This window comes from Pseudogulbenkiania sp. FW507-F1, assembly GCF_058781125.1.
Map to the genome: position 1 here is coordinate 1 of NZ_JBYSWM010000020.1, position 55,927 is coordinate 55,927.

Annotated in this window: 54 protein-coding genes, 4 tRNA genes and 1 pseudogene (1 of these 59 cut by a window edge); 39 read left to right on the top strand and 20 right to left on the bottom strand. The window is 65.8% G+C overall.

All coding sequences use genetic code 11. The annotated features are described in order from the left end of the window. From AC3WG5_RS13405 to AC3WG5_RS13420, 4 genes are all read left to right on the top strand, one after another. The coding region (locus AC3WG5_RS13405; protein WP_492569041.1) for a LysR family transcriptional regulator at positions 1-933 on the top strand (933 nt) is incomplete at its 5' end. 162 nt (positions 934-1,095) lie between these two features. Continuing rightward, positions 1,096-1,806 carry a Crp/Fnr family transcriptional regulator gene (locus tag AC3WG5_RS13410; RefSeq protein WP_236261597.1) on the top strand — a complete coding sequence of 237 codons (711 nt, stop codon included), beginning with the start codon at positions 1,096-1,098 and terminating at the stop codon, positions 1,804-1,806. A gap of 84 nt (positions 1,807-1,890) precedes the next feature. After that, positions 1,891-1,964: transfer RNA gene (locus AC3WG5_RS13415), tRNA-Gly, on the top strand. A 60-nt stretch (positions 1,965-2,024) separates the two neighbouring features. Then, positions 2,025-4,178, top strand: coding sequence for an AsmA family protein (locus tag AC3WG5_RS13420; protein WP_492569042.1), 2,154 nt, complete (start codon positions 2,025-2,027; stop codon positions 4,176-4,178). Between the two features lie 249 nt (positions 4,179-4,427). Here AC3WG5_RS13420 and AC3WG5_RS13425 read toward each other — a convergent pair whose 3' ends face one another. Beyond that, positions 4,428-6,395 carry a monovalent cation:proton antiporter family protein gene (locus AC3WG5_RS13425; protein ID WP_008954918.1) on the bottom strand — a complete coding sequence of 656 codons (1,968 nt, stop codon included), beginning with the start codon at positions 6,393-6,395 and terminating at the stop codon, positions 4,428-4,430. Positions 6,396-6,502: 107 nt separating this feature from the next. Here AC3WG5_RS13425 and AC3WG5_RS13430 point away from each other — a divergent pair, with 107 nt between their 5' ends. The 16 genes from AC3WG5_RS13430 to AC3WG5_RS13505 all read left to right on the top strand — a co-directional run bounded on the left by AC3WG5_RS13430 (position 6,503) and on the right by AC3WG5_RS13505 (position 20,010). Further along, positions 6,503-7,483, top strand: coding sequence for a KpsF/GutQ family sugar-phosphate isomerase (locus AC3WG5_RS13430; protein ID WP_008954917.1), 981 nt, complete (start codon positions 6,503-6,505; stop codon positions 7,481-7,483). A gap of 8 nt (positions 7,484-7,491) precedes the next feature. Continuing rightward, the gene (gene kdsC, locus AC3WG5_RS13435; RefSeq protein WP_492569043.1) at positions 7,492-8,016 is read left to right on the top strand and encodes a 3-deoxy-manno-octulosonate-8-phosphatase KdsC; all 525 of its coding nucleotides are present in this window, start codon (positions 7,492-7,494) and stop codon (positions 8,014-8,016) included. Further along, complete coding sequence (gene lptC, locus AC3WG5_RS13440; RefSeq protein ID WP_008954915.1) at positions 8,013-8,576, top strand: LPS export ABC transporter periplasmic protein LptC; 564 nt, start codon at positions 8,013-8,015, stop codon at positions 8,574-8,576. Before kdsC ends, lptC begins: the two co-directional genes overlap by 4 nt. Then, positions 8,566-9,087: a lipopolysaccharide transport periplasmic protein LptA gene (lptA, locus tag AC3WG5_RS13445; protein WP_008954914.1), complete on the top strand. Its 522-nt coding sequence runs from the start codon at positions 8,566-8,568 to the stop codon at positions 9,085-9,087. The genes lptC and lptA overlap by 11 nt, the downstream gene beginning before the upstream one ends. Beyond that, complete coding sequence (lptB, locus tag AC3WG5_RS13450) at positions 9,084-9,812, top strand: LPS export ABC transporter ATP-binding protein (protein ID WP_008954913.1); 729 nt, start codon at positions 9,084-9,086, stop codon at positions 9,810-9,812. Before lptA ends, lptB begins: the two co-directional genes overlap by 4 nt. A 5-nt stretch (positions 9,813-9,817) precedes the next feature. Further along, complete coding sequence (locus tag AC3WG5_RS13455) at positions 9,818-11,221, top strand: RNA polymerase factor sigma-54 (RefSeq protein ID WP_492569044.1); 1,404 nt, start codon at positions 9,818-9,820, stop codon at positions 11,219-11,221. 67 nt (positions 11,222-11,288) lie between these two features. After that, on the top strand, positions 11,289-11,618 hold the full coding sequence (gene hpf, locus AC3WG5_RS13460; protein ID WP_008954911.1) for a ribosome hibernation-promoting factor, HPF/YfiA family: 330 nt from the start codon (positions 11,289-11,291) through the stop codon (positions 11,616-11,618). Between the two features lie 117 nt (positions 11,619-11,735). Next, positions 11,736-12,197 carry a PTS IIA-like nitrogen regulatory protein PtsN gene (gene ptsN, locus AC3WG5_RS13465; RefSeq protein WP_008954910.1) on the top strand — a complete coding sequence of 154 codons (462 nt, stop codon included), beginning with the start codon at positions 11,736-11,738 and terminating at the stop codon, positions 12,195-12,197. Next, positions 12,190-13,146: an HPr(Ser) kinase/phosphatase gene (hprK, locus tag AC3WG5_RS13470; RefSeq protein ID WP_008954909.1), complete on the top strand. Its 957-nt coding sequence runs from the start codon at positions 12,190-12,192 to the stop codon at positions 13,144-13,146. The genes ptsN and hprK overlap by 8 nt, the downstream gene beginning before the upstream one ends. Beyond that, positions 13,127-13,969, top strand: a complete 843-nt coding sequence (gene rapZ, locus AC3WG5_RS13475) for an RNase adapter RapZ (RefSeq protein ID WP_492569045.1) — start codon at positions 13,127-13,129, stop codon at positions 13,967-13,969. Before hprK ends, rapZ begins: the two co-directional genes overlap by 20 nt. Then, positions 13,966-14,334, top strand: coding sequence for a NusG domain II-containing protein (locus AC3WG5_RS13480; protein ID WP_492569046.1), 369 nt, complete (start codon positions 13,966-13,968; stop codon positions 14,332-14,334). The genes rapZ and AC3WG5_RS13480 overlap by 4 nt, the downstream gene beginning before the upstream one ends. Beyond that, positions 14,315-14,869, top strand: a complete 555-nt coding sequence (locus tag AC3WG5_RS13485) for a Gx transporter family protein (protein WP_294867177.1) — start codon at positions 14,315-14,317, stop codon at positions 14,867-14,869. The genes AC3WG5_RS13480 and AC3WG5_RS13485 overlap by 20 nt, the downstream gene beginning before the upstream one ends. Continuing rightward, positions 14,836-15,471, top strand: coding sequence for a flavin prenyltransferase UbiX (locus tag AC3WG5_RS13490; RefSeq protein WP_492569047.1), 636 nt, complete (start codon positions 14,836-14,838; stop codon positions 15,469-15,471). Before AC3WG5_RS13485 ends, AC3WG5_RS13490 begins: the two co-directional genes overlap by 34 nt. Then, positions 15,461-16,933, top strand: a complete 1,473-nt coding sequence (locus tag AC3WG5_RS13495) for an NAD(P)H-hydrate dehydratase (protein ID WP_492569048.1) — start codon at positions 15,461-15,463, stop codon at positions 16,931-16,933. Before AC3WG5_RS13490 ends, AC3WG5_RS13495 begins: the two co-directional genes overlap by 11 nt. 92 nt (positions 16,934-17,025) lie before the next feature. After that, entirely contained in the window at positions 17,026-17,928 is a 903-nt protein-coding gene (locus AC3WG5_RS13500) for a DMT family transporter (protein WP_492569049.1), read from the top strand. A 561-nt stretch (positions 17,929-18,489) separates the two neighbouring features. Beyond that, a complete protein-coding gene (locus tag AC3WG5_RS13505) occupies positions 18,490-20,010 on the top strand; it encodes a sensor histidine kinase (protein ID WP_492569050.1) in 1,521 nt (506 codons plus the stop codon). A 90-nt stretch (positions 20,011-20,100) separates the two neighbouring features. Here the strand turns inward: AC3WG5_RS13505 and adk are convergent, their stop codons facing one another. Genes adk through AC3WG5_RS13535 form a run of 6 tightly spaced genes read right to left on the bottom strand, consistent with a single transcriptional unit; the run spans position 20,101 to position 23,813 of the window. After that, on the bottom strand, positions 20,101-20,754 hold the full coding sequence (adk, locus tag AC3WG5_RS13510) for an adenylate kinase (RefSeq protein WP_008954901.1): 654 nt from the start codon (positions 20,752-20,754) through the stop codon (positions 20,101-20,103). 40 nt (positions 20,755-20,794) lie between these two features. After that, complete coding sequence (gene kdsB, locus AC3WG5_RS13515; protein WP_492569051.1) at positions 20,795-21,571, bottom strand: 3-deoxy-manno-octulosonate cytidylyltransferase; 777 nt, start codon at positions 21,569-21,571, stop codon at positions 20,795-20,797. Continuing rightward, positions 21,568-21,750, bottom strand: coding sequence for a Trm112 family protein (locus tag AC3WG5_RS13520; protein ID WP_008954899.1), 183 nt, complete (start codon positions 21,748-21,750; stop codon positions 21,568-21,570). The genes kdsB and AC3WG5_RS13520 overlap by 4 nt, the downstream gene beginning before the upstream one ends. Next, a complete protein-coding gene (gene lpxK / locus AC3WG5_RS13525) occupies positions 21,740-22,750 on the bottom strand; it encodes a tetraacyldisaccharide 4'-kinase (protein WP_492569052.1) in 1,011 nt (336 codons plus the stop codon). The genes AC3WG5_RS13520 and lpxK overlap by 11 nt, the downstream gene beginning before the upstream one ends. Further along, positions 22,747-23,175: an ExbD/TolR family protein gene (locus AC3WG5_RS13530; protein WP_008954897.1), complete on the bottom strand. Its 429-nt coding sequence runs from the start codon at positions 23,173-23,175 to the stop codon at positions 22,747-22,749. Before AC3WG5_RS13530 ends, lpxK begins: the two co-directional genes overlap by 4 nt. Positions 23,176-23,183: 8 nt before the next feature. Further along, entirely contained in the window at positions 23,184-23,813 is a 630-nt protein-coding gene (locus AC3WG5_RS13535; protein WP_482584195.1) for a MotA/TolQ/ExbB proton channel family protein, read from the bottom strand. Between the two features lie 353 nt (positions 23,814-24,166). Here AC3WG5_RS13535 and xseA point away from each other — a divergent pair, with 353 nt between their 5' ends. Both xseA and AC3WG5_RS13545 read left to right on the top strand, forming a co-directional pair. Next, positions 24,167-25,522, top strand: coding sequence for an exodeoxyribonuclease VII large subunit (gene xseA / locus AC3WG5_RS13540; protein WP_482584194.1), 1,356 nt, complete (start codon positions 24,167-24,169; stop codon positions 25,520-25,522). 171 nt (positions 25,523-25,693) lie between these two features. Beyond that, positions 25,694-26,152 (top strand): DUF4442 domain-containing protein, encoded by a 459-nt coding sequence (locus tag AC3WG5_RS13545; protein ID WP_236261596.1) that lies wholly within the window; start codon positions 25,694-25,696, stop codon positions 26,150-26,152. A 260-nt stretch (positions 26,153-26,412) separates the two neighbouring features. On the opposite strand, the gene AC3WG5_RS13550 is transcribed toward AC3WG5_RS13545, so the two are convergent. Further along, positions 26,413-26,709, bottom strand: coding sequence for an ArsR/SmtB family transcription factor (locus AC3WG5_RS13550; RefSeq protein WP_008954893.1), 297 nt, complete (start codon positions 26,707-26,709; stop codon positions 26,413-26,415). A 102-nt stretch (positions 26,710-26,811) separates the two neighbouring features. Here AC3WG5_RS13550 and gpmI point away from each other — a divergent pair, with 102 nt between their 5' ends. The 13 genes and pseudogenes from gpmI to AC3WG5_RS13615 all read left to right on the top strand — a co-directional run bounded on the left by gpmI (position 26,812) and on the right by AC3WG5_RS13615 (position 42,569). Further along, positions 26,812-28,332 (top strand): 2,3-bisphosphoglycerate-independent phosphoglycerate mutase, encoded by a 1,521-nt coding sequence (gpmI, locus tag AC3WG5_RS13555; RefSeq protein WP_492569053.1) that lies wholly within the window; start codon positions 26,812-26,814, stop codon positions 28,330-28,332. Next, a complete protein-coding gene (locus AC3WG5_RS13560) occupies positions 28,329-29,642 on the top strand; it encodes a murein hydrolase activator EnvC family protein (protein WP_014088237.1) in 1,314 nt (437 codons plus the stop codon). Before gpmI ends, AC3WG5_RS13560 begins: the two co-directional genes overlap by 4 nt. 33 nt (positions 29,643-29,675) lie before the next feature. Continuing rightward, on the top strand, positions 29,676-31,094 hold the full coding sequence (locus AC3WG5_RS13565; protein ID WP_014088238.1) for a S41 family peptidase: 1,419 nt from the start codon (positions 29,676-29,678) through the stop codon (positions 31,092-31,094). Positions 31,095-31,435: 341 nt separating this feature from the next. Then, complete coding sequence (gene argA, locus AC3WG5_RS13570; protein WP_008954889.1) at positions 31,436-32,746, top strand: amino-acid N-acetyltransferase; 1,311 nt, start codon at positions 31,436-31,438, stop codon at positions 32,744-32,746. An 83-nt stretch (positions 32,747-32,829) separates the two neighbouring features. Next, positions 32,830-33,105: an oxidative damage protection protein gene (locus AC3WG5_RS13575; RefSeq protein WP_008954888.1), complete on the top strand. Its 276-nt coding sequence runs from the start codon at positions 32,830-32,832 to the stop codon at positions 33,103-33,105. Between the two features lie 64 nt (positions 33,106-33,169). Then, positions 33,170-35,227 (top strand): annotated as a pseudogene (ppk1, locus tag AC3WG5_RS13580) (polyphosphate kinase 1); the annotation flags it as partial. A 95-nt stretch (positions 35,228-35,322) separates the two neighbouring features. Beyond that, complete coding sequence (locus tag AC3WG5_RS13585; RefSeq protein WP_492569054.1) at positions 35,323-35,802, top strand: DUF456 domain-containing protein; 480 nt, start codon at positions 35,323-35,325, stop codon at positions 35,800-35,802. Positions 35,803-35,936: 134 nt separating this feature from the next. Next, a complete protein-coding gene (ettA, locus tag AC3WG5_RS13590) occupies positions 35,937-37,604 on the top strand; it encodes an energy-dependent translational throttle protein EttA (protein ID WP_008954885.1) in 1,668 nt (555 codons plus the stop codon). Between the two features lie 384 nt (positions 37,605-37,988). Next, on the top strand, positions 37,989-38,591 hold the full coding sequence (locus AC3WG5_RS13595) for a CBS domain-containing protein (RefSeq protein ID WP_492569055.1): 603 nt from the start codon (positions 37,989-37,991) through the stop codon (positions 38,589-38,591). A 262-nt stretch (positions 38,592-38,853) separates the two neighbouring features. Beyond that, positions 38,854-39,618 carry a transporter substrate-binding domain-containing protein gene (locus AC3WG5_RS13600; protein WP_492569056.1) on the top strand — a complete coding sequence of 255 codons (765 nt, stop codon included), beginning with the start codon at positions 38,854-38,856 and terminating at the stop codon, positions 39,616-39,618. 65 nt (positions 39,619-39,683) lie between these two features. After that, positions 39,684-40,823 carry an alanine racemase gene (gene alr, locus AC3WG5_RS13605; RefSeq protein ID WP_492569057.1) on the top strand — a complete coding sequence of 380 codons (1,140 nt, stop codon included), beginning with the start codon at positions 39,684-39,686 and terminating at the stop codon, positions 40,821-40,823. After that, positions 40,783-41,655 carry a LysR substrate-binding domain-containing protein gene (locus tag AC3WG5_RS13610; protein WP_492569058.1) on the top strand — a complete coding sequence of 291 codons (873 nt, stop codon included), beginning with the start codon at positions 40,783-40,785 and terminating at the stop codon, positions 41,653-41,655. Before alr ends, AC3WG5_RS13610 begins: the two co-directional genes overlap by 41 nt. Positions 41,656-41,747: 92 nt before the next feature. Then, entirely contained in the window at positions 41,748-42,569 is an 822-nt protein-coding gene (locus AC3WG5_RS13615) for a class I SAM-dependent methyltransferase (RefSeq protein WP_482584184.1), read from the top strand. 287 nt (positions 42,570-42,856) lie between these two features. Here AC3WG5_RS13615 and AC3WG5_RS13620 read toward each other — a convergent pair whose 3' ends face one another. Then, a complete protein-coding gene (locus AC3WG5_RS13620) occupies positions 42,857-43,210 on the bottom strand; it encodes a hypothetical protein (protein ID WP_492569059.1) in 354 nt (117 codons plus the stop codon). Positions 43,211-43,496: 286 nt separating this feature from the next. Next, the gene (locus AC3WG5_RS13625) at positions 43,497-44,639 is read right to left on the bottom strand and encodes an acyltransferase family protein (protein ID WP_232503489.1); all 1,143 of its coding nucleotides are present in this window, start codon (positions 44,637-44,639) and stop codon (positions 43,497-43,499) included. A gap of 169 nt (positions 44,640-44,808) precedes the next feature. Between AC3WG5_RS13625 and AC3WG5_RS13630 the strand changes: the two genes are divergently transcribed. Next, on the top strand, positions 44,809-46,071 hold the full coding sequence (locus AC3WG5_RS13630) for a DUF1615 domain-containing protein (RefSeq protein WP_492569060.1): 1,263 nt from the start codon (positions 44,809-44,811) through the stop codon (positions 46,069-46,071). Between the two features lie 128 nt (positions 46,072-46,199). Here AC3WG5_RS13630 and AC3WG5_RS13635 read toward each other — a convergent pair. From AC3WG5_RS13635 to AC3WG5_RS13650, 4 genes are all read right to left on the bottom strand, one after another. Further along, positions 46,200-46,275, bottom strand: a tRNA-Glu gene (locus AC3WG5_RS13635). 2 nt (positions 46,276-46,277) lie between these two features. Further along, a tRNA-Arg gene (locus tag AC3WG5_RS13640) sits at positions 46,278-46,354 on the bottom strand. A gap of 6 nt (positions 46,355-46,360) precedes the next feature. Next, positions 46,361-46,454, bottom strand: a tRNA-Ser gene (locus AC3WG5_RS13645). A 54-nt stretch (positions 46,455-46,508) separates the two neighbouring features. Continuing rightward, complete coding sequence (locus AC3WG5_RS13650) at positions 46,509-47,741, bottom strand: aspartate kinase (RefSeq protein WP_492569061.1); 1,233 nt, start codon at positions 47,739-47,741, stop codon at positions 46,509-46,511. Between the two features lie 340 nt (positions 47,742-48,081). Between AC3WG5_RS13650 and AC3WG5_RS13655 the strand changes: the two genes are divergently transcribed. From AC3WG5_RS13655 to AC3WG5_RS13665, 3 genes are read left to right on the top strand one after another with little or no spacing between them, the layout of a single operon-like run. Next, entirely contained in the window at positions 48,082-48,837 is a 756-nt protein-coding gene (locus AC3WG5_RS13655; protein ID WP_008954875.1) for a (Fe-S)-binding protein, read from the top strand. After that, entirely contained in the window at positions 48,834-50,216 is a 1,383-nt protein-coding gene (locus tag AC3WG5_RS13660; protein WP_492569062.1) for a lactate utilization protein B, read from the top strand. The genes AC3WG5_RS13655 and AC3WG5_RS13660 overlap by 4 nt, the downstream gene beginning before the upstream one ends. Continuing rightward, positions 50,213-50,782 (top strand): LutC/YkgG family protein, encoded by a 570-nt coding sequence (locus AC3WG5_RS13665; protein ID WP_492569063.1) that lies wholly within the window; start codon positions 50,213-50,215, stop codon positions 50,780-50,782. Before AC3WG5_RS13660 ends, AC3WG5_RS13665 begins: the two co-directional genes overlap by 4 nt. Before the next feature lie 115 nt (positions 50,783-50,897). Here the strand turns inward: AC3WG5_RS13665 and AC3WG5_RS13670 are convergent, their stop codons facing one another. From AC3WG5_RS13670 to thrC, 6 genes are all read right to left on the bottom strand, one after another. Then, on the bottom strand, positions 50,898-52,268 hold the full coding sequence (locus AC3WG5_RS13670) for a DEAD/DEAH box helicase (protein WP_492569064.1): 1,371 nt from the start codon (positions 52,266-52,268) through the stop codon (positions 50,898-50,900). 123 nt (positions 52,269-52,391) lie between these two features. Then, complete coding sequence (locus AC3WG5_RS13675) at positions 52,392-53,312, bottom strand: CobD/CbiB family protein (RefSeq protein WP_008954871.1); 921 nt, start codon at positions 53,310-53,312, stop codon at positions 52,392-52,394. A gap of 75 nt (positions 53,313-53,387) precedes the next feature. Further along, positions 53,388-53,852, bottom strand: a complete 465-nt coding sequence (locus tag AC3WG5_RS13680) for a flagella synthesis protein FlgN (protein ID WP_492569065.1) — start codon at positions 53,850-53,852, stop codon at positions 53,388-53,390. Between the two features lie 26 nt (positions 53,853-53,878). Then, the gene (flgM, locus tag AC3WG5_RS13685) at positions 53,879-54,172 is read right to left on the bottom strand and encodes a flagellar biosynthesis anti-sigma factor FlgM (RefSeq protein WP_008954869.1); all 294 of its coding nucleotides are present in this window, start codon (positions 54,170-54,172) and stop codon (positions 53,879-53,881) included. Positions 54,173-54,256: 84 nt separating this feature from the next. Then, positions 54,257-54,943 (bottom strand): flagellar basal body P-ring formation chaperone FlgA, encoded by a 687-nt coding sequence (gene flgA, locus AC3WG5_RS13690; protein ID WP_492569066.1) that lies wholly within the window; start codon positions 54,941-54,943, stop codon positions 54,257-54,259. 123 nt (positions 54,944-55,066) lie between these two features. Next, positions 55,067-55,927: the 3' portion of a threonine synthase gene (gene thrC / locus AC3WG5_RS13695; protein WP_492569067.1), read on the bottom strand. 546 nt of this gene lie beyond the right edge of the window; 861 of the gene's 1,407 nt are visible here — the last part of the coding sequence; the start codon falls outside the window, past its right edge — the gene reads right to left on this strand; the stop codon is at positions 55,067-55,069.

Below are 55,927 nucleotides of genomic sequence, written 5' to 3' on the forward strand. Positions count from 1 at the left end.
GCCCAGCTCAGGACCCCGCCCCTCATGGAACTCCGTCATCTGCGCTATTTCATCGCCATCGCCGAGGAACAGAATTTCACCCGCGCCGCCGAACGCCTTGGCATCCAGCAACCCCCGCTGAGCCAACAGATCCGCCAGCTCGAACAGGAACTCGGTACGCCCTTGTTCCGGCGCCTCACGCGCAAGGTGGAACTGACCGAAGCCGGGGCGTCGTTCCTGAACGATGCCCGCGCCATCCTGGAGCAGGTCGAGCGCGCCAAAAGCAGCGTCCAGCGCTTCTCGCGGGGAGAAGCCGGCCGCATCCGCATCGGCTTTGCCGGCGCCACCTATTTCCAGCCGGAGGTGACGGCGCTGATCCGCGATTACCGCGCCCGCTACCCCGGGGTGCAGCTGTTGCCGGAGCAAAGCAACACGGCGCTGCTGGTGGAAGGACTGCGAACCGGCGAGATCGATGTCGCCTTCGTGCGCCCGCCGATCGGCGGCGCAGACGGCCTGAACACCCAGTTGCTGGTGGAAGAGGACATGCTGGTGGCGCTGCCCGCGGCGCACCGCTTGAGTCGGCAGGCAGCGCTGCCGCTGTCCGCGCTGGCGGAGGAAACCTTCATCCTGTTTCCGCGCGCGATCAGCCCGGGGCTCTACGACAACCTGATCTCGGCGTTTCACCAGGCCGGCTTCAGCCCCCGGCTCGGGCAGGAGGCGCCGCAGATTGCCTCGATCGTCCCCATGATCGACGCCGGTTTCGGCATATCGCTCGTGCCCCGTTCCGTGAGCCAGATCCGCACCGAAGGCGTCCGCTACGTGCCGATCACGGCCCCCGTTCCCGCCGCGCCGATCGGCATTGCCTACCGGCACGACCAGCACTCGGTGGCCTTGGCGCATTTTGTCGCCCTGGCGCGCGAGAAACGGCCGTACGCGCCGGCGCTGCCGGAGTAGCCCTTTCCACACAGAAAGACCTTGATCATTCTGTCTGTTGCCAGAAATCCACCCGATTTGATCGTGATCAACAGCCTACCGGCGAGTCGGTGTCAGAGTTGCAAATGGGAAATATTGCATCGGCAAGGGGGGGGTGATTGCATGTCATATTCTGAGCACAACTTGAAGGGCATCCTGACCCACGCCTCGCTTTATCAAGCCTTGGATAACGCACAGCTCGAGCGGGTGGCTGCCGCCACAAAATGCATCAGGCTCAAGAAAGACACGACGGTCGTTCAGCGCGGAGATGTTTCCCACGGCGTGTACTGGATTGTCTATGGCCAAGTATCCCTGACCTGCCTGTTTCTGAACGGAGGGGAAAAGGTCGTCGCGCTCCTGGATAGCAACAAGTGTTTCGGCATTGGTGAAATGCTGTTGAACAAGCCTTTCCTGACCAACGCGCTGACAACCGATGACGCCATGCTGCTGCTGACCCGGCCAGAACCGATTATGCAAATTGCACAGGAAAATTTTTCCTTTGCGCGTGAGATCATGACCTGCATGGGAAGGCAGTTCTACACCCTGATGGCCGATATCGAGAGTTACAGCCTCTTCTCGGCCAAGCAGAGGATGGTCCAATTTCTGATAAGACAGAGCAGCCGGCAGAATGATGCCGACACCGTGGAACTGCTGACCAACAAGAACTTGATCGCCTCACGGCTCAGCTTGACGCCGGAAACCTTCTCCCGGGTGCTGCGAGAGCTTTCGGATACCGGCGTGATATCGGTATCGGGAAAGCACATACACATACTCGATCGACAACAGATGGAGCTGTTGGCACCGGTGCCGGCGCGCAACCTGCCCATGTCCATGCCACGAGGGCTGACCGTTTGAACGGGAATCCGCACTCCCCTGCGTCCTGATTCAGCTTGCCAAGCCCGGCAAAACCGGCTACATTCGCACGCTCAAAGCAAGTGCGCGGGTGTAGCTCAATGGTAGAGCAGAAGCTTCCCAAGCTTACGACGAGGGTTCGATTCCCTTCACCCGCTCCACGACACGTCCTTTGCCGCCCAGTCACTCGATGACGCCCAGGCCCCCACCGAGCAGAACGCATGAAATGGAACTCCGGCCGGCTTTGGCTTCGCATTACCGTCTATAGTCTCCTCGCGCTGCTGACCTTGCTGGTCGTGGTGCAATCGCTGATCCTCTGGAAGTTCGACGAACACGCCGTGCGCGAAACGCTGGGCCGCGTGCTGCAGGAACAACACCGCAACGTCACCGTCCGCGGCGCGATCAAGCCGCACGTGCTGCCCTTCCCTGGCCTCGACATCGACCGCATCGACATCAGCCAACCCGGCAACGCCACCCCCGCCATCACCGTCGACCATCTGGAAGCGCGCCTGGCCTGGCTGCCGCTGTTGTTTGGCGAATTCGAGGTAAGCAAGCTGCGCGTCGACGGCCTCAAGGTACAGGTGGTGCGCCACCCCGACAGCAGCCTGTCCATCGCCGACCTGTTCCAGCGCCGCGATACCGGCCGCTTCCGCGTCAAGCTCGACACGCTGCGCCTGCGCGAGAGCGAACTCGATTATCTCGACGAATCGACCCAGCGCCACCAGACCCTGAACACGCTCAGCCTGGATGCCGACGGCCTGCGCGGCGACGCCCACCTCAGCGTCGGCGCCCTGCTCAGCGGCGGCAGGCGTCCGCTGCGGCTGGCGCTGGAGACGCCGCTGACGATCCAGGACGACCAGGTCACGCTGAGCCAGCTGCAGGCGGTGGTGATGTCCGAAGTGGAAGGGCTGGGCGAAAGCAAGCTCAACGCCAACGGCCTGCTGCGCCTCAACTTCGCCGCCCTGCAGGCCACCGGCGAACAGCTGGCGCTGACCCTGAGCAGCGACAACCCCAAGAGCGGCTTCACCCTGCGCGTGCCGGCGTTCAGCGCCAGCTTCAAGGAAATCACCACGCCGCTGGCCACCCTCGACGGCCAGCTGACCTACGGCCAGACCCACTACGAAGCCGTGGCCCGCTTCGACAACGTCAAGCTCGACGAGGCCGGTCTCAACGCCGACCACATGGCGGGCGACTTCAGCTGGAGCGTCGGCCGCCAGCGCATCAACCTCAAGCTGAACGCCCCGTTCACCCTGCTGGGCATGAACCAGATCCGCATGCAGCCCTTGTCGCTGATGGCGCAGGTGGTCACCCCGCTGCTGCCGCGCGGCCAGCTGGTCGCCAAGATGGACGGCGCGCTCGACGGCACCCTCGACGACGACCAGCTCAATCTGCGCGTGGCCGGCACGCTGGACGGCTCGGACATGGCGATCACGGTGAGCCAGTACGGCTTCCTCAAGCCGCGCCACGAGGCCACCGTCACCATCGGCAAGCTCGACCTCAACCGCTACCTGCCGGAGAGCAAGGACAACGCCGCGGTGGCGCTGTTCCAGGACACCCGGCCGATCCCGCTCGACTGGCTCGACTACGTCGACCTGAGCGGCAAGGTCACCATCGGCGAACTGGCCTTCGGCCGCTTCCGCGTCAACGACGTCACCGCCAGCGTGCTGGCCACGCCGCAGCAGCTGGCGCTGGACCAGCTGAGCGCCAGCATCTACCAGGGGCGCCTGGAAGGCAGCGTGCGGCTGCAGCGCGAACAGAAGCCGAAGCTGGAACTGAAGCAGAAGCTCAACGCCATGCACATCCGTCCGCTGTTGCTCGACCTGTTCAACTTCAGCCGGCTGGACGGCGTCGGCAGCGGCGAGGTCGACGTCCGGGCGCAGGGCACCTCGTTCGCCGAGCTGCGCAACACCATGAGCGGTACGGTGGCGATGAGTCTCAACAAGGGGGCACTGAGCGGCATCGACCTGGTGGCGGCGCTGAAGAACCTGCCCTCGGAGCTCAAGCAGTGGAACGGGGCGGCCAACCCCAACCAGAAGACCACCTTCTCCACGCTGTCGGCCAGCCTGCAGCTGGAACAGGGCGTGGCGCGCAACCAGGACCTGAAGCTGGCATCGCAGCTGGTCAACGTCAGCGGCGGCGGCAAGCTCGACCTGATCCAGAGCATCATCGACTACACCCTCGACGTGCAGGCCAACCCGCACGAGTTCAGCCGGCTCAAGGGCGTCAACGTGCCGCTCAAGATCACCGGGCCGATCAACTCGCCGGTGTACGCGCTCGACTTCAACGCCATGGTCAAGGGCAAGAAGACCGAGAGCGAGAAGCAGGACGCGCTGAAGCAGCAGTTGAAGAAGCAGATCACCACCATCCTGCCGTAACGGCAGCAAGACGAAGGCCGCACCGGATAAACCGTTGCGGCCTTTTTTGCCCCCGTACCCCGCCTTCCATTCGCCGCAAAGGTTGGCCGAAGCCGAGGCCGGCAGCCTCGGCGCGCGTCAACGCCGTCGTCGCGAGCGCCGCCCGGCCGGTTCCAGCCGGACTGATTCGACCAGGCGCAGCCGCCCCCATGGCACGCGGCACGGCACAGGACCTGGCCGAGGCGGTGCCGTCGCTTTATCCGCCAGCGCTCAGCCCTGCAGCACGCGCGTCTCCGCCAGCGCCAGCTGCTCCGGCGTGCCCAGCACCACCAGCACGTCGTCCTGCATCACCTCGAACTCCGGCTCGACCTCGCTGCGGCGGATGTGGTGACGGCGCACCGCCTTCAGCTCCACCCCCAGATCGTCCAGCCTGATCTCGCCCAGCGAATGGCCGATGGCCGCCGCCCCGGCGCACACCTGGATGCTCAAGAGGCGCGGCAACTGCGCCTCGTCCAGCCCCTCGGCGTCGTCGCTGGCACCGCGGAAGAAGCCCTTGAACAGGCTGTAGCGCTCCTCGCGCACCGCGCGGATGCGGCGCAGCACGCGGCTCAGCGGCACCCCGGTCACCATCAATGCCTGGGTCGCCAGCATCAGGCTGCCCTCCATCACCTCGGCCACCACCTCGTCGGCGCCAGCGCGGCGCAGCACGTCCATGTCGCTGTCGTCGACGGTGCGCACGATCACCGGCAGGTCGCTGCGCAAGGACTGCACCATGTTGAGGATGCGCAACGCGGCGTGGGTATCGGCGAAGGTCACCACCACCGCCTTGGCGCGCATCAGGCCGGCGGCGATCAGCACCTCCTTCTTGCCGGCGTCGCCGAACACCACCGGGTCGCCCGCCTCGCCCGCCTCGCGCACCCGGTCCGGGTCGAGGTCGAGCGCGAAGAACGGAATCGATTCGGTTTCCAGCAGACGGGCCAGAACCTGCCCGCTGCGGCCGTAGCCGCAGATCAGCACGTGGTCGCTCTTCGACATGCTCTCCACCAGCATCTGGTGCAGGTTCAGCGCCTGCATCATCCAGTCCTGCTTGATCAGGCGACGGGTGATCTTGTCGCCGTGCAGAATCAGGAACGGCGCCACCAGCATCGACAGCAGGATGGCGGCGATGGCGGCCTGCTCGGTCTGCGCCCCGATCAGCCCGAGCTTGCCCGACAGCGCCAGCAGCACAAAGCCGAATTCGCCGCCCTGCGCCAGCGCCAGCGCGCCGCGCATGGCGTCGTTGGCCTTGTGGCCGAAGGCACGCGCCAGCCCGAACACGATGCCGAGCTTGACCGGTACCAACAGCGCCACCAGCAGCAGCACTTCGCCGGCATGGGTGTACAGCACCGGCAACTGCACGCGCATGCCGACAGTGATGAAGAAGAAGCCCAACAGGATGTCGCGGAACGGCTTGATGTCCTCTTCCACCTGGTAGCGGTATTCGGTCTCCGAGATCAGCATGCCGGCGACGAAGGCCCCCAACGCCAGGCTCAGCCCGGACAGCTCGGTGAGGTAGGCCACCCCCAGCGTCACCAACAGCACGTTGATCATGAACAGCTCGCCCGAACGCTGCCGCGCCACCAGGTGGAACCACGGCCGCATCAGACGTTGGCCGAAGGACAACAGCAGCGCCATCACCGCCACCACCTTCAGCGCCGCCAGGCCGAGATCCATGCCCAGCGTGGCGCTGCCGCCGGCAAAGGCCGGCAGCAGGATCAGCAGCGGCACCACCGCCAGGTCCTGGAACAGCAGCACGCCGATCGCCAGCTGGCCGTGCGGCTGGTTGAGCTCCAGGCGCTCGGTCAGCAACTTGCTGACGATCGCGGTGGACGACATCGCCAGCGCCCCGCCCACGGCAAAGCCCGCCAGCACGGAATCGAACAGCGCGCCGATCACGCCGGCGATCAGCAGCAGGGTCGCCAGCACCTGCGCCAGGCCCACGCCGAACACCAGCTGGCGCATCGCCCTGAGCTTGGGCAGGGAAAATTCCAGCCCGATCGAGAACATCATGAACACGATGCCGATCTCACCCAGGAAGGCCGTCTCCTCGCCGTCCGGAATCAGCTGCATCACCCCCGGCCCCGCCAGGAAGCCCACCACCAGATAGCCCAACATCGGCGGCACCTTGAGGGTTCGGCACAGGGTGACGGCGAGGACGGCGCTCAACAACACGAGGACAATGGGCGCAAGCGAATGCATCGAGGATGGACTTTCCGGGGCGGTGAAGGGGTTGGCCAAACGCGCCCAAGCAAAAGATGCACCAGGCCGCGACTATTCGGATTATAACCTTGATATACTTTCACCTTATGAACAAGACAGTACAGCATGAGCGCCTGGAACAGGCGCAACGGGTACTCGAGATCGAGGCCGACGCCATCCTCGCGCTCCGCGCCCGGCTCGACGGCGCCTTCCTCGCGGCCATCGACGCCATCCTCGCCTGCGCCGGCCGCCTGGTCGTCACCGGCATCGGCAAGTCCGGTCACATCGGCCGCAAGATTGCCGCCACCCTGGCCAGCACCGGCACCCCGGCGTTCTTCGTGCACCCCGCCGAGGCCGCCCACGGCGACCTCGGCATGATCACCGACGGCGACGTGCTGCTGGCGCTGTCCAACTCCGGCGAGAGCGACGAGGTCATCGCGCTCCTGCCCGCGCTCAAGCGCAAGGACATCACCCTGATCGCCATGACCGGCCGCCCCGACTCCACGCTGGCGCGCGAAGCCGACATCCACCTCGACGCCGCGGTCGAGATGGAGGCCTGCCCGCTCGGCCTGGCGCCCACCTCCAGCACCACCGCGGCCCTTGCGCTGGGCGATGCGCTGGCGGTCACGCTGCTGGAGGCGCGCTCGTTCCGTGAAGAAGACTTCGCGCTGTCGCACCCCGGCGGCAGCCTGGGACGGCGTCTGCTGGTGCACGTGCGCGACCTGATGCACGCCGGCGACACCCTGCCGGTGGTGCAAAGCGGCACCACGCTCAAGGACGCCCTGCTGGAAATGACCCGCAAGGGGCTCGGCATGACCGCGGTAGTCGACGCTTCGGCCAACCTGGTCGGCATCTTCACCGACGGCGACCTGCGCCGCACCCTGGACAAGACCCTCGACCTCTCCGGCCTCGCCATCGACGACGTGATGTTCCGCCAGCCGCGCACCATCAGCGCCGAACGGCTGGCCTCGGAAGCGGTCAAGCTGATGGAAACCCACAAGGTCAACGGCCTGCTGGTCGTCGACGACGCCGGCCACCTGGTCGGTGCGCTCAACATGCACGACCTGCTCCAGGCCCGGATCGTATAAGGACACGCATGCAAACGATTCACGAACTCGCCCGCAAGGTGCAACTCCTGATCATGGACGTCGACGGCGTCCTCACCGACGGCCGCATCTTCTTCACCCCGGACGGCGAAGAAATCAAGGCCTTCAACACCCTCGACGGCCACGGCCTGAAGATGCTGCAGAGCACCGGTGTCAAGCTCGCCATCATCACCGGCCGCGCCGCGCGCTGCGTCGAGCACCGCGCGCGCGGGCTGGGCATCGACTACTACTTCCAGGGCGTCGAGAACAAGGTCGGCGCGTTTCAGACCCTGCTCACCCAGGCCGGCGTCGACGCCGACGCCTGCGCCTACATCGGCGACGATGTGGTCGACCTGCCGGTGATGCGCCGCGTTGGTCTCGCTGTGGCGGTGCCCGACGCCCCCAGCCTGGTGCGCCAGAACGCCCACTACGTCACCGGCTTCGGCGGCGGCCAGGGCGCTGTGCGCGAACTCTCCGAGCTCATCATGCAGGCCCAGGGCAGCTTCGATGAGGTGATGAACAGGTACCTGGCATGATCCTGCGCGCCCAGCGGCTATTTCCCATCGTCCTCCTGGCCCTGACCGGCCTCTTGACGTTCTGGCTCGACCAGATCTCGCGCTGGACGCCGGAGACGCGCGCGCTCGACCCGAACAAGCCCGAATTCGTCGCCGAGCACTTCACCGCCCTGCGCTACGACACCACCGGCAAGGTACAAGACCAGCTCAGCGCCCAGCGCATGTGGCAGTACCCGGGCAAAGACGACCTGTTCTTCGACGCCCCCACGCTGCAGGTCTTCGCCGCCGGCGTGCTGCAGTACGACGTGCGCGGCCAGACCGGTCGTTACAACAACAAGACCCGCCAGGCCTTCTTCGACCGCCAGGTGACGCTGTTCAAGCCGGCCGACGCGCAGCGCCCGGAAACCCGCGTCGACACCTCGGTGATGTACGTCGACCTCGACAAGCGTCTGGCCCGCTCCGCGGCCCCGGTCACCATCCATTACGGCACGTCGGTAGCCCGTTCGGTCGGCTTCACCTACGACCAGCGCGCCGGCCTGCTGAAACTGCTCTCGAATGCAAGGGTCGTCTATGCGAAATAAATTCACCCTGACGCTGGCCGTGCTGGCCGGACTGTGCAGCGCCACGGCCGCTCTGGCGGAAAAAGCCGACCAGAGCAAACCAATCGAAATCAACGCCAACAGCGGCACCCTCGACCAGCTCAAAGGCCACACCGTGTGGGAAGGCAACGTCGTGGTGACGCAGGGCACGCTGCGCGTCAACGCCGACCGCGTCGTCGTCACCCGCGACGACAAGGGCAACCAGACGGTGCAGGCCACCGGCAAGGTGGTCACCTTCCGCCAGAAAATGGACGGCAAGGACGAATACATCGAAGGCCAGGCCAGCCGCCTCGACTACACCGGCATCACCAACACCGCCGTGCTCACCGGCAACGCCCGCGTCAAGCGCGGCGAAGACCTGGTGATCGGCGACGTCATCACCTACAACACCCAGAGCCAGACCTACCAGGTCAAGGGCGGCGCCGCCACCGGTCCCAACAAGGGCCGCATCACCGTCATCCTGCAACCGCAAACCACCGGACAGCAGCCATGAACGCCAGCGTACTGAACGTCACCGGGCTGAAGAAGCGCTTCAAGAAGCGCACCGTGGTCAAGGACGTCTCGCTCAACATTGAAAGCGGCGAGGTGATCGGCCTCCTGGGGCCCAACGGCGCCGGCAAGACCACCAGCTTCTACATGATCGTCGGCCTGGTCAGCGCCGACGACGGCCGCATCCAGCTCGACCAGCAGGACATCACCCACTTCCCGATGCATCAGCGCGCCCGCCTCGGGCTGGGCTACCTGCCGCAGGAAGCATCGATCTTCCGCAAGATGACCGTGGACGAAAACGTCCGCGCCATCCTCGAGATCGCCGGCCTCAAGGGCGAGGAGCTGGAACAGGAACTGACGCTGCTGCTGGACGACCTCAACATCGCCCACCTCCGGGAAAGCAACGCGCTGGCCCTGTCCGGCGGCGAGCGCCGCCGCGTCGAGATCGCCCGCGTGCTGGCCACCCGCCCGCGCTTCATCCTGCTCGACGAACCTTTCGCCGGGGTCGACCCGATCGCCGTGATCGACATCCAGAAGATCATCTCCTTCCTCAAGGAGCGCGGCATCGGCGTACTGATCACCGACCACAACGTGCGCGAAACGCTGCGCATCTGCGACCGCGCCTACATCATCAGCGACGGCGCCGTGCTGGCCTCCGGCAAACCGCAGGCCCTCGTCGACAATGAAAAAGTTCGCCAGGTCTACCTGGGCGAACATTTCCACCTGTAACCGCCATGAAGCAGTCGCTACAGCTCAAGGTCTCGCAGCAGCTCACGCTGACCCCGCAACTGCAGCAGTCGATCCGGCTGCTGCAACTGTCCACCGTCGACCTGCAAACCGAAGTCGAGCGCTTCCTGCAGGACAACCCGCTGCTGGAACGGGGCGACGAGCCCGTCGCCGACAGCGCCCCGGCCGAGACCGCTGGCGGCGAGGCCGAGCCCGAACGCCAGGAACCGGAACGCGAGGACAACAGCAGCGGCGAACTCACCGACTGGGGCAGCGGCAGCCGGCGCGGTGAAGACGGCGACGATTACGACCCGATGGCTAACGTGCCGCGCCCGGTCACGCTGCGCGAACACCTGCTGGCGCAGCTGGGCGAAATCGCCCTGCCCGAGCGCGACTGCGCCATCGTGCAGCTCTTGATCGAGGAACTGGACGAAGACGGCTACCTCACGATCGACCTGCAGGAACTGGCCGCCTCGCTGCCGCTGGAACTGGGCATCGAGGAAGACGAACTGGCGTTCGGTTTGAAACTGCTGCAGCAGTTCGAACCGCAGGGGGTCGGCGCCCGCTCGCTGTCCGAATCGCTGGCGCTGCAGCTGGCCCAGTTGCCCGACAGCACCCTGGGCAAGGCCCTGGCGCATGCCATCGTCCGCGAGCACCTGACCCTGCTCGGCAATCGCGACTACACCCGGCTCAAGCGTCTCTTCGACGTCAGCGACGCCGAACTGAAGCAGGCCCAGGCCCTGATCGCCCGCCTCAACCCGCGCCCGGCCTCCGGTTTCGGCGTCGACGACACCCGCTACATCATCCCGGATATCGCCGTGCGCCGCGTCAAGGGGCGCTGGCGCGCCGAGCTCAACAACGCCGCCGTGCCGCGCCTGCGCGTCAACCAGATGTACGCCCAGATGCTCAGCGAAAACCGCGGCGGCGGCGGTGAAATGAGCTCGCGTCTACAGGAGGCAAAATGGCTGGTGAAGAATATTCAGCAACGATTTGACACTATCCTGAAAGTGGCGGAATCTATAGTCGAAAGACAGCAAGCGTTCTTTGAACACGGTGAAGTAGCCATGCGTCCACTCATCCTGCGCGACATTGCGGATGAGCTGGAACTGCACGAATCCACGGTCTCCCGTGTGACGACGCAGAAATACCTGCTGTGCCCGCGCGGCTTGTTCGAGCTGAAGTATTTCTTCGGCAGCGCACTGGAAACGGACAGCGGCGGCGAGTGCTCGGCCACCGCCATCAAGGCGCACATCCGCCAGATGATCGACGCCGAAAACCGCGCCAAACCCCTCTCCGACAGCGCCCTGGCCGACGAGCTCGCGAAACAGGGCATACAGGTTGCAAGACGCACCGTAGCGAAGTATCGTGAAGCCATGCAGATTCCACCGGTCAATCTGCGCAAGGTCCTCTGACCTTGGATTGAATCATCAGCATGCCCGGCAGCATCCGCCGGGCAGCCAACACAAGAAGGAGTAAGGTATGAACCTCAAAGTAACCGGTCTCCACCTCGACGTTACCCAACCGCTGCGTGATTACATCGAAAGCAAGCTCGAACGCATTACCCGTCATGTCGACCACGTGATCGACGTGGCGGTGACCCTGTCCGTGGACAAGCTGGTCCAGAAGGCCGAGGTCAACGTCCATCTCTCCGGCAAAGACATCCACGTCGAAGCCACCGAGTCGGACATGTACGCCGCCATCGACCTCCTGATGGACAAGCTGGATCGACAGGTTCTCAAGCACAAGGAAAAGCTGAGCGAACACCGGGCCATTCCGACACCGGCCCCGGCACCAGAAGCCACACTCTAAGCCCTTGATTGATAAAGCGGGAACCATCAGGTTCCCGCTTTGCTTTGCACAGTCCTTTCTCTGTCACACCAAAGCAACTAGAATCGTCGGGTTTTTGGCAGCTCTCAACAGACCCCTATGAGCCTGATCGGCAAAATCCTAACTCGGGACAACGTCCTGCTCGACCTCGACGTGGCCAGCAAGAAGCGCGTCTTCGAGCAGGTAGGCCTCCTGATCGAGAACACCCGCGGCATCGCGCGCAGTGAAGTGTTCGAGTGCCTGTTCGCCCGCGAGAAGCTCGGTTCCACCGGGCTCGGGCAAGGTGTGGCCATTCCGCACGGCCGCGCCCGTGGTCTGAAAGAGGCGGCCGGCGTACTGATCCGCCTCAAATCGGCGATTCCCTTCGACGCCCCGGACGGCAAGCCGGTACAGATCCTGTTCGTGCTGCTGGTGCCGGAACAGGCCACCGACCTGCACCTGCAGGTGCTGTCGGAACTGGCCCAACTTTTCTCCAGCCGGCCGCTGCGCGAAAAACTGCTCGCCGCCCAGAATGCCGACGAGCTCTACACCCTGCTGACCGAATGGTCTCCCAATGCCTAGCATAAGCGTTCGCAAGCTCTACCACGACAACCAGCACAAACTGAACCTGAGCTGGGTTGCCGGGACCGGCGGAGCCGACAACCTGATCGGCAACGACGAGCAGCGTCCGCTGCTGGCGCTGGTGGGCCACCTCAACTTCATCCACCCCAACCGGGTGCAGGTGCTGGGCCTGGCCGAAGTCGAGTACCTCGACCGCCTGGAACAGTCGGCCGCCAAGACCGCGCTCGACCAGCTGTTCCACAAAAGCATGTCGGTGGTGATGGTGGCCAACGGCCAGCCGGTGCCCAAGCTGCTGCGCGACTACTGCCACACCCACAACGTGCCGCTGATGACCACGCCGCTGGAGAGCCCCTACCTGATGGATGTGCTGCGCATCTATCTGGCGCGCGCGCTGGCGGTCTCGACCGTGCTGCACGGAGTGTTCCTCGACGTGCTGGAAATCGGCGTGCTGATCATGGGCGATTCGGCCATGGGCAAGAGCGAACTGGCGCTGGAACTGATTTCGCGCGGTCACGGCCTGGTGGCCGACGACGCCGTGGAACTCTACCGCATCGGGCCGGAAACCCTGGAAGGGCGCTGCCCGCCGCTGTTGCGCGACTTCCTCGAAGTACGCGGCCTGGGCATCCTGAACATCCGCACCATCTTCGGCGAAACCGCGGTGCGGCCGAAGAAGGTGCTCAAGCTGATCATCCACCTGGTCAAGGCCAACGACCAGGCGATGCAGGCGCTCGACCGCCTCAACATCCAGTCGGAGACGCAGGACATCATCGGCGTCATGGTGCGCAAGGTGGTGCTGCCGGTCGCCGCCGGCCGCAACCTGGCGGTACTGGTTGAAGCCGCCGTGCGAAACTATATTCTTCAATTACGCGGTATCGACAGCACCCGCGAGTTCATCGAACGGCATACCAACTTCCTCAGGGAACAAGAGCATGCGCCTGATACTGATTAGCGGCCTGTCCGGCTCGGGTAAATCGGTGGCGTTGCGTGCCCTGGAAGACGCCGGCTACTACTGTGTCGACAACCTCCCGGCCACCATGTTGCGCGAGGCGGTCGCGATCTACGCCACCTACGGCTACGAGCGCATCGCCATCAGCGTCGATACCCGCTCAAGCCCCTCGCTCGGGGCCTTGCCGGTGGAAATGCAGAAACTGCGCGAACGCGGCATCGACGTGCGCCTCTTGTTTCTCGAATCCAAGACCGACACCCTGGTCAAGCGCTTCTCCGAAACCCGCCGCCGCCACCCGCTGTCCGGCTCCGGCCTGACGGTGGAAGAGTGCATCCGCAAGGAGCAGGAACTGCTCGAGAGCATCCGCGAACTGGGGGCGCGTCTCGACACCAGCGAGCTGTCGGCCAATACCTTGCGCAGTTGGGTCAACGACCTGGTCGAGGCCGACGACAACCGTCTGACCATTATCTTCGAGTCGTTCGGTTTCAAGCACGGCGTGCCGCTCGACGCCGACTTCGTGTTCGACGTGCGCTGCCTGCCCAACCCCTACTACGACAACACCTTGCGCCCGCTCACCGGGCAGGACGCGCCGATCGCGGCCTACTTCGCCCAATATCCGATGGTGGACGAGCTGCTCGGCGACATCCGCCAGTTCGTCGCCAAGTGGCTGCCGGCGTTTCGCCAGGACAACCGCAGTTACCTGACGGTGGCGATCGGCTGCACCGGCGGCCAGCACCGCTCGGTCTTCATCGCCGAAGCGCTCGCCAGGAGCTTTTCCAGCGAGCAGGTCCTGCTGCGCCACCGCCAGCTCTCCCGGGACGCATGAGCCGCCTGGTCCGGCCCGGAGACTGGCTGGTCCTGCTGGGCGGAGCAGTGCTGACCGGCTGGCTCGCCTGGCAGCTGTGGGGGCAGGGACAGGCGCGCAGCGTAACGATACGCGCTGGCGGGCAACGGGTCGCCAGCCTGAGCCTGCTGCACAACCGGCTGGTGCCGGTGCAGGGCCCACTGGGGGTGACCGTGGTCGAGATAGCGGGCGGCAAGGCGCGCATCAAGCAGGATCCCAGCCCGCGCCAGTACTGCGTGCATCAGGGCTGGCTGTCGCGAGCGGGACAGGTCGCGATCTGCCTGCCCAACGCCACCAGCATCGAACTGACCGGGCCCGATCAGCCTTATGACAGCCTCAACTTCTGACACCCGCTGGCTCTACGCCCAGCCGCACGACCACCGCATTGCGCGGCTCGCCGCGCTGGCCATCGTGCTGGCCGTGGTGGATGCCGGCATCCCATCGCCGCTGCCCGGCGTCAAGCCTGGGCTGGCCAACATCGTCACGCTGCTGGCGCTGGAGACGCTGGGCTGGCGCGCCGCGGTGTGGGTCAGCCTGCTGCGCATCCTCGGTGCCGGCCTGCTGCTGGGCAGCCTGCTCACCCCCGGTTTCTTTCTCGGCCTCGCCGGCGGCGTCGCCAGCCTGGCCGGGCTCGGTCTGACAAGGGCCTGGCCGAAGCGCTGGTTCGGCCCGGTCAGCGCCAGCCTGGTGGCGGCGTTCTGCCATATCGGCGGTCAGCTGCTGCTGGCGCGCGCCTGGCTGATCCCGTCCGACAACATCCTGTATTTCGTCCCGGCGTTCGCCCTGGCCGCCCTGCTCAGCGGGCTGGTCAACGGCATCATCGCCGGCAAGCTTCTGGAAGGATCCCCATGCGCCCCGTCCACACCGTCACCGTCGCCCTGACCGGCGCCTCCGGCCTGCCCTACGGCCTGCGCCTGATCGACTGCCTGATCCAGGCCGGCAAGCGGGTCTGGGTGCTGTCGTCGCAGGCCGCCCAGGTCGTGGCGCGCCAGGAGATGCAGCTCAGCCTGCCGTCGCGCCCGGCCGAGCTGCGCGACTGGCTCGCCGAACGCAGCGGCGCCGCCCCCAGCCAGCTCGAGGCCTTCGGCCGCGAGGAGTGGTTCGCCCCGGTGGCGTCGGGCTCCAACCCGGCCGATGCCATGGTGGTGTGCCCCTGCTCGATGGGCACGCTCGCCGCCATCGCCCACGGCATGTCGGACAACCTGATCGAGCGCGCCGCCGACGTCACCATCAAGGAAGGCCGCCGTCTGATCCTGGTGCCGCGCGAAACGCCGCTGTCGGTCATCCACCTGGAAAACATGCTGAAACTGGCCCGGCTCGGCACGGTGATCCTGCCCCCGGCTCCCGGCTTCTACACCCACCCGCAAAGCGTGGATGACATGGTCGATTTCATCGTGGCGCGGATACTGGATCAACTCGGGGTCGCGCACACGCTGCTGCCGCGCTGGGGAGAACAAGGCGGGGAGCCGGCCGATGCGAACTGACGCGATACTGAGTCTGGCCGCGCTGCGTCAGCTGGAACAGGATGCGGCCCACCACGGTCTCGACCTGATGGCGCAGGCCGCCCGCGCCACCGCCGACTGGGTAGGGGGGCACCTGCCCCCGGGTGCGCGCGTGCTGGTCGCCGCCGGTCCGGGCAACAACGGTGGCGACGCGCTGCAGGCCGCGCTGCTGCTGCACCAGCGCGGCTACCACGTCGAGCTGCTGCTGCCCGCCATACCGACCTCCCCCGCCACCCAAGCCGCCTTGCAGGCGCTGCTGGCGGCCGGCCTGCAGCCGCGCTCCACGTTGGCCGAAGACGCCCCGCCGCCAGACCTGATCATCGACGGGCTGTTCGGCATCGGCCTCGCGCGCGACTTCGCCGCACCGTGGCTGGATACCATCCGCCAGCTCAACGCATTGGCCATTCCAGTCCTGGCACTGGACACCCCTTCTGGCCTCGACCCGTACCGCGGCACCGTCGCCAACGTTGCCATCCGTGCCAGCCACACACTGACGTTCCTCAGTTACAAACCGGGGCTCTACATGGCGGCTGGCGCCGACCTGGCAGGGCAGGTCGAGCTGGCGCCGCTGGACTACCCCAGCGAACTCTGCCCCGCTGCAGAGGGCGAGTTGAGCCGCCCGCTGGCCCTGCTGCCGGCACGCGCCAACGACAGCCACAAGGGACGCTTCGGCTGCGTGCTGGTGATCGGCGGCGCGCGCGGCATGCTCGGCGCCCCCCTGCTCGCCGGACGCTCCGCCTACGCGGGCGGCGCCGGCAAGGTGCATCTGGCGACACTGGATGACCGCTTGGCCGTCGATCCGGCGGCTCCCGAGCTGATGATCCAGGCGCTCGAGCCGAGCACCACGCTGCCCCGTGCCGACACCGTCGCCATCGGCCCCGGGCTGGGGCAAGGCAGCTGCGCCCGCCAGTGGCTGGCCAGGCTACTCGACACCGACGTCCCGCTGCTGCTGGATGCCGATGCACTAAACCTGCTGGCCGGCGACAGTGCGCTGCAACAGGTGCTGAGCCGGCGCCAGGGGGAGACCGTCCTCACCCCCCATCCGGCCGAGGCCGCGCGCCTGCTGGCGTGCAGCACGGCCGAGGTGCAGGCCGACCGGCTCGCTGCCGCACGAACGCTAGCGCAGCGCCTCGACAGCGTCGTGGTGCTCAAGGGGGCCGGCAGCCTGATCGTGCGCCCCGACGGCTATTACCGGCTCAACACCAGCGGCGGCCCGGCGCTGGCGGTGGCCGGCCAGGGCGACGTGCTGAGCGGGCTGGTGGCCGCCTTGCTGGCGCAGGGACTGGCCGCGTTCGACGCCGCCGCGCTGGGGGTGCACCTGCACGGACTGGCGGGCGATGCCTATACCCGCGCCGAGCAAGGCCCGGTCGGGCTCACGGCTGCCGCGACCGTGCCGCTGTTGTCGCGCATGATCAACCAGGCGCGCACAGGCGTACACGGCTGAGTCGGACGGTCATTGTATCCAGTCTCCAATGATGGCCAGTCCTAAGGTCAGCCGCTACAATCGGGCAACCCCACCCCATCCAGGAGTCCCCTTTGAGTCGCCAAAAGCAAGCCTACGCTTACGGCCTGTCCGCCGTGCTGGCGTGGTCGACCGTGGCCACCGCCTTCAAGATCAGCCTGGCGCACCTCAGCCCGGCGCAACTGGTACTCTACAGCACCGCGTTCTCGCTGCTGTCGCTGCTGCTCATCCTGTTGTGCCAGGGCCGCCTCGGCGAATTGAAAACCGCGTTCGGCCAACATTGGCGACGCTCGCTGATCCTGGGCGCGATCAACCCCTTCCTCTACTACCTGATCCTGTTCCAGGCTTACTCGCTGCTGCCGGCACAGGAAGCCCAGGCGATCAACTACACCTGGGCGCTGACCATGACGCTGCTGGCGGTGCCGCTGTTGAAACAGCCGCTGAAAGGACGCGATGCGCTGGCGGCGCTGATCTGCTATCTCGGCGTGCTGGTGATCGGCACGCGCGGCGAGCTGCTGACGCTGCATTTTTCCAGTCTGGCCGGGGTCGGCTGCGCCCTGCTCTCCACGCTGCTGTGGGCCGCCTACTGGATTTTCAACACGCGCGACCAGCGTGAACCGGTGTTGGGGCTCACGCTCAACTTCCTGCTGGCCTTGCCCCTCATCGTGATCTGGTGCGCGCTCAGCGGCGAACTGCGCCCCGTGGCCTGGCAGGGGATCGCGGGTGCCGCCTACGTCGGCGCGCTCGAGATGGGCTTCACCTTCGTCATGTGGCTCACGGCGATGAAACTGACCAGCAGCACCGCCAAGATCGCCAACCTGATCTTCCTGTCGCCGCTGCTGTCGCTGGTGCTGATCTGGCTGGTGATCGGCGAGCCCATCCTCGGCTCGACCCTGATCGGACTCGGCCTGATCCTCTCCGGCCTGTTACTGCAAAAGCTGCCGACCAGAAACGCCGCGGCGGCGCACGCCAGCTGAAATGGACCGGGCTGCCGGCCTGGCCCGCCCCTTCCGTCACTCCCTTCCCACCGGCGCCATGGCCACCGTCCCGATCATGGCGGCTACCCCGCCCCTGGCCATGCCGGAGACCGCGTCGTCGAGCCGCACCGTGCGCGGGACCATCCGGCGGCCTCTGTCGCTGAACACCCTCGCCCGATACGGTGCCGTCCTCCGGGCCTCGGGCAGCGCGCTCGAGGACACCGCCACGCGCCTTGTCGGTGCGGCGTCCCGCCTGCGTTCGCGACAGGCGACATCACCCGGCCCGTCGCCGCAACCCGGCAGCCTCCCGGCAGTAGCAGCGAGGATGCCACTCGTGGCCGTGGCCCCTGCCGTCGTCCCCTGCCATTCCAGGGCCCGGGCCGGAACGCCTGACAGCAGCAGCATCAGCCCGGCCAGCAATGTTCTCGTTCTCATGACAAGTCCCTCGCAACACGGTGCCTGAACCAGCAGCGATCGTATTTACCCTACCCGATTTGTGTTTTTTTGCTTTTACATGGTCAACATATAGGATAAAAGACACGGCTAGTGCAGAAAGGGGTTATGCGTACGTTCACAGGAAAACTGGCAATCTGGCTGCTCGGCGGCGCCACCCTGCTGCTCACAGGGCTGGGCGTGGTCTGCAACGATTACAGCCGGCGACAGGATCAAAGCGAGTACATGGCGCTCAGAAAGTCGCTGACCAATCGACTGGAGCTCACCTTGCCGCATGGCGTCTGGCAACTCGACGAACCCTACCTGCGGCAGCTGCTCGACGCCGAGCTGGCCTGGTCGGCGGTGGAGGCCATCCGCATCCAGGGCGATGCCGGGCTCAATCTCGGCCGTATCCGCGATGGGCGCGCCGTGCGCGACATGACGCCGGCCGACCAGCCGCCGGCGGACGACCGGCTCAGCTTTGCCATCACCTACCTGAAGCAGGAACAGCTCGCCCAGGCCACGGTCTACCTGAGCCGCGAATCGCTGCGGCTCAAGGAGCAGCAACGCCGTCTCGACCTGCTGCTGCAGGTGCTGCTGGTGGACGGGGGGCTGTGGCTTCTGCTGCGCTACGCCCTGCAGCGCCACCTGCGGCAACCGCTCGACCAGCTGCGACAACAGCTGGAGAAGGCGCTAGCCCAGAGCGCACCAGAACCCGCCGCCGACAACACCGGCGCCGTCAGCCAGGAGTTCGCCCCCCTTCTCGACAGCGCGCGGCGCCTTGGCGAGCAACGGCGCCTCGACCTCGTCACCCTGCAGCGTGCCGATGCCCGAGCACAGGAAGAGAAGCAGCGCGCCCAACAGGCCTTCCAGCAGCTTGAGCTGGCACAACAGACCCTGGAGGAAAGCGAGAACCTGGCCACGTTGGGGCGGCTTGGGGCCGACGTCGCCCATGAAATCAACACCCCGATCGGGGTCACGTTGAGCACCGCCTCCAGCCTCGCCAACACCACCCATTACCTGACGGAGAGCCTTAACGCCGGGACCATCAAGAAGAGCGAATTCCTGGACTATCTGGCGCATACCGAAGAGAGCTGCCAGCTACTGCTCTCCAGTGCGGAACGCGCGGCGGACCTGGTCCACAGCTTCCGCCAGATCGCACAGGACCAGACCGGCGAGACGCGGCGCCAATTCCCGCTGACGGCCTACCTGGAAGAAATCGTCCGCAACCTGAAGCCACAGCGCGAGAGCACCAACCTGGACATCGAACTGCACGGGGAACTCGACGTGCTGATGGACAGCTATCCGGGTGCACTGTTCCAGGTGGTGAGCCAGTTGCTGGAGAATGCCACGCTCCACGCCTTCCAAGCGGGACAACGTGGGCGGATACGGCTGGAGAGCGCCTTGCGGGACGAGCGGCACGTCCGCATCAGCATCAGCGACAGCGGTTGCGGCATCGCTCCGGAAAACCTGGACCGGGTGTTCGAGCCGTTTTTCACCACCCGCGGCGGACAGGAACACCGCGGGCTCGGGCTCTACCTTGCCAACAGCAAGGCACGCCAGCCGCTGGGCGGCACCCTGACGGTGGCAAGCCAGCCGGGCCAGGGCTCGGTCTTCACCCTGGACATTCCCTGCCAGGCGCCTTTCTGAACCAGGGCGTAGCCTGAAGGGCCTGCGCAGCCCCCCAGGCGCAAAAAAAGGACGGCCTGACCGTCCTTTTTCATCGTCTTGCCGTCTCGATCAACCCAAAGCGGCAAAGACCTGGTCGCGTACCGCTTCTACCGCCTGGGTGCCGTCGATCTTGACGTATTTCGGCGCCGTAGCGTCGCCAGCAGCGGCCTGTTGCGAGTAGTAGCCAACCAGCACTTCGGTCTGCTCGTGGTAGACCGCCAGACGCTTGAGCACGGTTTCTTCCTTGTCGTCGTCGCGCTGGATCAGCTCTTCGCCGGTGACGTCGTCACGACCTTCCGCCTTGGGCGGGTTGTACTTGACATGGTAGGTGCGGCCGGAAGCCACGTGCACGCGGCGGCCGGACATGCGGTCGACGATCAGAGCGTCCGGCACGTCGATTTCCACCACGTAGTCGATGGCGACGCCGGCTTCCTTCATCGCTTCGGCTTGCGGAATGGTGCGCGGGAAACCATCGAACAGGAAACCGTTGGCGCAGTCGGCTTCGGCGATGCGCTCCTTGACGAGACCGATGATGATGTCGTCACGCACGAGGCCACCCTCGTCCATGATCTTCTTGGCTTCCAGGCCCAGCGGGGTACCCGCCTTCACCGCGGCGCGCAGCATGTCGCCGGTGGAGATTTGCGGAATGCCGAACTTTTCCTTGATGTAGTTGGCCTGGGTGCCCTTGCCGGCGCCCGGAGCGCCCAACAGAATCATTCTCATGAATTACTCTCCCGTCAAAGTTTGCGTTTCGTCTTTTGTGCTAATCGTTTTTCGAGCGGGCGGCGAACAGAGTACGCACCCGCTCGAGATCATCTGGCGTATCGACTCCGGCTGGCGGCGCGTCGGCGACGGTGGCCACCATGATGGGGTAGCCGTGCCACAGCACGCGCAACTGCTCCAGCGCCTCGAACGTTTCCAGCGGCGCAGGCGTCAGCGAAGTGTAGGTAGAGAGAAAACCCGCCTGGTAGGCGTACATGCCGATGTGCCGCAGAACCGGTAGCTCGGGCGGCAAAACGTTCACATCCTGAGCGAACGCATCTCGGGCATAGGGGATGGGTGCCCGACTAAAATAAAGAGCACGGCCGGTCCGGTCAAGCACCACTTTCACGACGTTGGGATTAAACACGTCGGCGGCACAGTGGATGGGGTGCGCCAGCGTCGCCATCGGCACGCCGGATTCGGCCATCAGGCCGGCCAGGCGGTCGATCAGCGCCGGATCGATCAGCGGTTCGTCGCCCTGCACGTTGACGATGATCTCGTCCGCGGCCAGGCTGAGCGTGGCGGCGACCTCGGCCAGGCGATCGGTGCCGCTGGCATGGTCTGCCCGGGTCATCACCGCGCGTACGCCGTGAGCGGTGCACGCCGTGACGATATCCGGATGATCGGTGGCGACGATCACCGCGCGCGCTGCCGACTTGGCAGCCTGCTCGGCCACCCGTACCACCATCGGCTTGCCGGCGATGTCGGCCAGCGGCTTGCCGGGCAGCCGGCTCGACGCCATGCGCGCCGGGACCACCACGGTAAAGCCGCGGCTCATTCCACCTCTTCCTCGGCCGGCAGCTCGCGCGCCTCGCTCTCCAGCATCATCGGGATGCCGTCGCGGATGGGAAACGCCAGCCGGTCGCCCTTGCACACCAGCTCCTGTTCGGCCTTGCGGTACACCAGCGGGCCCTTGCACAGCGGGCACACCAGAATGTCGAGAAATTTAGCGTCCATGTCGTATCTTCAATCGGGCAAGAATCCAGTCGGCAAGGTCCGGGGCGAGCCGCGCCCGGACCGGCAGGACCCATAGTCTAGCACGATTGACGCAGTGCAACTTGACGGCGTCCTTGGCCGTCACCAGTACTGCATCGGCATCGTCCGGAATGTCCTGCTGCTGGAAAGCGTGGTGGTCGGGAAAAGCGAGCCGCCGGCCGGGATCGAGGCCCAGTTGTTCGAGGGTGCGGAAAAAACGTTCGGGATGGCCGATGCCGGCGAGCGCCACCAGCCGTTCGCCGGCGAAATCGGCGGCACGGCGCGTCCGCTCCGGCTCGGCCAGCGAGACGAAGGCGCCCGGCTCCAGCGTCATGGCAAAGCGCGGCACCGCGTCGGGCAGCCAGCGCGCCTCACCAGCCAACGCGCCGTTGAGCACGATCGCGTCGACCGAACGCAGCCGGCCGGCCGCCTCGCGCAGTGGCCCGTTGGGCAGCAGGCGGCCGTTGCCGATGCCGCGTGCGCCATCCAGCACCACCAGCTCCAGGTCGCGCCCCAGCCGGTAATGCTGCAGGCCGTCGTCGCTGAGAATCAGCTCCACCTCGGGATGGCGGTCGAGCAACAGGCGCCCCGCCGCGGCGCGGTCACGCCCGACCACCACCGGGGCGCCCCCGGCGGCCATCAGCAGCGGCTCATCGCCGACCTCGGCCGCCGTGGAGTGGGGCCCGACTTCGGTTGGAGCCTCGTGCTGGCCGCCATAGCCGCGGCTGATCACCCCGACCGCCACGCCACGCGCCCGGAACGCCTCGATCAGCGCCAGCGTCAGTGGCGTCTTGCCCACCCCGCCGACGTTGATGTTGCCGATCACGACGACCGGGACGGGCAGACGCTCGCAGCGGAACACGCCGCGACGGTAGAGGGTGCGACGCAGCGCCGACACGGCGGCGAACAGCCCCTCCAGCGGGGCGAGCAGCACGGTCAGCCAGGCGCGGGGATGGTACCAGTGGCGCTCGATCGCCTTCACGGCCGAGCGTCGGAAGGGAGTTGCGTGGCGAAGGTCAGTTGGGTCAGCCCGGCCAGCCGCGCCGCCTCCATCACCCCCACCACCGACTGGTGGCTGGCCTTGGCGTCGGCGTTGATCACCACCACCACGGCATGCTTGCCGGCGGCCAGGTCCTTCAGGCGCGCCACCAGACCGTCGCGATCACCGGCCGGCAGCTTGACCTCGCCCACCATCATGTCGCCGGCGGGCGACACCGCCACGTCGATCTCGTTGCTCTTTTCCGCCTGTGCCGCGCCCTGCGCCGCCGGCAGGTTGATCTTCAGTTCGGAATAGCGCGAATAGGTGGTGGTGACCATCAGGAAGATCAGGATCACCAGCAGCAGGTCGATCAGAGGGATGAAGTTGATTTCCGGTTCTTCCCGGTGCCGGCCACGTCGAAAGTTCATGCCGCGCCTCAGTGGTTGCCGTTGCCGTTCTTGCGCTCGCCGTGCAGCACTTCCACCAGCTTCACCGCCTGCGACTCCATGTCGACCAGCAGGGCGTCGACCTGGGCGCGGAAATGGCGGTAGAACATCATGCTGGGGATCGCCACGATCAGGCCGAACGCGGTGTTGTAGAGCGCCACGGAAATGCCGTGCGCCAGTGCGGTAGGATTGGTGCCGGACGGTGCCTGCGAACCGAAGATCTCGATCATGCCGATCACCGTGCCGAGCAGCCCCAGCAGCGGCGCCATGGCGGCGATGGTGCCGAGCGTGGTGAGGTAGCGTTCCAGTTGGTGCGCCACCAGGCGTCCCTCGTCCTCGATCGACTCTTTCATGACCTCACGGCTGGCATCGGCGTTGCGCAGCCCGGCGGCGAACAGCCGCCCCAGCGGCGAATGCTGGCCCAGCAACTGCAGCAGTTCCTGCGTTGCGCCGGCGCGGCGATATTCCTGCAAGGTCTGCCCCAGCAGCCCCTGCGGCGCCACCAGCGACTGACGCAAGCTGAAAAAACGCTCGAAAATGATGGTCAGCGAGATGACGGAGGCGACGATAATGGCCCAGATGGGCCAGCCTGCCGCTTCGATGATGGACCCCACAGGCATTCTCCAAGACGTATCACAAACGGTAGACTGTAGCCGGTTTGCCCGGGGTTCGGCAACCGCTCGGCAGCAGCTGCCACGTGGCTCCAAGAGAGATGGCTAAACCATGAATTTATAAGGGGAATTCCGGATCATCCACAAAAGCTGTGGATAAAATTGTGGACAAGCCTGGGAAAAATACCCGGAAGGATTGCCAGGCAAGGCTCCCCACGTTCTCGCCCACACATTGAGCACAACGACTAAGTCGTTGATTACATTGAATACGCACTACGCACAATGCGGCACGACCCGTCGTCTTGCCCGCTGGACCCGACTCCGCGACGCGGGACTTTTTTGCTGTGGATGACTTGACAACCATGATTTTCGACCAAACCCATAACGACGTCATCAGCGTCTCGGCACTCAACCGCATGGCGCGCGACCTGCTGGAAAGTGGTCTGCCGGCGCTATGGATCGGCGGCGAGATTTCCAACCTGACGCTGGCCGCCTCGGGTCACGCCTACTTTCTGTTGAAAGACGGCAGCGCGCAGATCCGCTGCGTGATGTTCCGCCACAAGCTGGCCGGGCTCGGCTTTCGCCCCGGCGAGGGCATGCAGGTCGAGCTCAAGGGCCTGGTGACGCTGTACGAGGCGCGCGGCGAATACCAGATCAACGTCGACAGCATGCGCTCGGCCGGCCTCGGCCGCCTGTTCGAGGCCTACGAAAAACTGAAGCAGAAGCTGACTGCGGAAGGCCTGTTCGATGCCGCCCGCAAGCGGCCGATCCCGGCGCACCCGGCCGCCATCGGCATCGTCACCTCGCCGGCCGCGGCCGCGCTGCGCGACGTGGTGACCACGCTGCGCCGGCGCATGCCGAGCATCCCGGTCATCCTCTACCCGTCCCAGGTGCAGGGCCAGGGCTCGGCCGAGCAACTGGCCGCCGCGATCCAGCGGGCCGGCGAGCGGCGCGAGGTGGGCGTGCTGATCGTCTGCCGCGGCGGCGGCAGCATCGAGGACCTGTGGTCGTTCAACGAGGAAGGGGTGGCGCGTGCCATCGCCGCCTGCCCGATCCCGGTGGTCAGCGGCGTCGGCCACGAAACCGACTTCACCATCAGCGACTTCGTCGCCGACCGCCGCGCGCCGACCCCGACCGCCGCCGCCGAGCTGGTCTCGCCCAGCCGCGAACACCTGCAGGGTCAGGTCGAACTGGCGCGGCGCCACCTGGCGCGGGCGCTCGGCCGGCTGCTCACCGACAAGGCGCAGCGGCTCGACTTCCTGTCGCGCCGGCTGAAGCACCCCGGCGAGCACCTGCGCCGTCAGCGCGAATCGCTAAGGTTGGCCGAAGACCGGCTGCGGCGGCACGTGCAGGGGCTGCTCGAGCAACGCCGCTGGCGCCTGCAGTTGGCCGAGAGCCGGCTTCGACGCCACCGTCCGGACCTGGCGCAGCACGTCCAGCAACTCGACCGCCTGAGCGAAGCGCTGCACCGCGCCGGCGACGGCTGGGTGGGCAGGCATCGGCTGACGCTGGTGCGACTGGCCGGCACGCTGGAGGCGATGAACCCACAGGCGGTGCTGGAGCGGGGCTACGCCATCGTGCAGAAGGCCGACGGGCGCGCCGTGCGCTCGCCGCTGGAGCTGCTCAACCACGAGCGCGTGACGCTGCAGTTGGCCGAAGGCCGCACCGAAGCCATCATCGACCACCCCGCCGGCGCCCAGCCGGAACTGCCGTTCTGAGCACCGGCGCCGGGTCTTGCTGCATGCCCCGGCGCCGGGAGCAAACACGCCACGTACGGCTCTCTCCCCGCCGCTGGCGGCGCGCGACAAAGCCTGGACAGGATCGGAACTTGACAGAGAGGCCACGGGGAGAGGAGCATGCCGTCGTTCAAACAAACGTTTGATATCGACATGACCCCCTCCCCCCGCCTGGTCAAGACCCTCATCAACCTGTGGCCGCCGTTTCTCGGCGCCGGTATCCGCGTCAGCCGCATCGCCACCGACTGGCGCGAAGTCGACGTCAGCCTGCGCCTCGGGCTCACCAACCGTAACTACGTCGGCGTGCACTTCGGCGGCAGCCTGTACGCCATGACCGACCCGTTCTTCATGCTGATGCTGATGAACTGCCTCGGGCGCGATTACTACGTGTGGGACCGTGCCGGCCGCATCGACTACCTCAAGCCAGGGCGCGGGCGGGTCAACGCGCGCTTCCGCCTGGACGAAACCCAACTGGCCGAGATCCGCCATCACACCGCCGGCGGCGAGAAATACCTGCCCGAAATGACGGTGGACGTCGTCGACCACGCCGGCGAGGTCGTGGCCCGGGTACACAAGACGCTGTACGTCAGACGTAAAAAAGACCGTCGCTGACGGTCTCAGACTGCAAACTAAAGCACTCTGACAGCTTGCTACAGGCCCCGGCCGAGCCGGGCCTCTACACCCCAGGGGTTGATTCCGCAGCCTGCCCATCTATTCCCGATCCTTCGCTGAGCCCATCTCTGCGTGCAAATCGCTGATTTGCTCAGCGATGGATTGGCACGCAGTCTGCCCTTGCCCGGCAAGGGAGCCTTGCGACGCTCGAGATGAGACCGGCGCCGGGGCCGGAGAATCGGCGGTGCTGGCTGCGGACCTCAGTCGCCGAAGCCGCCGAACACCTCGCGCATCCGGCTCAGCACCTCCAGCGTACGCAGGTCGCCGACACGGTAGTACACCCGGTTGGCGTCCTTGCGCGTGCGCAGCACCCCCTTGTCACGCATGATGGCCAGGTGCTGCGAGATATTGCTCTGCGAGGTGCCGACCCGGTCGACAATGTCCTGCACGCTGATTTCGCCGTCACCCAGCACGGCGATGATCTTGAGGCGCAGCGGATGCGACATGGCCTTCATCGCGCGCGAGGTCTGTTCGATCTGGTTGTCGTTGAACAGCAAGGGGATCTCCGTGAATCTGTTATCAGTCTGATTGCGTTACAATACTACCCAAGCTGTTCAAACCCCATCAAGAATCCCTAATATTCTGGATCGCGCGCCCACATGAACGCACTCAAACCGGTACTCCTCCTGATCATGGACGGCTTCGGCCATCGCCTGGACGGCGACGACAACGCCATCCTGCACGCCCACACCCCGACCTGGGACGCCCTGCGCCAGCAGTACGCCTACGGCACCATCGACGCCTCCGAAGGCTTCGTCGGCCTGCCCGGCGGCCAGTTCGGCAACTCCGAAGTCGGCCACCTGAACATCGGTGCCGGACGCGTGGTGCAGCAGGATATCAGCCGCATCGACTGCGACATCGAGGATGGCCGCTTTGACAGCAACCCGGTCCTGACCGACGCCTTCGCCCACGCCAAGGGCAGCGCGCTGCACGTGCTAGGCCTGCTCTCCGACGGCGGCGTGCACGCCCACGAAAACCATATCCACGCGCTGATCCGGGCCGCCCACGCCGCCGACGTGGCGCACATCTACGTGCACGCCTTCCTCGACGGCCGCGACACGCCGCCGAAGAGCGCCGAAACCTACCTCAAGCGCCTCGACGCCGTACTGGCCGAATGCCCCGGCGCGCGCCTGGTGTCGGTGACCGGCCGCTACTGGGCGATGGACCGCGACAAGCGCTGGGAGCGCGTCGAGCCGGCCTACCGTCTGCTGGTCGACGGCGAAGGTCTGCACCACGCCGACAGCGGCCTCGCCGCGCTCGCCGCCGCCTACGCCCGTGGCGAGAACGACGAATTCGTCGCCGCCACCGCGATCGGCGACAAAACCGTGATGCAGGACGGCGACGTGGTGCTGTTCATGAACTACCGCGCCGACCGCGCCCGCCAGCTCACCACCGCGCTGACCGACCCGGCCTTCGACGGCTTTGCCGCGCGCCAGCCCAAGCTCGGCTACTTCGCCACGCTGACCTCCTACGGCGAGGCCTATGCCAACCCGGTGGCCTACGCCCCGCAAAAGATCCGCAACGGACTGGGCGAGTACCTGGCCGGCCTCGGTCTGAAGCAGCTGCGCATCGCCGAGACCGAGAAGTACCCGCACGTTACCTACTTCTTCAACGGCGGCGAAGAACAGGTCTACCCCGGTGAAGACCGCATCCTGGTGCCCTCGCCCAAGGTCGCCACCTACGACCTGCAGCCGGAAATGAACGCACCGGAAGTCACCGACAAGATCGTCGAGGCGATCCGCTCCGGCCAGTACCACGCCATCATCTGCAACTACGCCAACTGCGACATGGTCGGCCACACCGGCAATTTCGCCGCCGCGGTCAAGGCGGTGGAGGCGCTGGACGTGTGCATGGCGCGCTGCGTCGAGGCGATGCGCGCGGCCGGCGGCGAAGTCTTGATCACCGCCGACCACGGCAACTGCGAGAGCATGTTCGACAACATGCACGACCAGCCGCATACCCAGCACACCACCAACCCGGTGCCCTTCCTCTACATCGGCCGCCCCGCCCGCATCCGCGCCGGCGGCGCGCTGAAGGACATCGCACCGTCGCTGCTGGCGATGATGGGCCTGGGCAAACCCGCCGAAATGAGCGGCGAATCGCTGATCGACTTCCAGTGAAACCGTTCCTGTTGCTCTCCCTGCTGGCAGGGGCCGCGCTGGCGGCCCCTGCCGCCGCGCCCCTGTCCGTCGCCCCGCACCAGCAAGACCTGCAGCAGGTCCGCCAGGAAATCGACAGCCTCAAGAAGGACATCGCCCAGAAACAGGCGGTGAAGCAGGAGGCGCAGAGCGCCATCCAGGCCAGCGAGCAGGCGCTGCAGCAGACCAGCAAGTCGCTGGCCACGCTGGAACAGAAGCAAAGCAGCTCGGCACAGCAACTGGCCGAACTGCGCGCCCAGATCGAAGCGTCGCAGAACGAGCTGAAAGGCGTACGCAAACGGGTAGCCCACGTACTGAGCCGCCAGTACCAGGCCAGCCGCCACGACGCTATGAGCCTGATGCTCAACGCCGGCGACCCCAACCAGACCTCTCGCGACCTCACCTACTACACCTATATCGCCCGCGCCCAGCAGCAGCTGGTCGGCGACCTGATCGCCCGGCAGGGCGACCTGGAGGCGATGTCGTTCCAGCTGGAGCAGGAGCTGACCCGCATCAACAGCCTGTCGAGCCAGAAAGCACAGGAAAAGGGCCGCATCGAGCAAAACCGCGAGGCGCACCAGCAGAAGCTGGCGGCACTGGCCAGCGAAATCCGCGAGCGCCAGGGCAAGCTGGTGAAGCTGCAGGAAGACCAGCAGCGCCTGAGCAGCCTGATTGAGCAGATCAACCGCGAGATTGAGCGCCGCCGCCGCGAACAGGCGCGCAAGTTGGCCGAAGCCCGCCAGGCGCAGCAGGAAAAAGCCCGCAAGGCGGCCGAACGGCAGCGCCAGCTCGCCGCCGAAGCACGACGCCACGGCAAGCCAGCGCCCAAGGAAGCGGCCAAGCCGGTGAAACCGGAGCCGGAACCGGCGGTCGAAGCGATAGCCGACACCAGCAGCGCCGGCAAGGCCTTCAGGAGCCTGCAGGGTCGCATGCGCCTGCCGGTCTCCGGCAGCATCGCCGGTCGCTTCGGCACCCGGCGCGCCGAGGGCACCACCTGGAAGGGGCTGTTCATCAGCGCCTCGCCGGGCCAGCCGGTGCGCGTCGTCGCCGACGGCCAGGTAGTCTACGCCGACTCGCTGCGCGGCTTTGGCAACGCCGTGATCGTCGACCACGGCGGCAACTACCTCACCGTCTACACCGGGCTGTCCGCCATGAGCCGCAGCAGCGGCGAACGCGTGAAGGCCGGTGAGCAGCTCGGCAGCACCGGCACACTGGACAGCGGCGAGGCGGGGCTGTACTTTGAAATCCGCTACATGGGTCGCCCGGTCAACCCGCAAAGCTGGGCACCTTAACGGGAATACACAGACACTATGACGAGTCCACGCATGAAGAAACTGGCCCTGCTTACCGCCGGGGCACTGGCAGGCGGCGCCTTGACCTTGAGCCTGCAGGCGTTTGCCGACAAGGAGGCCAGCTCGCCGCTGCCGCTCAACGAGCTGCGCACCTTCGCCGAAGTATTCGGCCGCATCAAGCAGGACTACGTCGAGCCGGTGGAAGACAAGAAGCTGATCAACGAGGCGATCAAGGGCATGCTGACCGGCCTCGATCCGCACTCCGACTACCTCGACCCCGAGGCCTTCAAGGAAATGCGCGAAGGCACCCAGGGCGAATTCGGCGGTCTCGGCATCGAGATCGGCGCCGAAGACGGCCTGGTCAAGGTCATCGCCCCGATCGAGGACACCCCGGCGCAGAAGGCCGGCGTCAAGAGCGGCGACCTCATCATCAAGATCGACGACACCCCGGTGCGCGGCCTGAGCCTCAACGACGCCGTCAAGCGCATGCGCGGTAAGCCCGGCACCAAGGTCACCCTGACCATCGCCCGCAAGAGCGAGGCCAAGCCGCGCGTGGTCACCCTGGTGCGCGCGGTGATCAAGACCAAGAGCGTGAAATTCAAGCTGCTGGAACAGGATTACGGCTACGTGCGCGTCACCCAGTTCCAGGAACACACCGTGGAAAACCTGGCCCAGGCCCTGCAGACGCTGTACAAGGACAACAAGACCCCGCTCAAGGGGGTGATCCTCGACCTGCGCGACGACCCGGGCGGCCTGCTCAACGGCGCCGTCGGCGTCTCCGCCGCCTTCCTGCCCAAGGATGCCCTGGTGGTGTACACCGAAGGCCGCGCCGAAGACTCCAAGATGCGCCTGACCGCCAAGGTGCAGAACTACGCCCGCGGCGCTGCCGACCCGCTGGCCAAGCTGCCGGCCGGCATCAAGAACATCCCGATGGTGGTGCTGGTCAACGGCGGCTCGGCCTCGGCCTCGGAAATCGTCGCCGGCGCGCTGCAGGACCACAAGCGCGCCGTCGTGGTCGGCACCCAGACCTTCGGCAAGGGTTCGGTGCAGTCGGTGCTTCCGCTGGGCAACGCCGGTGGCATCAAGCTCACCACCGCGCGCTACTTCACGCCGAACGGCCGCTCGATCCAGGCCAAGGGCATCGAACCCGACGTGGTGGTGGAAGACGGCACCCTCAACGCGAACGATCAGCAACCGTTGCGCGTGCGCGAGGCCGACCTGGAAAACCACTTGGCCAACCCCAACGGTGACGACAAGGCCCCGGCCAAGCCGGTGCTCAAGCGCCCGACGATCAAGCCGGCCGCACCGGTGCAGCCCGCGCCGGACAATGGCAAGGACGCGCCCGACGAATCGTCGTCGCGTGAGCCGAACCCGAAAGCCGATTACCAGTTGGGCCAGGCCTTGAATATCCTCAAGGTGCAGCAAATACTGATCAATAAAAAGGGAAGCTAGGACAGCGCAGCCCTCCGGCGGGCAAGGCGTCCTGAGCCAGGAAGCCTTGCCATGCCAGCAGAAGCATCGTCCAAGCACTATCCCCTGCCCCGACCACGCCAGGAAGACGCCGGGCGTGCCGCCGCCTTGCCGCAGCCGCACCCCGGTATCCACATACCCTTCCGGTCTGCGACACGGCAGCCGATCATCCGCACCGCATCAGCCGAGGCCTCGCCGGCCGGCATCGCACAGCGACCGCCAGGCAGCGGCGTAGCTCAGGCTGCGACCAGATGAAATACCCCCTCATTCCTGCTACCCTTGGCGCCACCTCAAACCCGACCCCGGCAGGAGCCAGAACCGACATGCTGACCAGAGAGTTTGTCCTCTCTTTCCGTGAAGCCGCCCCTTACATCAACGCCTTCCGCGGCAAGACTTTCGTCATGGCGATCAACGGCGAAACCGTGCGCGATGGCCGCTTTCCCAGCCTGGCCAAGGACATCCACCTGCTGGTCAGCCTGGGCGTACGCATCGTGCTGGTGCACGGCGCGCGCTGGCAGATCGACGTGCTGGCCCAGCGTGCCGGACATGCCCAGGTTTTCCGCGGCGACAAACGCAGCACCGACAGCCAGACGCTGGAGCTGGTCAAGCAGGCGGTCGGCTATACCCGCCACGAGATCGAAGCCGCGCTGTCGTCCAGCATGCGCCATGTCCCGGTGCAGGGCAGCCAATTGCGCGTCGCCAGCGGCAACTTCCTCACCGCCCAGCCGATGGGGGTGATCGAGGGCATGGACATGCAGTACACCGGCAGCGTGCGCCGGGTCGACAGCGAGGCGATGCAGGCGCGCCTCGACGCCGGCGACCTAGTGCTGGTCTCCTGCATCGGCTACTCGCCCACCGGCGAGGCCTTCAACCTGACCATGGAAGAAGTCGCCACCCACATCGCCATCGCCCTGAAAGCGGAAAAACTGCTGTTCATGGTGGACAGCCAGGGCGTCACCAACAGCCAGGGCGAGTTCGCCAGCACGCTCACCGCCCACGAGGCCGAAGCGCTGATCGCCAGCGGCAACCTGCAGGGCGACGTGGCCGCCTACATGCCGTACGCGGTGAAGGCGGTGCGCCAGGGCGTGGCTCGGGCCCACATGATCGGCCGCTTCGACGACGGCGCCATCCTGGAAGAACTGTTCACCGACGGCGGCAACGGCACCATGCTGGCGCGCGATCCGCTGGTGAAGGTGCGCAACGCGTCGATCGACGACATCGGCGACATCATCGACCTGATCCGTCCACTGGAAGAACAGGGCATCCTGGTCAAGCGCAGCCGCGAGTTGCTGGAGATGGAGATCAAGTCGTATTCGGTGCTGGAGCACGACGGCAAGATCTTCGGCTGCGTCGCCATGCACCCCTTCCCCGACGCCGGCATGGCGGAACTGGCCTGCCTCGCGGTCTCCCAGCAGAAACGCGACGCCGGCTTTGGCGAGGAGCTGCTCAAGCACGTCGAATACCTGGCGCGCGCGCAGGGCCTGGCCTCGCTGTTCGTGCTCACCACCCAGACCGCGCACTGGTTCGTCGAGCGAGGCTTCGCCGCCGCCGACATCAGCCAACTGCCGCTGGGGAAGCAGCGGCTCTACAATTACCAGCGCCGCTCCAAGGTGTTCATCAAACCCTTGCGCTGAGCCCGTTCTTGGCTGGAAGCCCTGTCATCTCTATGACACAATACGGTAGTAATCTGTTATCCAATTAGCTGCAAGGAAGCGCAATGGCTAGAACCGTCAACTGCATCAAGCTGGGCCGCGAAGCGGAAGGCATGGATTTCCCGCCGCTGCCGGGTGAACTGGGCAAGCGGGTATTCGAGAATGTCTCCAAGGAAGCCTGGCAAGGCTGGCTGCGTTACCAGACCATGCTGATCAACGAAAACCGCCTCAACCTGGCCGACGCCCGCGCCCGCCAGTACTTGGCCGCCCAACTGGAAGCATACTTCTTCGGCGACGGCGCCGATGCACCGGCAGGCTACACCCCACCAGGAAGCAACTGATCCCGGCAAAGCCCTCCGCGCGAGGGCTTTTTCGTCCCTACAACCAGCGCGAGCCCACTCAACAACCATGTCGCAACAGAACGACCTGCTGCTCAACCGCGAACTCGGACTGATCCAATTCAACCGACGGGTCCTGGCCCAGGCCGAAGACGCCCGCCTGCCGCTCCTGGAGCGGCTGCGCTTCCTGTGTATCGTGTCGTCCAATCTCGACGAATTCTTCGAAGTCCGCATGGCCTGGCTCAACGAGATGGTGGAGACCCAGCCGGATGCGCCGCTGCCGGACGGGATGACGCCGCACCAGGCGCTGCGCAAGGTCTCGGAAGCCACCCACGTGCTGATCCGGGAACAATACGCGGTGATGCGCGATATCCTGTTCCCGGCCCTGCGCGAGGAAGGCATCCTGTTCCTGCGGCGCATCGACTGGACCGACGAGCAGCGCGAATGGGTCAAGGGTTACTTCTTCCGCGAAGTCATGCCGCTGTTGACGCCGATCGGGCTCGACCCCTCGCACCCCTTCCCCAAGGTACTGAACAAGTCGCTCAACTTCGCCGTCGAGCTGGAGGGCAAGGACGCCTTCGGGCGCCAGTCGGGCATCGCCATCGTGCAGGCGCCGCGCATCCTGCCGCGCATAATCAAGCTGCCGGAGGAACTGTCCGACGGCAAGCACCTGTTCGTGTTCCTGTCGTCGATCCTGCACGCCCACGTGCACGAGCTGTTCCTCGGCATGTCGGTCAAGGGCTGCTACCAGTTCCGCGTCACCCGCGACAGCGAGCTGAACGTCGAGGACGAGGACATGAAGAACCTGCGCACCGCGCTGCAGGGCGAACTGCGTCAGCGCCAGTTCGGCGACGGCGTGCGGCTGGAGGTTGCCGACACCTGCCCGCAGCACATGCAGGACTTCCTGGTCACCCAGTTCGGGCTGGAGCCGGAAAACGTCTACCGCGTCGACGGCCCGGTCAACCTGGTACGGCTGATGCAGGTGCCGGACCTGGTCGACCGCCCGGACCTGAAGTTCGCCTCGTTCGTGCCGACGCTGCCGGCGGCGCTGCAGAAGAAATCCGGCCTGTTCGACGTGATCCGCCAGGGCGACGTGCTGCTGCACCATCCTTACCAGAGCTTCCAGCCGGTCATCGACCTGTTGAACCTGGCCGCCACCGACCCGCAGGTGGTGGCGATCAAGATGACGGTGTACCGCACCGGCACCGACTCGGTGCTGATGGAGTCGCTGATCGCGGCCGCCCGCGCCGGCAAGCAGGTGACGGTGGTGGTGGAGCTGATGGCGCGCTTCGACGAGGAAGCCAACATCGGCTGGGCCTCGCGCCTGGAAGACGCCGGCGCGCACGTGGTGTACGGCGTGTTCGGCTACAAGGTGCACGCCAAGATGCTGATGGTGGTGCGGCGCGAGGAAAGCGGGCTGAAACGCTACGTGCACCTGGGCACCGGCAACTACCATCCGCGTACCGCCCGCCTCTACACCGACTTCGGCCTGATCTCCTGCAACGAGCAGCTGGCCAGCGACGTCAACGACCTGTTCATCGAGCTCACCGGGCTGGGCAAGGCGAGCAAGCTGAAGCTGCTGCACCAGTCGCCGTTCACGCTGCACAGCATGATCATCGAGGCGATCGAGCGCGAGGCCAAGCACGCCAGCGAGGGGCGCCCGGCGCAGATCATCGCCAAGATGAATTCCTTGCTGGAGCCGGAGGTGATCAACGCGCTGTACCGCGCCAGCCAGGCCGGGGTGAAGATTCAGCTGATCGTGCGTGGCGTGTGCGCCCTGCGCCCGGGCGTGGAGGGGCTGTCCGACAACATCAGCGTGCGCTCCATCGTCGGCCGCTTCCTCGAACACCCGCGCGTGTTCTACTTCTACAACGACAAGGCGGAAAACCTGTACTTCTCCAGTGCCGACTGGATGGGGCGCAACTTCTTCCGCCGCATCGAGACCTGCGTCCCGGTGCTCGATCCCAAGATCAAGCGCCGCATGATCAAGGAAGGGCTGCGTATCTACCTCGAAGACAACGTCAACGCCTGGGACATGCAGCCCGACGGCAGCTACAAGCGGCGCCACGCGCGCGGCAAGGTGCATTGCGCCCAGCAGACGCTGCTGGACGAGTACATCGTCTAAGGCTTCGGCCAACCCCGAGGCCCACGGCGGCCGTGGCGGAACTTCGCCGCGGCCGCCGTTTCTTATCCTTCCCTGCCCTCCTTCCGGACATACCCTTGGATATCCTGCTCTACGCGCTCTCCGCGCTGCTGGTGCTGGCCGGCCTCGCCGGCACCGTGTTCCCGGCCCTGCCCGGCCTGCCGCTGATGCTGGGCGGCTTCGCGCTGGCCGGCTGGGCGGAGGATTTCCAGCACGTCGGGGCGCTGACGCTGGGCGTGCTGGGGCTGCTCGCCGTAATCGGCCTGGCCATCGACTTCGTCGCCGGCCTGCTCGGCGCCAAGGCCACCGGCGCCAGCCGGAAGGCCTTGTGGGGCGCCTTTGTGGGCAGCCTGGTCGGCCTGTTCTTTGCCCTGCCGGGCGTCATCCTGGGTCCGCTCATCGGCGCGGCGATCGGTGAATTCCTGGCCCGGCGCGACATCTACCAAGCCGGCAAGGTCGGCATCGGCACCTTCCTCGGCTTTGTCGTCGGTACCGTCGCCAAGATCGGCTGCGCCTTCGCCATGCTGGCCACCTTTGCGCTGGCGTTCGTGCTCTGAACTGGCGCTCCGGCCCCTCCACGTTGGCCGAAGTCGCCGTACAGACGCGCCGCTTCTGCGGGTGCCCCACGCGAAGCGCGGGCTTTTGGTAGAATCGGCCGGTTAACGATTCAATCAATCAGCGTGGAACCGTCATGGCCCAATACGTAATGTCTATGCTCCGCGTGAGCAAGGTGGTGCCGCCCAAGCGCCAGATCATCAAGGATATCTCGCTGTCGTTCTTCCCCGGCGCCAAGATCGGCCTGCTGGGCCTGAACGGCTCCGGCAAGTCGACCGTGCTGCGCATCATGGCCGACGTCGACAAGGAATACGACGGCGAGGTGCAGCACCTGGCCGGCGTCAAGATCGGCTACCTGCCGCAGGAACCGCAACTCGATGCCGACAAGACGGTGCGCGAGGAAGTGGAAAGCGGCATGGGCGACGTGATGGGCGCGCAGAAGCGCCTGGAAGAGGTCTACGCCGCCTACGCCGAGCCGGATGCCGACTTCGACGCCCTGGCCGAAGAGCAGGCGCGCCTGGAAGCCATCATTTCGGCCGGCGCCGGCGACAACGTCGAACACCAGCTGGAAATCGCCGCCGACGCGCTGCGCCTGCCGCCGTGGGACGCCAAGATCGGCCCATTGTCCGGCGGCGAGAAGCGCCGCGTGGCGCTGTGCAAACTGCTGCTGTCGCAGCCGGACATGCTGCTGCTGGACGAGCCGACCAACCACCTCGACGCCGAATCGGTGGAATGGCTGGAGCAGTTCCTGGTGCGTTTCCCCGGCACCGTGGTGGCCGTCACCCACGACCGCTACTTCCTCGACAACGCCGCCGAGTGGATCCTGGAACTGGACCGTGGCGAGGGCATCCCGTGGAAGGGCAACTATTCCAGCTGGCTGGAACAGAAGGAAGCACGCCTGGAGACCGAGGCCAAGCAGGAAGGCGCACGCATCAAGGCGATGAAGCAGGAACTGGAATGGGTGCGCCAGAACCCCAAGGGACGCCAGGCCAAGTCCAAGGCCCGTATCGCGCGCTTCGAGGAACTGTCGAGTCACGAGCACCAAAAGCGCAACGAGACACAGGAAATCTTCATCCCGGTGGCCGAGCGCCTGGGTAGCGAGGTGATCGAGTTCGACGGCGTGTCCAAGGGCTTCGGTGACCGCCTGCTGATCGACAACCTGAGCTTCAAGGCCCCGGCCGGCGCCATCGTCGGCATCATCGGCCCGAACGGCGCCGGTAAATCGACGCTGTTCAAGATGATCGCCGGCAAGGAACAACCGGATTCCGGTACGGTGAAGATCGGCCAGACCGTGCAGATGGCCTTCGTTGAACAGAGCCGTGAAGGCCTGGACGCCGACAAGACGGTGTTCGAAGACGTCTCCGGCGGCCTGGACATTCTCAACGTCGGCCGCTTCGAGATGTCGAGCCGGGCTTACCTCGGCCGCTTCAACTTCAAGGGCGGCGACCAGCAGAAGAAGGTCGGCATGCTCTCCGGTGGCGAGCGCGGCCGCCTGCACCTGGCCAAGACTCTGCTCAAGGGCGGCAACGTGCTGCTGCTCGACGAACCGTCCAACGACCTCGACGTGGAAACCCTGCGTGCGCTGGAAGATGCGCTGTTGGAGTTCGCCGGCACCGTGTTCGTGATCTCCCACGACCGCTGGTTCCTCGACCGTATCGCCACCCACATCCTGGCGGCGGAAGGCGAATCGCAGTGGACCTTCTTCGACGGCAACTACCAGGAGTACGAGGCCGACAAGAAGAAACGCCTGGGCGAGGAAGGCGCCAAGCCCAAGCGCATCCGCTACAAGCCGATCACGCGCTGATCCCCGCTTCTTCGGCCAACCCCGTTCCGCCCCCGGCGCAACGGGGTTTTTTTACAGGTGAACAAATCGTAACAATTGTCCATGCCAAAGGACTTTAAAGCGCTGGCGAAACGTGCCTAGAATGGGTTGTCTTTTTGCGAAGGGGGCACCTCCCCCGCCGTGAAAGGTGTGCAGGCTCAGAACCCGTTCACGCCCCGACGCGAGCGGCCCTCAGCGGAGTGAAGAGCAGCCCGGACACCGCCATGCGCCGATCAGCGCAGCAGGATTCGAGTCGCGCTCCGCCCCGGTCAGGGACGCGCCGCCAGTTCGTGAGCAGGTTCCCACAAGGTGCGCTGGCATGGCACCCGGCCGCGATACAGCCACAATACGCAGAGGAGCTTCCTCATGGAAAACCAATACCCGTTCCTGCCCACCATTGCGCTGCCGTCCACCACCGACCTCATCCGGCTCGACGCGCGTCCGCGACGCTCGGTCACCCTGGACAGCGCCGCGCTCGAGGTGATGACCGACCTGAAATTGGTCGATCCGGTCAGCGTGCACGAAGACACCCCGCTCGACGACGCCCACCGCGCCATGATCGGCCGCGGCATCCGCCTGCTGTTCGTCACCGACGCCGCCGGCCACCTCACCGGCCTGGTCACGGCCACCGACCTGCTGGGCGAGCGGCCGATGCAGTGCATGCTGGGACACGGCAAGCGCCGCGCCGACCTGCTGGTGCGCGACGTGATGACACCCCGTACCGAGCTCGAGGCGCTGAAGCTGGAAGACGTCGCCTCGGCCAAGGTCGGCCACATGGTCGCCACCATGAAACAGCACGGCCGCCAGCACGCGCTGGTGGTGGAGCTCAACCCGGAGACCGGTCACTACGAGGTGTGCGGCCTGTTCTCGACCTCGCACATGGCGCGCCGCCTCGGCATCTCGCTCAACTTCATCCGCGTCCCGCAGGCGTTCTCCGAAATCCAGCACTCGCTGCTGCACGAAAGCTGAGCCGGCGATACACCTCCTACCGAGGCAGCCGCGAGCTGCCTTTTTTCATGCCCGCTGCGCCGCCGCAGCGTGGCGCCCGTGCGGCCCCCCTCCGCCCGTCCCCCAAACCGCCCGGATCGCGCCCGCCAGCGCGCCGGACACAGGGCGAATGGGCATGAATTTATCTCATGCCCCGATGGCCATAAATCATTTGTTCCCGCGGACGAGCGTCCCTTAGCCTAACTGCATCGGCTGACACCGCCGACGACCAAGGGAGAAAACGATGTCCTGCAAAAAAGTACTCACGCTGACCCTGCTGTGCGCCCTGCCCTGGCTGGCCCAGGCCCAGACCGTGCGCATCGTGACCGACGCCAGTTACCCGCCGTTCTCCAAGATGAACCCGGACGGCAGCATCACCGGCTTCGACCCGGACATCACCCGCGCGCTGTGCGCCGAGGCCAAGCTCGAGTGCGAGCTGAAGGCGATGGACTTCGACGGCATCATCCCGGCGCTGCAAGCCAAGAAGTTCGACGTCGCCATCGCCTCGATGAGCATCACGCCGGAGCGCGCCAAGGTGGTCGACTTCAGCGACATGTACTTCAAGATTCCCGGCCGCCTGATGGCCAAGGAAGGCACCCAGATCAACGACGCCTGGTTCAAGGGCAAGAAGATCGGCGTGCTGCGCAGCTCGACCCAGATGCAGGAAGCCAACGCCAAGTGGGCGCCGAAGGGCAGCCAGATCAAGGTTTACAGCAAGATCACCGACGCCTTCCTCGACCTGACCGGCCAGCGCCTCGACGCCGTCTACCTCGACGCCACCATCGGCGAGTCGGACTTCCTGAAAAAGCCGATGGGCAAGGGTTTCGCCTTCGTCGGCCCGGTCTACAACGACCCCAAGTACTACATGGGCGCGGCGATGGCGGTCGGCAAGGGCAACAAGGAACTGCGCGCCAAGTTGAATGCGGCGCTGAAGCAGATTCTCGGCAACGGCACCTACAAGCAGATCCAGGCCAAGTACTTCAGCTACGACATCTACCCCTTCAAGTAATCCCGGGTTCCGTTCTTGACCTTGCGGCCGACGCCTGACCCGCGCCGGCCGCCGAAAGCCCTGCCATGACCAAGACCGCTTACGTTGAAATCCACCTGCCCGCCCTGCGCCGCAATTACGCCCTGGCCAAGACGCTGGCCGGCGCGGCGCGGGTCTGGGCCGTGCTCAAGTCGGACGCCTACGGCCACGGTCTGACGCGCGTGGCGCTGGCGCTGCCGGACGCCGACGGCTTCGCCCTGATCCAGCCGGACGACGCCGTGACGCTGCGCCACGCCGGCATCGGCGCGCCGATCCTGCTGCTGGAAGGGGCGCTGGAGGAAGGCGATGTCGACATCGCCGCGCAGCACCGTCTCGACCTGGTGCTGCGCTCGGAACACCAGCTGCAGTGGCTGCTCCAGAAGGCGCGGCCGGTCACGGTCTGGGTCAAGGTCAATACCGGCATGAACCGCTTCGGCTTCACCCCGGAGCGGGCGCTGGCGGTGGTGCGCCAGTTGCAGGCGACGCCGTTCTGCCGCGTCGCCGGGCTGATGACCCACTTCGCCTGCGCCGACCAACTCGGCACGCCGCTGGACGAGCCGTGGCGGCGCTTCCTGCAGGTGGTCGAGGCCACCGGCCTGCCCTACACCGCCGCCAACAGCGCGGCGCTGCTGCGCGAAGCGCGCACCCACGGCGCGGTGGCCCGCGTCGGCGGGCTGCTCTACAACAACAACCCGTTCTACCCCGACACCCGGCTGTGGCCGGCGGCAGCCGAGCCGGTGATGCGTTTCGCCGCGCGCATCGTGCACGTCAGCACGCTCCAGGCCGGCGACAGCATCGGCTACGGCGCCGCCTTCACCGCCCGCCACGACATGCGCATCGGCATCGTCGGCGCCGGCTACGGCGACGGCTACCCGCGCGCCGCCCCCAGCGGCACACCGGTGCTGGTGGACGGCCGACGTGCCGCGCTGGTGGGCCGGGTGGCGATGAACGTGCTGGCGATCGACCTCTCCGCCCTGCCGGAGGCGCAGGTCGGCGACGAGGTCACGCTGTGGGGCGCGCCGGGGCTGAGTTGCGACGAGATCGCCTGGCGCTGCGGCACCATCAGCGAAGAACTGCAATGCGCATTGACGAGCCGGGTGCCGATCCGGCAGATTGTGGCGGACTCCATCGTATCCGCCATCCCTGATGAACAAACTGCCCCCGCTCAATGCCTTGCGCATCTTTGAAGCGGTCGCCCGTCTGCAAAGCTTCACCAAGGCCGCCGAGGCTCTCTACCTGACGCAGAGCGCGGTCAGCCACCAGATCCGCAAGCTGGAAGAACACTTCGGCTTCCCGCTCCTGGTGCGCGGCCAGCGCGGCATCGACCTGACGCCGGAAGGCGCGATCCTGCAGCACAGCGTGCACGACGCCCTGCTGCAGATCGACCAGACCTGCGACCAGCTCAGCCAGCGCCACCACGCCATCCGCATCAAGTCGCCGCCGTCGATCGCGGTGCGCTGGCTGGTGCCGCATCTGCAAGCCTTCAAGCAGCAGTTTCCCGACCTCGACATCAGCGTCAGCACGGTATGGGAGGAAAAGCCGGCGTTCGACTGGGGCCTGTTCGACCTCGCCATCCAGTACGGCATCGGCGACTGGCCCGGCGTCACGGTCGAGCTGCTGCACCGCGAGCGGCTGATTCCGGTCGTCGCGCCGGCGCTGCTGCAGGGCAGCCAGACCCTGACGCCGGACGATCTGGCCACGCAGACGCTGATCCACTCGACGCGCGACCGCCACGATTGGCGGCTGTGGCTGGGGCTGCCCGCGGGCGAGTGGCCGAAGGGACAGAAGGAATTGCTGTTCGACGCCGACGTGATGGCGGTGGAAGCCGCCCGCTGCGGGCTGGGCGTGGCGCTGATCGACCCCTTCCTGGTGCAGGATGCGCTGGACGACGGCAGCCTGCTGACGCCGCTGCAGCGCACCGTCCAGACCGGCAAGGCTTACTACCTGGTGCGTCCCCCGCATGACCGCCACTCGCGCCGCCTGCAGCCCTTGGTCGAGTGGCTGCAGAACGCCGCCTGAGCACACCCGGGCCTCACCACATGATTGTGCTGCCCTGCACCGCCCCGGCTTGGTAAAATACGCGCCAACCCGCCTTTTCTCAGGATCCCAGCGTGAGCGCCATCCCCGACATCAAGCCCGGGCAGTCGATCGAACTGCTCAAGGAACTGCACATCCTCACCCGCGACGGCAAGCTCAACCAGGACAGCCGCCGCAAGCTGAAACAGGTCTACCACCTCTACCAGTTCATCGAGCCTCTGCTGGCCGACGTACTGGCCGAGGGCGGGGAACTGACGCTGGCCGACCACGGCGCCGGCAAGTCCTACCTCGGTTTCATCCTGTACGACCTGTTCCTGAAGGAGAAGAACGCCGGCCACGTCTACGGCATCGAGACCCGCGCCGAGCTGGTGGCGCGCTCGCGCGAACTGGCCGAGCGCCTGGACTTCCCGCGCATGTCCTTCCTCGACCTGACGGTGGAGCAGTCGATCACCTCGCCGCTGTTGCCGGAGCGCATCGACGTGGTCACCGCGCTGCACGCTTGCAACACCGCCACCGACGACGCCATCAAGTTCGCGCTGGCCAAGCAGGCCCGCTTCATCGTGCTGGTGCCGTGCTGCCAGGCCGAGGTGGCCACGGTGCTGCGCAAGAACAAGAACCAGAGCTTTGGCCTGACGCCGCTGTCGGAAATCTGGCGCCACCCGATCCACACCCGCGAATTCGGCAGCCAGCTCACCAACGTGCTGCGCTGCCTGCAACTGGAGGCGCACGGCTACCAGCTGACGGTGACCGAACTGGTGGGCTGGGAACATTCGATGAAGAACGAGCTGATCATCGCCCGCTACACCGGCGCGCCACGCAAGAACGCCGAGCAACGCCTGGAAAGCATCCTGCACGAGCTGAACCTGGACGAGCTGCGCGAACGTTTCGTCTACTGAGACCGCCCCCCGTTCTTCGGCCAACCTTGAGCACGACCGACAAGGTTGGCTGAAGAACGTCCACATCCCCCCAGCACAGCTCGGTTCCTCCCCCGCCCTCCCAAGCCGTGAGCGGCCGCCTCGCCAGCGTCAGTCCCTCCTAGCCACCGCGATGGTGTTGGACCTCCCCACGCCAGCCATCCTCTCCGACAAAAAAATGGCCACCCGTATGGATGGCCCAGTCTAGAGAGGAGGAGAAAACCCGGGGGGACACTCGCCTGTGCGCCGCGTCCCGAAATCGGTCGAGGTTACCGCTGCCAGTAGCGGTTCTGATCGTCGTGGCGCTGGTAGCGGATCGCCTCCGACAGCGCCTGTTCGCTGCGTTCCAGGTCGTGCTGCTCGGGGCGCGACAGATAACCGTCGGCCAGATAATCGCGCCGCTTGGCCCGCAGATCGTCCAGTTGGCGTTGCAGACGGCGCGCCTCCCAGCGCGTCAGCGAGCCATCCTGCACGCCACGCTCGATGCGTACCTGGTAAGGACGGTAAGACGGATAAGACTGGTAGTAGCCATGATCGGGCTGATTCCAGCGCTCCCCCGCGCCATCCCTGGCAAACGCCGCCAGCGGCAACAGGGACAAAGCAACAAGCAAGGCACGTTTCATGATGGGGTTCCTTGGTAGTGAGAACGTGCTTGCAGTGTAGGAGGCAAGTTTGTCGGATCTGTGTCGCCCCGCGCCGTGCTTGTTAAAAGATGTTAAACATCCTCGCGCGATCCACAACGCCCGAACGGGCCTAGGTCGACACCGCCGCCGGAGGAAAAGGAAAGCAGGAGAATCCGCCTAACAGGCGTACGCCGCGGCAGCTGCACAGGGGGAGAAGTACGGCGCCCCCATCCCGCGCACCGCGGCATGGCGAAGGGAAGGAAGGGCGCGGACGCCCCCGCCGGCCTCAGCGTCGCCAGACCAGCCGGCTGACGGTGCGCGAGACGTGGATGCTGGTATCGTCGACCCAGCGCGCGTAGGGCAGCGAGCACAGATAGATCGCCGCCACCGACGCCGCCAGGCTCGACAGCGAAGCGCCGGTGTAGGACAAGGTCGGGCGCAGGGCGTTGAACACCAGCGGCGCCACCGTGGCCAGCACCAGCATGTGCAGCAGGTAGGCCGAGAACGACATGCGGCCGAGCCAGGCCATGGCGCGCCCGGAAAGACGCTGCCCCAGCCACGGGCTCTTCAGCACCGCGCCGACGATCAGCATGCCGCCCAGCTCATTTGCCAGATCGTAATTGGCCAGCGACTCGCCGCGCCAGGACAGATCCAGGTTGCGCTCGATGAAATTGTAGGAACTGCTCGCTTCGTGATACCCCACGAGATACAGCCCGGCCAGCAGCGCGGACAGCGCCAGCAGGCGGTTATCGACGGTCCACTCGCTCGCCGCCAGCCAGAGGCCGAACACGAACAGCGCGTAGTACACGCCATTGCCCGGCACCAGCAACAGGCAGCCCAGCGCCGCGACCGGCAACAGCCAGTCCGGACGCGGCCAGCGATCGAGCAGCGCGGCCAAGGCGTACACCAGCAGCGAACCGAAGAACTCGATGCGCATCGTCCACAACGCCCAGTTGTAGTCCGCCGCCCCCCACAGGATGGTATCCACCGAGCCCTGCTCCACGGCGTTCCCCAGCGAGAAATCAAAGGCGCCGAACAGGCGGATCCACTCGCCCAGCGCATGCCGGTCGACCCGCGGCAAGGCGAAGGCGAACACCGCCCAGGCCAGCAGGCAACTGATCAGGATCGGCAGCATCAAGCGGAAGTAGCGGCGCACCACCATGCCGGGCAGGGCCTGCAGCAGCCCGTCCCGGCCCAGCACGCTGCGCCCCAGCACGAAGCCGCTCAGGACGAAGAACACGCACACCGCGCCCGAGCCGGAATACACGAAGCCGAAAGGCGAATTGAACACCCAGCGCTCAAAACCCGAGCGCAGCTGGTCGAAATCACCGTGCAGGTAAGGCCAGAAAGTCAGGGATGCGTGGGAAAAAATCACTGCCAGCGCCGCCAAGCCTCGAACAGCCTCGACGGCCAAATTCTTGTTGCTCATGGATACAGAACGATCGGAGACATAAACAAAACAACACATTATAAGGCCTGCGCCCGCAAGCCACAGCGTAAACTTGATGCGACGGTGTCTGGCGTGGGGCCGGCACTTGCCCTGACCCGAGCATTACCCTACTCTTGCGCCAGTTCTCCAGCCTTACGAGTTCCTCATCGTGCCGAAACGCCGCTACGCCCTGTCCCTGCTGTTCACCGTCAGCCTGGCCGGTTGCGCCAGCCCCACCACTCCGGTGAGCCAGCCTTCCTCCGCCCCCATCGTCGTGCCACCGGATGGCTACCCGCAGCCGGACAACACGGCATCGGCACCGGTGGAACTGCCGCCAGTGGAAACCCCGCTGACCATCACGCCCCCGCTCATTGGCAAGCCGATCACGGTGCTACCGCGCGTGCCGCCGATCAGCGCAGCGCAAGGCCGCGCCACCCTGGACAAGGTCCTGCCCGCCAAGATACGCGACCGCGCCGGCTGGGCCGAAGACATCTTCGACGCCTTCACCGCCCTGAAGTTGCCTTATACCGCCGAAAACTTCTGCGCCGCCGCCGCCGTCATCGAGCAGGAATCGAGCTGGCAGTCCGACCCGACGGTGCCGGGGCTGCCCAAGATCGTCTGGGGCAAGATCGGGGAAAAGGCCGCCGGCTACCACATCCCCCTGCCGCTGGTGAAGACCGCCCTGCTCAAGCCCTCGCCCAACGGCCGCAGCTACAAGGAGCGCATCGACACGCTGCGCACCGAAAAGCAGATGAACGAACTGTACGAAGACATGTCGGCGGAGGCGGAGAAGATCGGCTTTCCCACCATCATGAAGAAGAACCCGATCCGCACCGGCGGACCGATGCAGGTCAGCGTGGAGTTTGCCGAAGCCCACGTCCGCGCCTGGCCCTACCCTTACTCGCGCAAGACCAGCCTGCGCAATGAAGTGTTCAGCCGCCGCGGCGGCGTGTATTTCGGCAGCGCCATCCTGCTGCAGTACCCGGCCCCGTACAAGGACATGCTGTACCGCTTCGCCGATTTCAACGCCGGCCGCTACAGCAGCCGCAACGCGGCCTTCCAGGCAGTCATCAACCGGCTCAGCGGACTGCGCCTGGCGCGCGATGGCGACCTGCTCAGCTATGAAAATGGCCAGGCCAGCGGCGGCAGCACCTTGAACGCCCTGCAGGCACTCGACAACCGGCTGGGCATGAGCGACAACGCCATCATGCGCGATCTGAAACAGGAAAAACTGGCGACCTTCGGCCAAACCGAGCTGTACCGCAAAGTGTATGCCCTGGCCGACCCGCTCTACGGCGGCCAGGCACCGCGCGAACAGTTGCCGCAGATCGACCTGAAAAGCCCCAAGATCACCCGCAAGCTGACCACCGAGTGGTTTGCCGAGCGAGTGAACGGGCGCTATCAGACCTGCCTGCAGCGCGCTGCACATTAAGTGTCAGGAATACCGGGGCGCTAACGCGCCCTGGCTTGGTAGCGCACTCGATACCGGGCAAGACGCCCGGCCGCTGGCCGAGGGAAAAACAGAAAAGCCAACCCGAAGGTTGGCTTTTCTGTTGAAACTGGCGTCCCCACGGGGATTCGAACCCCGGTCGCCGCCGTGAAAGGGCAGTGTCCTAGGCCTCTAGACGATGGGGACAGTGGCGCATCCGGAGCGATTCGAACGCCCGACCCTCTGGTTCGTAGCCAGATACTCTATCCAACTGAGCTACGGATGCGCTGTCTGGCGGAGAAAGAGGGATTCGAACCCTCGATACAGGTTTAAGCCCGTATGCTTCCTTAGCAGGGAAGTGCCTTCGACCACTCGGCCATTTCTCCGTGAGAGAGACGCCATATTAAAGATGACATCTCACCCTGTCAACCCCCCTGTTATCAGGCTTCGACCGTCTGATCGAGGCCGAAGGCCTTGTGCAGCACGCGCACGCCCAGCTCGAGGTATTTCTCGTCGACCAGCACCGACACCTTGATTTCCGAGGTGGAGATCAGCTGGATGTTGATGCCCTCTTCGGCCAGGGTGCGGAACATGGTCGAGGCGATGCCGCAATGCGAGCGCATGCCGACACCGACGATGGAAATCTTGGCAACCTTGTCGTCGGCGTCGATCTTGGCGGCGCCGATGTGGGTCTGCACGTCGCGCAGGATGCCCAGGGTGCGCTGGAACTCGCCGCGCGGCACGGTGAAGGAGAAGTCGGTGGTGCCGTTCTCGCCCACGTTCTGGATGATCATGTCCACTTCGATGTTGGCGTCGGCGATCGGGCCCAGGATCTGGTAGGCGATGCCCGGCTTGTCCGGCACGCCTTTCACGTTGATGCGCGCTTCGTTACGGTCAAATGCGATGCCTGCTACTACGGCCTTTTCCATGTTTTGGTCTTCCTCGAACGTGATCAGTGTGCCTTCCCCTTCCTCTTCGAAACTGGAGAGTACACGCAGCCGAACCTTGTACTTGCCGGCGAATTCTACCGAGCGGATCTGCAACACCTTGGAGCCCAGGCTCGCCATCTCGATCATTTCCTCGAAGGTAATGGTCTTGAGGCGGCGCGCTTCCGGCACCACGCGCGGGTCGGTGGTGTAGACGCCGTCGACGTCGGTGTAGATCTGGCACTCGTCGGCCTTCAGTGCGGCGGCCAGCGCCACGGCCGAGGTGTCGGAACCGCCACGGCCCAGCGTGGTGATGTTGCGACCTTCGTCGACGCCCTGGAAGCCCGCCACGATCACCACCTGCCCGGCGTCGAGATCGGCGCGCATGGCCGCGTCGTCGATCGACTGGATGCGGGCCTTGCTGTACGAGCTGTCGGTCACGACCGGCACTTGCCAGCCGCAGTAGCTCTTGGCCGGCACGCCGATTTCCTTCAGCGCCATGGCCAGCAGGCCGATGGTGACCTGCTCGCCGGTCGACACGAGCACGTCGAGTTCGCGCGCGTCCGGATATTCCTGAATGTCCTTGGCCAGACCGATCAGGCGGTTGGTTTCGCCGCTCATGGCGGAAACCACGATCACCAGATCATGTCCCTGAGCCTTCCATTTGGCGATGCGCCGGGCGACATTCTTGATACGCTCGGTGGTGCCCACCGAGGTGCCGCCGTACTTCTGTACGATGAGTGCCATGCTTGCTCTTACATATGGGAGATTAAAAATTCGAACCCCGATTCTGACCATATCTTGGGGCGAATTGCAAGGATGTTTTCGGGCGATATCCAGAACGCCCCCCGCAATGCAGCAAATCGAGCCGGGACGGGCGCTCGGGCCATGTACAATTTGACCAATAAAACCCGGAAAATCGCCACTTTCGGCCAATCAATGGCATGCGGCGGGTATTTGCTTGCCGGGCTCGCCGCAACGGCTTTTTCCGTGCCAAGGGTTACTCCGCATTGGCAAAGCCCTGCCGCGGGGCTTTAATGCAGCATGACACCCCTGCCCGCCGCGGAAAACAACTCGGAAGGTCCCCATGAAAGTCGGCTTGTTCATTCCCTGCTTCGTCAACGAACTGTATCCCCACGTCGCCATGGCCACGCTGGAACTGCTGGAAGGCTACGGCGTAGACGTGGCCTACCCCATGGAACAGTCCTGTTGCGGTCAGCCACTGGCCAATAACGGCGACAGCAGCGGCGCCTGCGAGGCCGCCCTGCGCTTCACCGGTGTGTTCAAGGACTTCGACTACGTGGTGGCGCCCTCCGGCAGCTGCGTCTCGCACGTGACCCACCACTACCCCTGGTACATCGCCGACAACGCCGACTTCCAGCGCCTGCAGCCACGGGTCTTCGAGATTGTCGAATTCCTGCAGGACGTGCTGAAGGTGGAGAAACTGCCCAAGCCGGTGCACTTCCCGCACAAGGTGTCGATCCACCAGAGCTGCCACGGCCTGCGCGAGCTGCACCACGCCAGCCCGAGCGAGCTGATGATCCCCTACCAGTCGCGCCTGGAGCGCATCCTGCAACTGGTGGACGGCATCGAGATCGGCCTGCCGGAACGACGCGACGAGTGCTGCGGTTTCGGCGGCACCTTCAGCGTGGACGAGGCCGACGTCTCGGTGGCGATGGGGCGCGACCGCGTGGCCCAGCACGAGGCCACCGGGGCCGAGTACATCGTCGGCGCCGACCCGTCCTGCCTGATGCACATGGGCGGCATCATCCGCCACAACGGACGCACCATCCGCCCGCTGCACGTGGTGGAAATCCTCACCGGTCGCGGAGGTGCGGCATGAAGGCCGACAACATTCATCACCCGGACGCCGCGCGCGAGTTCCTCGCCGACCGCGCCCGCGCCAGTTGGCACGACCAGGCGATCTGGTTCGTGCGCCAGAAGCGCGACGTCCAGGCCAAACAGCTGCCAGAGTGGGAAGAGCTGCGCAAGTTGGCCGAACAGATCAAGGCGCACACGCTGTCCAAACTCGACGACTACCTGGTCCAGTTCGAGGAGAACGCGCGCCGCAACGGCGTCACCGTGCACTTCGCCGCCGACGCCGCCGAGCACAACCGCATCGTGCACCAGCTCCTGGCCGCACGCCAAGTGAAGAAGCTGGTGAAGTCAAAGTCGATGCTGACCGAGGAATGCGGGCTCAACCCCTACCTGGAGGAGCGCGGCATCGAGGTGATCGACACCGACTTGGGCGAGCGCATCGTGCAACTGCGGCACGAACCGCCGAGCCACATCGTGATGCCGGCGATCCACCTCAAGAAAGAGCAGATTTCCGAGCTGTTTCATGAAGAACTGGGCACCGAGGCCGGCAACAACGACCCAACCTATTTGACCCACGCCGCGCGCGCCAACCTGCGCCAGCACTTCCTGACGGCCGACGCCGGGCTAACCGGGGTCAACTTCGCCGTCGCCGAGACCGGCGGCGTGGTGGTGTGCACCAACGAGGGCAACGCCGACCTCGGCACCGCGCTGCCGCCCCTGCACATCGCCTCGATGGGCATCGAGAAGATCATCCCCAAGCTGGAGCACTTGGGCGTGTTCACCCGGCTGCTGGCACGCTCGGCGATCGGCTCGCCGGTGACCACCTACACCTCGCACTTCCACCGCGCGCGGCCGGGCGGCGAGATGCACATTGTCATCGTCGACAACGGCCGCAGCGACATCCTCGGCAACCCGGACTTCTACGCCAGCTTGCGCTGCATCCGCTGCGGCGCCTGCATGAATACCTGCCCGGTGTACCGGCGCAGCTCCGGCCACAGCTACAGCTACGTCATACCGGGGCCGATCGGCTCGACGCTGGGCCCGAGCCGCGACATCAAGAAGCACGGCAGCATGGCCTTCGCCTGCACCACCTGCGGCTCCTGCTCCAACGTCTGCCCGGTGAAGATCAACCTGCACGAACAGCTCATTCTGCAGCGCAAGCGCGCCTTCGACGCCGGCACCCTGAAGCCGGCCAAGAAGATGGGGCTGCTGGCGATGCGCTTCCTGACCCAGCATCCGGCCTTGATGGACGCCGGCGGCAAGGCGATGCGCAAGGTGGTGCCGATCCTGCCCGCATTCATCAAGGACGGCACGGCGTGGAGCCGGCCGGGACGCGAGCTGCCCGAGATGCCGGAACACAGCTTCAAGGAACTCTACCGCCGCCGCCAGGAGGACAAGCAATGAGCAGCAGCCGCGACGCCATCTTGGCCAAGATCCACCGCAACCGCCCCGGCGGGCCGGCGCTGCCGGACATCCACGCCGTGCCGTTCGTCACCTTCGACGACAAATTCGCTGCCTTCGCCGGGCTGATCCGCAACCTCGGCGGCGAGGCCATCTGGCTGGCCGACGGCCAGAGCGTGGCCGACGCGGTGGCGCAACGTTGGCCGAAGACCGGGCGCACCGTCGACCTGACCACGATGCCGCACGAGGAAGCTTTCACCCCGCACGACTGGCACGACGTCGACGTCGCCATCGTGCCCGGTGAGCTCGCCGTGGCGGAAAACGCCGCGGTGTGGATCAGCCACCCCGACAACATCTTCCGTTCGCTGTATTTCCTGACGGAAAAGCTGGTGATGGTGGTGCCCAAGGACAAGCTGGTCGACACCATGCGCGACGCCTACGGCCAGATCGCCATCCGCGAGCATGGCTTCGGTGCCTTCATCTCCGGCTCGTCGCGCACCGCCGACATCGAGCAGAGCCTGGTGATGGGCGCACACGGCGCCATGGCGGCACTGGTGATCTTCTGCTGACAAGCCGTCCGTTTTCCCTTTTTGGTGTGTTGCTCTGACAGACCCCGCTTGCGGGGTCTCTTTTTTTTGCCGGCAACAAAAAACCCGCCGAAGCGGCGGGGTTGTCCATACGATCTTACTTGTAGCGCGGCGGCAGCAACAGCGCCGGAACCTCGCGCTGGCGCTTGCCTATGCGTGCCTTGAATACCTTGCGCGGTTCGCCGTTGTCCACCGGCTTGCGCAGCGGCTCGGCAACGGGGGCTGCTGCCACCGGGGCACGCGATGCACTGCGGCTGTTGCCGCGCCCGTTCTCCGCCGAGCGGCGCGGCGGCGGCGCGATCTCGTCGGCCGGACGCTCCAGCCACGACGGCCAGAAGCCGGACACCGGCTGCGGCTTCAGCGTCTGCCGCGTCAGCTTCTCGATCGCCTCGAGCTGCTTGCCTTCGTCCTGCCCCATCAGCGAGATGGCCACGCCGGAGGCGCCGGCCCGGCCGGTACGGCCGATACGGTGCACATAGTCTTCCGGCGCGTTGGGCAGCTCGAAGTTGACCACGTAGGGTAGTTCGGAGATATCCAGACCACGCGCCGCCACGTCGGTCGCCACCAGCACCTTGACCTCGCCGTTCTTGAACGCGGTCAGGGTTTCCAGGCGGGCGCCTTGCGCCTTATCGCCGTGGATCGCCTCAGCGGCATGGCCGTCGCGCTTAAGATCGCGCGCCAGCTGGTCGGCGGACAGCTTGGTCTTGCAGAACACGATGACCTGGCCCATCTGGCGCTCGCGGATCAGGTGCGACAGCAGGTAGCGCTTGCGCTGGCTGTCCACCGAGAACACCAGCTGCTCGACCTGGGCGTTGGTCGAATTTTGCCGTGCCACTTCGACGGTCTGCGGGTCGTGCATGAACTCCTCGGCCAGGCGCTTGATCTCCGGCGCGAAGGTGGCGGAGAACAGCAGGGTCTGGCGCGTACGCGGCAGCATGCCGAGAATCTTGCGGATGTCGTTGATGAAGCCCATGTCCAGCATGCGGTCGGCTTCGTCCAGCACCAGCACGTCGACCTTGTTGAGCTGCACCGTCTTCTGGCCGACGTGGTCGAGCAGACGACCCGGCGTGGCGATCAAGATCTCGACGCCGCGACGCAGCTCCTGCGTCTGCAGGTCCATGTTCATGCCGCCAAACACCACGGTGGAGCGCAGCGGCAGGTACTTGGTATAGGCGGCGGCGTTGACCGCGATCTGGTCGGCCAGCTCGCGGGTCGGCGACAGGATCAGCGCGCGCACCGGGTGCATGGCCGGCGAGGCGCTGGTACTGGCAAATTTCTTCAGGCGTTCCAGGATCGGCAGCATGAACGCCGCCGTTTTGCCGGTGCCGGTCTGCGCGGCAGCAAGGAGATCTCGCCCGGACAGCACCAGCGGAATGGCTTTGGCCTGGATCGGCGTGGGTTCGGAATAACCCTGCTCGTCGATGGCGCGGAGAATCTCCGGCGACAGCCCAAGCTCGGCAAATGACATGAACAATACTCCTGCGGTAAAGCCTGAGACGGCCGGCCGGCGGTCGGCTGTCTCGAAACGGATGTTGGTTTCAGTAACAAATAAAAAGGCCGACGCCGCCCGAAGGCGGCGCCAGCCGGTCGATCAGCTCAGTTGGGCGGCAACGCTGATCAACAGGATCACGAACAGCCAGAGCAAGGCGGAGCGCCACACCAGCCCCACCGCGCTCTTCAGGTAGTCGGGATCGGACTCCTCGCCCAGCCCCAGCTCCGGACGGAACTTGATGGTGTAGTCCTGCCGTACCGGGTCACCCAGCTTGACGCCTAGCGCACCGGCCGCCGACGCGAGCAGGATGCCGTGCGCGTAGTGGCCCCAGGTACGAGCCTGCGAGCGCCAGCAATAGAGCGCGTCCTCGAAGTCGCCCATGATGGCGAAGCTGATCGCCGTCAGGCGCACCGGAATCCAGTCCAGCCAGCTCATGGCCCGCGCGGCGAAGCGGCCGAACAGATCGTCGCCCGAACTGCGCTCGCCCCACTTCTGCGACAGGATGTAGCTCAGCCGATACAGCACGGCCCCCGCCGGACCGGGCAGGATCAGGAACCAGAACATGGTGCCGAACACGTGGCGGTAACTGTCCACCACGCCCTGCTCGATCGACAGCCGGGAAATCTCGTTGACCGACAGTTCCGCCGTCGGCTGGCCGGTCCAGTGTGCCAGCGTCTGGCGCGCATCGAAATCGCGCCCTTCAGTCAAGGCCACGGAAATCTCGGAGAACGAACTGGAGAAATGGCGGAACCCCATGGTGAGATACAGCACCAGGACGTTCCACGCCAGCCCCAATACCGGGCTCACCGCCGCCAGCAGGTAGTAGCCGCCAAGGGCGATCAGCAACGGCGGCAGCATCGCCGCCAGCCAGGCCATCACGCCATGCCGGTTGTAGCCGGCGTTCAGGTTGCGCTCCAGGTGATTGGCGTAGCGGGTGAACAGCAGCCAGACCCGGTTGCGGTTACCCAGCGGGCGAAGTTGCTCGAGTGCGAGTGCGAAGATCAGGGATAGCAGGGTCATGGCTTATGGTCTTGAGGTGGTCTCTGGCCCAGACGCACGATACCACAAAGGCATCGTCGCGCCCACCCGACCCGCTCAGGCCGAGCCGAGATGACGGCCGCCGCCGGACAGGGTGGGCGGGGCCCCGTCCTTGCCGTAGCCGAGCGTGGAGATAGCGGCTTGGCGCAAAACCTCGAGCGTTTCCTCGGTCAGGGCGAGATGGCGCTGTACCAGCTCGCCGTTGAGGCGGTTGATCGCCTGCACCTGCTTGAGGGCCGCGTCGAGCTCGGCCCAGGCGCGGCGGGCCGCATTCTTGTCAGCAAGCCAGGCGTGCACCCGTTCGACATCGACCAGGTCGAGCGACAGCATCAGTGCGGCACGCCGCCGAGACGACTCGGCCAGCCGCTCCAGCAGACGCCCCTTCTCCTCGGCCAGGGGCTCGAGCGCGGCCACCTCGTTGCGCACCAGCACCGCCTGCTCGCGTTGCATCAGTTCCGCCAACGCCTTGAGCTGGGTGGTTTCCTCCTGGCACAAGGCGGTAAAGGTTTCGGCTTGCGGCATGGTTCAGTCGGAAAGGTTGGCGGGGCTCAACGGGACAGCAGGTCCTGCGCCGAGGCGATGAGCTGGTCGGCGATCTTGTCCGGGTTGATCTGGAACGAGCCGGAGGCGATGGCCTGCTTGATGGCGTCGACCTTGGCGGCATCGAAAGCCGGGGCGTTGGCCACCTCGCGCTCGACGGCCCCGATCTTGGGGTTGATCGCGACGTTATCGGACGCCGAAGCGGAAGCGCTGTCCGAGGTGCTGGGGGTGCTCTCCCGTCGCACGGGCTTGCTCTGGGCGCCGTACGCTCCAAGGGCCTTGCTCGTGTTGTCGATTTTCATGGCTAACGTCCTTCCACGAGAGAGTTTGGGGATTTGTACTTATTATCGACTGGAACAACACAATCTTGAGGATTTTATTTTTGCTCAGTACGACACCAGCACGCTGCCGTCGGCCCGGGCCACGCCGCTGACCTCGCGGCCACTGGCCATCCTCACCCGCACCGACTCGCCGACAGCGGCATTGCCTCGCGCCGTGCCTTCGGCCGTCGCGACAAAACCGTCGCCCTGCGCCATCACCTTCACGCGCTGATTGGTCCGGATCACGTCCGGCTGCTGCAGCATGAAACTGCGCAGCCAGGCACCGGCCGGCACGCTGCTCCTCATGCTCTGGCCGATCGCCTGGTCGAGCCGGTTGAGCACGTTGCGGCTGAGCGCCGGCGAGGTCATTTCCGCCAGCCTGACGTCGTCCGGGGCCAGCAGCTCTCCGGCCTTGAGCGGACGGGTCGCCACCACGCCCATTCTCTTTTCGGCAATCGTCACCGGCAGCCGCAACGACCAGCCTGCCGCCGGGCAGGACAGGTCGAGCGAGGAGTTGCCACTGGGCACGGCCCCTGCCGACCAACTCACCTGGGGCTGCTCGCAGGCGGGCAACGCCAGATGCGGATCGAGCCGGCCGAGCGTGAAGGTCGCCGGCCGAAAGCGCAGCTCCTGCTCGACGAAGCGGCGCGCAGCCTGCTCCAGTGCCGCCAGATTCTGCGTGGCGGCCAAGAGCTCGAGCGGGTGGAGCAGGAGGCCCAGCAGGAGCGACAAGGCGATAAGGCGTTTTTGCATGTGCCTCATTCTACCCGAGAAATCGTCGGGTGGAGGGCGCGGCAGCGGATGAGAAATAACACAGGCGGAAACGACAAAGGCCCCTCACGGGGCCTCTGTCGAGTCATCGGGTCATGCCGGCTCTCAGGCCAGTGCGGCTTCGATGAAGCCTTTCACCGCAGCGGCGTCGGCGTCGAACACGGTGACACGCTGCGGCAGGTTCTCGATGCCGTCGAAACCGGCCGGGCGCGGCGGGTCACGGTCCAGCGCCTCGCGGATGGTGTCGGCAAACTTGGCCGGCAGAGCGGTTTCCAGGCAGACCACGGTCTCGCCCGGCCGGCGCACGTCGCGCGCCACCTTGATGCCGTCGGCGGTGTGGGTATCCACCACCACGCCGTCTTCACGATCGACCAGACAAATCGTTGCCAGACGGTCGGCATGGGTGCTCTTGCCGGAGACAAAGCCGAAACGCTCGCGCACCGCGGCCAGCTCGGACGACAGGTCGAAGCCCTCGCCCGAATCCACCTTGGCCCACAGCTCGCGCACCTTGGCCGCGTCGCGGCCGACCAGGTCGAACACGAAGCGCTCGAAGTTGGACGCCTTGGAGATGTCCATCGACGGGCTGGAGGTGACCCAGGTGTTGGCGGTGCCGCGCGGACGGTAGATGCCGGTACGGAAGAACTCGTCGAGCACGTCGTTCTCGTTGGTGGCAACGATCAGGCGCTCGACCGGCAGGCCCATCTGGCGGGCGATGTGGCCGGCGCAGACGTTGCCGAAGTTGCCGGACGGCACACAGAAGCTGACCTGCTCGTCGTTGCTGGCGGTGGCGTTGAAGTAGCCCTTGAAGTAGTACACCACCTGCGCCACCACGCGCGCCCAGTTGATCGAGTTGACGGTGCCGACCTTGTGACGCGCCTTGAAGGCGTGGTCGTTCTGCACCGCCTTCACGATGTCCTGGCAATCGTCGAACATGCCGCGGATGGCGATGTTGTGGATGTTCTGGTC

Excerpts from the sequence above, each read along its gene's own strand:
- AC3WG5_RS13565 (WP_014088238.1), top strand. The coding sequence starts at position 29,676 with ATGAAGAAACTGGCCCTGCTTACCGCCGGGGCACTGGCAGGCGGCGCC.
- AC3WG5_RS13665 (WP_492569063.1), top strand. The coding sequence starts at position 50,213 with ATGAGCAGCAGCCGCGACGCCATCTTGGCCAAGATCCACCGCAACCGC.
- hpf (WP_008954911.1), top strand. The coding sequence starts at position 11,289 with ATGAACCTCAAAGTAACCGGTCTCCACCTCGACGTTACCCAACCGCTG.
- AC3WG5_RS13680 (WP_492569065.1), bottom strand. The coding sequence starts at position 53,852 with ATGCCGCAAGCCGAAACCTTTACCGCCTTGTGCCAGGAGGAAACCACC.
- AC3WG5_RS13670 (WP_492569064.1), bottom strand. The coding sequence starts at position 52,268 with ATGTCATTTGCCGAGCTTGGGCTGTCGCCGGAGATTCTCCGCGCCATC.
- flgM (WP_008954869.1), bottom strand. The coding sequence starts at position 54,172 with ATGAAAATCGACAACACGAGCAAGGCCCTTGGAGCGTACGGCGCCCAG.
- AC3WG5_RS13600 (WP_492569056.1), top strand. The coding sequence starts at position 38,854 with ATGTCCTGCAAAAAAGTACTCACGCTGACCCTGCTGTGCGCCCTGCCC.
- ptsN (WP_008954910.1), top strand. The coding sequence starts at position 11,736 with ATGAGCCTGATCGGCAAAATCCTAACTCGGGACAACGTCCTGCTCGAC.
- AC3WG5_RS13650 (WP_492569061.1), bottom strand. The coding sequence starts at position 47,741 with ATGGCACTCATCGTACAGAAGTACGGCGGCACCTCGGTGGGCACCACC.
- AC3WG5_RS13620 (WP_492569059.1), bottom strand. The coding sequence starts at position 43,210 with ATGAAACGTGCCTTGCTTGTTGCTTTGTCCCTGTTGCCGCTGGCGGCG.
- AC3WG5_RS13425 (WP_008954918.1), bottom strand. The coding sequence starts at position 6,395 with ATGCATTCGCTTGCGCCCATTGTCCTCGTGTTGTTGAGCGCCGTCCTC.
- flgA (WP_492569066.1), bottom strand. The coding sequence starts at position 54,943 with ATGCAAAAACGCCTTATCGCCTTGTCGCTCCTGCTGGGCCTCCTGCTC.
- gpmI (WP_492569053.1), top strand. The coding sequence starts at position 26,812 with ATGAACGCACTCAAACCGGTACTCCTCCTGATCATGGACGGCTTCGGC.
- rapZ (WP_492569045.1), top strand. The coding sequence starts at position 13,127 with ATGCGCCTGATACTGATTAGCGGCCTGTCCGGCTCGGGTAAATCGGTG.
- AC3WG5_RS13610 (WP_492569058.1), top strand. The coding sequence starts at position 40,783 with ATGAACAAACTGCCCCCGCTCAATGCCTTGCGCATCTTTGAAGCGGTC.
- lptB (WP_008954913.1), top strand. The coding sequence starts at position 9,084 with ATGAACGCCAGCGTACTGAACGTCACCGGGCTGAAGAAGCGCTTCAAG.
- argA (WP_008954889.1), top strand. The coding sequence starts at position 31,436 with ATGCTGACCAGAGAGTTTGTCCTCTCTTTCCGTGAAGCCGCCCCTTAC.
- AC3WG5_RS13675 (WP_008954871.1), bottom strand. The coding sequence starts at position 53,312 with ATGACCCTGCTATCCCTGATCTTCGCACTCGCACTCGAGCAACTTCGC.
- AC3WG5_RS13480 (WP_492569046.1), top strand. The coding sequence starts at position 13,966 with ATGAGCCGCCTGGTCCGGCCCGGAGACTGGCTGGTCCTGCTGGGCGGA.
- AC3WG5_RS13505 (WP_492569050.1), top strand. The coding sequence starts at position 18,490 with ATGCGTACGTTCACAGGAAAACTGGCAATCTGGCTGCTCGGCGGCGCC.
- hprK (WP_008954909.1), top strand. The coding sequence starts at position 12,190 with ATGCCTAGCATAAGCGTTCGCAAGCTCTACCACGACAACCAGCACAAA.
- adk (WP_008954901.1), bottom strand. The coding sequence starts at position 20,754 with ATGAGAATGATTCTGTTGGGCGCTCCGGGCGCCGGCAAGGGCACCCAG.
- AC3WG5_RS13485 (WP_294867177.1), top strand. The coding sequence starts at position 14,315 with ATGACAGCCTCAACTTCTGACACCCGCTGGCTCTACGCCCAGCCGCAC.
- AC3WG5_RS13575 (WP_008954888.1), top strand. The coding sequence starts at position 32,830 with ATGGCTAGAACCGTCAACTGCATCAAGCTGGGCCGCGAAGCGGAAGGC.
- AC3WG5_RS13420 (WP_492569042.1), top strand. The coding sequence starts at position 2,025 with ATGAAATGGAACTCCGGCCGGCTTTGGCTTCGCATTACCGTCTATAGT.
- lptC (WP_008954915.1), top strand. The coding sequence starts at position 8,013 with ATGATCCTGCGCGCCCAGCGGCTATTTCCCATCGTCCTCCTGGCCCTG.
- xseA (WP_482584194.1), top strand. The coding sequence starts at position 24,167 with ATGATTTTCGACCAAACCCATAACGACGTCATCAGCGTCTCGGCACTC.
- AC3WG5_RS13595 (WP_492569055.1), top strand. The coding sequence starts at position 37,989 with ATGGAAAACCAATACCCGTTCCTGCCCACCATTGCGCTGCCGTCCACC.
- AC3WG5_RS13625 (WP_232503489.1), bottom strand. The coding sequence starts at position 44,639 with ATGAGCAACAAGAATTTGGCCGTCGAGGCTGTTCGAGGCTTGGCGGCG.
- AC3WG5_RS13530 (WP_008954897.1), bottom strand. The coding sequence starts at position 23,175 with ATGAACTTTCGACGTGGCCGGCACCGGGAAGAACCGGAAATCAACTTC.
- AC3WG5_RS13655 (WP_008954875.1), top strand. The coding sequence starts at position 48,082 with ATGAAAGTCGGCTTGTTCATTCCCTGCTTCGTCAACGAACTGTATCCC.
- AC3WG5_RS13660 (WP_492569062.1), top strand. The coding sequence starts at position 48,834 with ATGAAGGCCGACAACATTCATCACCCGGACGCCGCGCGCGAGTTCCTC.
- ettA (WP_008954885.1), top strand. The coding sequence starts at position 35,937 with ATGGCCCAATACGTAATGTCTATGCTCCGCGTGAGCAAGGTGGTGCCG.
- AC3WG5_RS13495 (WP_492569048.1), top strand. The coding sequence starts at position 15,461 with ATGCGAACTGACGCGATACTGAGTCTGGCCGCGCTGCGTCAGCTGGAA.
- alr (WP_492569057.1), top strand. The coding sequence starts at position 39,684 with ATGACCAAGACCGCTTACGTTGAAATCCACCTGCCCGCCCTGCGCCGC.
- AC3WG5_RS13430 (WP_008954917.1), top strand. The coding sequence starts at position 6,503 with ATGAACAAGACAGTACAGCATGAGCGCCTGGAACAGGCGCAACGGGTA.
- AC3WG5_RS13520 (WP_008954899.1), bottom strand. The coding sequence starts at position 21,750 with ATGGACGCTAAATTTCTCGACATTCTGGTGTGCCCGCTGTGCAAGGGC.
- AC3WG5_RS13545 (WP_236261596.1), top strand. The coding sequence starts at position 25,694 with ATGACCCCCTCCCCCCGCCTGGTCAAGACCCTCATCAACCTGTGGCCG.
- AC3WG5_RS13535 (WP_482584195.1), bottom strand. The coding sequence starts at position 23,813 with ATGCCTGTGGGGTCCATCATCGAAGCGGCAGGCTGGCCCATCTGGGCC.
- lptA (WP_008954914.1), top strand. The coding sequence starts at position 8,566 with ATGCGAAATAAATTCACCCTGACGCTGGCCGTGCTGGCCGGACTGTGC.
- AC3WG5_RS13490 (WP_492569047.1), top strand. The coding sequence starts at position 14,836 with ATGCGCCCCGTCCACACCGTCACCGTCGCCCTGACCGGCGCCTCCGGC.
- kdsC (WP_492569043.1), top strand. The coding sequence starts at position 7,492 with ATGCAAACGATTCACGAACTCGCCCGCAAGGTGCAACTCCTGATCATG.
- kdsB (WP_492569051.1), bottom strand. The coding sequence starts at position 21,571 with ATGAGCCGCGGCTTTACCGTGGTGGTCCCGGCGCGCATGGCGTCGAGC.
- AC3WG5_RS13455 (WP_492569044.1), top strand. The coding sequence starts at position 9,818 with ATGAAGCAGTCGCTACAGCTCAAGGTCTCGCAGCAGCTCACGCTGACC.